Consider the following 57671-nt stretch of genomic DNA (forward strand, 5'->3'; position numbering starts at 1 on the left):
CCTGCCCAACTGAATTTACCTGCTAGGGGTGGCTCGATTTTCAAGTTATCCTCGACGCTTTTTGTTTCCATTGGGCGGCTGAAGGTGAGGGTGAAGGAATTATCTTCTGCCCCAATTTGTTGATTTTGCCAAGTAAATTCCCGGACACGAGCAGTTACCACATCACCTTGCAAGATGATTAACCCAATCAGCACACTTAGCAGTAACATTAGTGGGATCGCTATACGATCCAGTGGTTGGAATGCTTTAGATTTAGTCATTGGTTATGGGGCATTGGGAAAAACAGTTCCGAGTTCCGTTAGCGGGGCGTTTAGCCCGTGCTGAGTCAAGAAGTGAGATTCCTAACTCAGCACTCCTGAAGGGCATTGGGCATTGACCGTTAGTTATCTACAAATGACAAATGACAAAGGACAAATGACTAATAACTATAAGGATTCTGAGGTTGAGGAATCTTTTTCAGAGAGTTAGCGGCAATCGTAAGTTGGCGTTTACCTGCTAAATTTTCTGTCACCATTTGTCCTTCTACTTCCAGCCATGTATCAGCAGAGTAAAGCTCTTGATTATTTTGTAGTTTGACGGGCAATCCCACAGGGTAAGCATCTGCTGCACAGCAACTTAAGACAAATCGTGCTAAAAACAAATATTCTTTTCCTATATCGGGCGGGTGAATCACAAATCCCTGCACCTTGACTTTTTGCCCTGTATATGTATCTGGTTCAGGATAGACATTGACAGTGCGTACCCAGTCTACAAGCGATCGCTCCTCTGGACGAACAGTAGCGCGAAAAGCTTGGGGTTTGACACGTGTGCTTCCCAATAAATCAGTCGTCACCCCCCTTTGGAGTGCTTTGTCACTAGCAAAAACTTGCGGTGTAATGATAAAACCTAGAATTGCTGTAGTCAACAATAAACCACTGCCCCAACCAGGGGGAAATAAACTAATATGCTGGGTGTTTGGCGTAACATCACGGCGACGCCGTTGCCAAAGTTCCTGCATCTTGAACAAACCAATAATGATGAAGCTGATACCAGTCACAATCACTAACCAAAAGTAATTTGGATGAATCAACAGATTCAACTTATTAGTTAGCCAATATCTCAACATCAAAATGCCCCAAGCAGTAATTGCTAGAGCATCCAGCCAAGGGAGCAACAGATTTGGGATTTTAGATTTGGGATTTTTGTTAGTCATTGGTCATTGGTCATTAGTCATTGGTCATTGGTCATTTGTAAAGGACAACTGACAAATGATAAATATTTTCTTAAAAGACGTGCAAGTTCAGGAAAAGAGTGAAGACAAATGTCAATTGTGCTGCTAAAGCAAATAAGTAAAAGATGGTCTTGGGTTTAAAAATAGATAACATCAAACCAACACTTTTGATGTCAATCATTGGCCCAAACACCAGAAATGCTAGCAATGAACCGCTACTAAAGGTTGAGGCAAAAGATAGGGCGAAGAAAGAATCGACTGTAGAACAAATTGATACTATTACAGCTAATATCAGCATGACTACAATTGAGGTAATAGGCCCAGCACCCAAACTGAGAACTAATTCACGGGGAGCTAGGACTTGAATAGTAGCAGCGATCGCACTTCCTAAAATCATCACTCCGCCCAATTCCCGCAATTCTTGGATGCTATTATCCACAACTAGGCGCAGTTTAGCTGCTAGCGGTTTATCAGCAGTAGAGACTGAGGTAGGCAGTGCTAAATTAGGATCTATCCGTAGAGGGATACCTGCTTTTCCTCCTAAGATATAAGTCCCGGATTGCAACAGATTCGGTACTGTTTCTTCTTGTTGTGCTTCGTAAGGCTTACCACGGCGTTTGGTTTGGGGCTGCGCGGGTGGATTAAACTTCATATAACGAGCGATCGCAGGTTGGACTATGGGATTTAAGTCCTTTTGAAAACTGAAAACATACCCGATAATTGTGGCAATTGTTAGGGAAAATACGACTCGTAAGACTACTATTTCTGGCTGATCTCGAAATGCTGTCCAAGTGGCCCAAATTACAACTGGGTTAATTGTTGGTGCTGCTAGCAAAAAACCAATTGCGACTGGTGTGGGTACTCCTTGAATCAGGAATCGCCGCGCTACCGGTACATTCCCGCACTCACACACCGGAAATAAAAGGCCAATCATGCTGCCAACTAAAGCACCCAACAGCGGATTTTTGGGCATTTTTTCTACTAGTTTGCGCTCATCAACAAAAAACAGCAGCAAACTGGAGAATAAAACCCCAAGAAGCAAAAAAGGCATCGCCTCGACTAGCAGACTTAAAAATAGCGTAAAACCATTGTTCAGTTGATTCATGTGCGTCGCAGTCAAAAGCGGTTTTTAGTTTTAGGGTTCTGCCTAGTCATTCTATCGAAATGGGGATCAAAAGCAGTTCGGGAAAATTAAACATCATTTAAGTAGCAAGTTATCCTATCTTCAAAATAATAGCGGTTAAGCACTACAAACCTTGGCTTCACACGAGTTCGTGACTTTTAACTGAGTGCATTTACTGACGATGACCATTTCTAAGATTGTCTAAGCTCAGAAATTGTTCCGATCTAGAGGGCAAGTAACTGCACAGATAATTTGAAATTACCTATGTTTATACTTACAGTAATTTGCTGGATAAGATATTAGTTCGGCTGTATTTTCATCAAGTATTCACAGTTCTTCAAGATTTTGGAGCGCTATTGGTTGCTACCATCATTGATTTTGACTAGTTATAGCAAAATTTGATCTGAGCTTTGGTTGATTTTTTACTACAAAAACTCTAAAAAGGCAAGACCAAAGTTTAGCAGATACGGGAAATGATTGGGGGAATTTTTCGGCGTTAGCGATCGTCTGACTTTCTACATGACGTGAGAATTTGAGCTATGGCGATTCACCAAGCCTTGAAAGCAGCGTCAAAATGATATCCCCGACTTCTTAAAAGAAATGGGGGATATAGTCTACTCTTTGACGATTATTTTGTCCGATCGCTGTTACTTTCGTTTTGTTGGAATCCCCCAAATCTTGATTAGTCGATCGAATCCACCACTGGCAAGAATTTTACCATTGGGACTAAAAGCGATCGCACTTACCCAGTCTGTATGTCCACTCAGTGTATTTATTAACTCGCCTGTATTTAAATCCCACAATTTAATCCCATCTCTACCGGCACTAGCAAGGGTTTGTCCATCGGGATTAAGAGCGATCGCATTTACCCAGTTATTATGTCCTGTAAGGGTGCGGACTAATTCTCCAGTATTAATATTCCACAGTTTTATGGTGCGATCGTGGCTAGCACTGACTAATGTTTGTCCATCTGGTGTAAAGATCACAGCGCTAACAGCACTAGAATGAGCTGGCAATTGACTGATGAATTTACCAGTACTCAAATTCCACAGCTTGATTACACCCTTATTATCGCCACTAGCTAAGGTCTGTCCATCAGGACTAATGGCCAGAGTATAAATCAAATTATCAAAGCGTACTATAGTTCCTAGAGGGCGCTGCTGTAGCAAATCCCACATACGAATCCCATCCAAAGCTCCACTGACGAGAACTTTACTATCAGGAGACACTGCTAAAGATAAGACGTTACTGGTATGTCCGACAAAAGAGCGGCTAAATTTTAAATTTTTCAGACTCCAGAGATTAATCGTATTGTCATCGCTACAGCTAGCGAGGGTTTGCCCATCTGGCGAAATCACTAAAGATTCTACCGCTGCTTTGTGTGCTTTGTTAATAGTCGCTAACTTTTTACCCTTTGCTAAATTCCACAGGCGAATTACACCTTCGTTTTCTGCACCTCCACTCACAAGAATTCTGCTATCTGGAGTAAAAGCGAGGGATTTAATGGTTCCGTTATGTCCGATGAGTGTGTAAAGTAGTTGAGCATTAGCAAAGTTAGTTTTAGCTGGGGGGGAGTTTGGCGTTACTTCAATGGCAGCATGAGCTTGATGAATATAAAACCCTTCCCAGGTACTCACTGGAAGGGCAACAGCTGCCATAAATGCCAGGATAATATACGGCCGCAGAAAATTACCGCCACCTCTTCCCTCACTACTCACTCTTTTTCCTCACTTTTATAGATACAGTTAAACCCAATAAATTTTGCAGAGTTATTTTAAGTCATAACTCTGCACATCTTAAAGAGGTGGTTTTTTCTTAGAAACGCTTTTAGAAACGCTTAACATTGGTAAAGGCGCACTAGAAGAACGAGAGGGCAAATAATGTTGCACTACAGGCTCCTCTGGTAAAGGACGACGCTGCTGAAAACGCCACAACTTAAAGCCTAGCGCTATCCCTGCCGTTCCCAAACCAAAAGCAAACAACGACCAGCTATCATTCAATCCGCCAATCAGGGCATCCATAACACCCATTGTCATCAATACACTGATTAGTGGCTCTTTTCGGTAGGTCGACTTCAAAAAACGAGGTAATACAGCATTCATCACAGCTTGGTTGGTTCCAGTTCACCTTTTGTGTATATTTACCAAGAATACCTCACCCATTATTTGCCTTTCTCATTCAAGGCAGACACTAATTTATGATTTTTTTAGTAGGGGGAGGAAATTTACTCATTAATCGCCTTGCACATATTAGTTGCAAGTCTATGATATTTCAATCACTAATAGGTATTTCGATTCCTCTCTTGCTTACATTCTATGGCAGTTATTTATGAATAAGTCTAATTAATGTATCTAGGGCGAAGTACTCCGCTATAAATTATTGAAGTCAAAACCAACTGGTTGTTCCAGCTGGTTGTAACTCTTTTAATTACTAGCTTACAACTTCAAGATTGTGCTTTTTGATGGCACTACTTCAGACCCAGCCATGATAGCACCCCTTGATTGGTGACGTATTCAATCACCAGCATCAAACCAAAGCCAATCATTGCAGCTCGACCATTCAAGCGTTCGGCATATTCGTTAAAGCCAAACTTAGGCTCTTCTAATTTAGGTGTAATTGTTGGTTGTGTTTGTGTCATTTTTTAATAAACCTTATTTTTGGCAAACGGGACTTGATATCAGACTTCTCGTAGAAGTCACAGAAAGTGGGGATAATTGCTACTTGCTTTTCATAGTATCTGGAAAACCCCTCTCTAAATTTCAGTCAAGTTAACTTAAAAGCTGATTGCAATGCTGGAATGCCAAGATGACTTGAGAAATTCAACAAAAGCTTCCTAGTTAGGGAGCTATACAATCGCTCTTTTTAATAAATTGTTACTATTCTTTATATATTGTATAAATACTGGGGCAATAGTCAAGGGTAAGAGTTTGGGCTACTCAGATTGAATTAAGAAAGTTAGAACAGAGATTAGGTATCTCTAATCCAGCTATCTCTAATACGGAACTAGCAAGACGAAAGTAGCAAGCTTGAGATTGGAAAGCTACAGTTAAACAAAAAAATTATCAGAGGCGATATATGGAAATCGGTGTTCCCAAGGAAAATAAGGATCAAGAGTTTCGGGTAGGCTTAAGTCCTTCTAGCGTGCGGGTGCTGCGAGAAAATGGTCATAGCATTTTCGTCGAGACGCAAGCAGGTAATGGTGCTGGATTCTCCGATGATGACTACAAAAGTGCTGGAGCAGAAATTGTCCTCACATCAGAAAAAGCTTGGAATCGGGAATTGGTTGTTAAAGTCAAAGAGCCGCTAACATCTGAGTATAAATTTTTGCAAAAAGAGCAGATACTATTTACTTATTTACACTTAGCAGCCGATCGCAAATTAACAGAGAATTTAATTGATTGTGGCACAACTGCGATCGCTTACGAAACTGTAGAGCAACCTGGGGCAAACAGATTACCCTTGCTCACCCCCATGAGCATAATTGCCGGTCGGCTAGCAGTACAATTTGGAGGCAGATTCTTAGAACGTCAACAAGGTGGTAGAGGTGTACTTTTGGGCGGTGTCCCTGGAGTTAAACCGGGCAAAGTAGTAATTTTAGGTGGCGGCGTTGTCGGCACAGAAGCAGCTAAAATTGCTGTGGGCATGGGTGCTAGCGTCCAAATTTTAGATGTGAGTGTCGAGCGCTTATCTTACTTGGAAACCATCTTTGGCTCTAGAGTCGAATTGCTTTACAGCAACTCTGCTCATATTGAAGCCGCAGTCATTGAAGCCGATTTGCTCATCGGTGCAGTTTTAGTGTTAGGACGTAGAGCGCCAATATTAGTATCTCGTGAATTGGTCAAACAAATGCGTCCTGGTTCGGTAATAGTTGATGTAGCTGTTGACCAAGGCGGTTGTATAGAAACCTTACACCCAACATCCCACACAAATCCCGTATACATTGAAGAGGGTGTAGTGCATTATGGCGTTCCCAATATGCCAGGAGCAGTACCTTGGACAGCAACTCAGGCACTTAATAATAGTACATTACCTTATGTTGTCCAGTTGGCGAATTTGGGAATTTTGGCATTGGAGGTTAACCCAGCATTAGCTAAGGGTGTGAATGTGCAGAATCATCGCTTAGTGCATCCCGCTGTACAAGAGGTATTCCCTGATTTGGTAAATTAAGGTGTGCAAGGATTAGGCGATCGCTTATTTTAATAGAGGTAGCGATCGCCAATCAGACGAATTTTCTTGCTTTATGCGCGGATGGGTAGATATACAAAATGAGAAGGAGCAAAAAAGGCTCTACGCTCCATCTATACAAGACTTTGAGGGCAATGGTACTTTCCAACCATCCGCGCACCTTATGGGGACTGGCTTTCAGGGATTTGCATCTTGTGATATGACTATTCCCTGTGTTATGATTCCTTCATTCGCGCAACTGAACCTTGAAAACCAAATACACCAACGCTTTCAGGAGCCAGCGAATTGCAATTAACTAAAATCCCTATTAGGGATTGAAACCGCCACTACTATCATTCCCAATTGCCATGTGAGCAATTGCAATTAACTAAAATCCCTATTAGGGATTGAAACTTTTTCAAACCCTACCCCGGATGCGGCGGAACATTATTGCAATTAACTAAAATCCCTATTAGGGATTGAAACTGCAAGGCTTTTGTCTGGATCGCCGTGAATTGCAATTGCAATTAACTAAAATCCCTATTAGGGATTGAAACTTTCCAATTGGCGTCCCACCTGCAGCAATACAATATTGCAATTAACTAAAATCCCTATTAGGGATTGAAACAGTGACGAGTTGCACCCATCATTTAGCCAAGAGGATTGCAATTAACTAAAATCCCTATTAGGGATTGAAACTTCAAATGATTTGGTCTATATTCCACCTGTATCAAATTGCAATTAACTAAAATCCCTATTAGGGATTGAAACAAAAGATCCTGAAATTACAGAACCGCCTGGGTTGAATTGCAATTAACTAAAATCCCTATTAGGGATTGAAACTGTTGTACTTTTAGTGGTAACACTGTTACCTTGTTGGATTGCAATTAACTAAAATCCCTATTAGGGATTGAAACTTCTCCCTTGCCAATGACCTCAAGCCCCGCCCAATATTGCAATTAACTAAAATCCCTATTAGGGATTAAAACTACAATCGTGAATTTAAGATAAATCCTGACCCAATACGGTTCAGATAAGCTACAATTCTGCATTGTAATTTAAGAATTTTTCTTTACTTTTTACTTACTATTAGATTTGCCCAGATAAAATGAAGCAGCAGTATGCAAGCGATCGCGTCACTTTTAGCAATCAGCAATATTACCCCAAGCTAGCGATCAAATCAACTTCTTAAAGCATTACCAAGCTACCTTCTGCTTCTTCCTCTAGTTCATAACCATTAGCCAATTTTTCAATTGCTTGGTCAATCATTGCCAAACCCTGATCAACTTTTTCAACTAAACTTAGCTGTCCTCGGAGTTCGGCAGCACCAACGAAACCTTTAGCATACCAAGTCATGTGCTTACGGGCTTGACGTACACCGCGATCGCCTTTATATTCCCACAAGGCTTGTAAATGATCTCTTGCACATTCCAAACGCTGAATTGGGGTAGGTGTCGGTAATATCTCCCCAGTTTTCAGGAAGCGATCGATTTCTCCCACCAAAAACGGATAACCCAAAGTCCCACGGGAACACATTACACCATCAGCGCCAGTTTGTTCTAAACATTTCACCGCCGCTTCAACAGAAAAAATATCTCCGTTCGCAATCACTGGGATAGAAAGCACTTCTTTTACACGGGTAATCCATTCCCAACGGGCATTACCGTTGTACCCTTGGGCGCGGGTGCGTCCGTGTACCGTGATCATTTTTGCCCCAGCATCTTCCATCCGCTTGGCAAAGTCGAGAATAGTAATTTCGTTGTCATTCCAGCCAATACGAGTTTTGACAGTCACAGGTACATCAACGGCTTTTACCACTTCCCGCACAATTGCCTCTGCTACTTCTGGTTGCCGCAACAACGAAGAACCGCCACCATTTTTAGTGATTTTATTAACCGGACAACCCATATTAATATCAACAGTATCAGCACCTTCGGCAACTGCCTTTATTGCTGCTTCTGCCAGGAAATCTGGACGGCAATCAAATAGTTGAATGCTAATTGGGCGTTCATTTGGATCTACCTCCATGATTTTGGGTAACTGCTTGACATAATGCAACCCCGTAGCATTAACCATTTCGGTATACATCATCGAATCTGGCGCATAGCGACGCACAAGACGGCGAAACACCATATCTGTCACTCCAGATAGAGGCGACTGGAGAACCCGACTTTTTACCTCAAAGGAGCCAATCTTTAAGGGTTGGGAGAGTCTAGCTTGAAGAATAGGAGAGAGCGAAATCATAGAAAAAATTAAAAATTATGGGAATGGGAAATAGTAAAAATATGTAGATAAATCCGTGATAAAGAATACAGCAAATTTTAAATTAGTGAGGTACGCAAGCTAAGTCTCAAAGCCAGGTATAAAGCCTGTTTCTCTTCTGTTAGCGCAGCAGGGCGTAGCCCATTCTGACTCCTGACTTCTGAATTCTGAATTCTGCTGTAATTGTAGATTACGTATCCTGGCTTGGAGACTGTTTTTGAATTTCTTGCTGAATCTCTTCTAGAGTTAAACCTAACTCTTTCGCAGTTTCTTCAAAACTCAATCCCAATCTCAATAACAAAGGTATCATTCTAAACTTTTCTTCACGCGCTCCTTCTTGTTTACCTTCTTGCTTGCCTTCTTGTTTACCTTCTTGCTTGCCTTCTTGTTTACCTTCTTGATAAACTCGTGTTTGTTTCAAATCACTTAACCCAAACATACCTTCAATCTCCTCTCGACTCATCATCGGAAACTTATAGACTAATATTGTCTCTATCAATTCTAGTAACTGCCGCCGTTGTGGTTCGATGTTGATTTCTTGCTGGGTTCTCTCTATTAACTGCCTAGCAGCGATAATAGCTGTCTCCTCTTCATCGACGACTAATTTCATCGTAGCAATTCCAACTGGCAATGATGCAGTTTCACCTAATTCATTAAGATAAATGCAACTGATGCGCTGGCTAGCGAAAAATTCACTATAATTCTTGATATCTGCTGTATCCAAACTGCGATTGGGATAGATAACTACTCCTCGCCAAGAATTTTTCGGTTTGTTTTGGCGTAAGTATAAAGAAATTTCTGAAAATAGGCGTGAATAAATTTCGGTGTCGGTTTGAAACTGGACTTCAACAAAATAAATCGGATTTTCTTCTCCTTGTGTTGGGATAAAAACACCATCTATACGGAATGCCGTTTGCTTGATTTCAATTGAGGAGAATTTATAAGTCTCTGCTGTTTGGGGTGGATTGCCAATTAATTCAAAAAAGATCCCAGGAAGTTCTTGAAAAAGACGATAAAAAATGCTGTCAGTTTTCACACTTGATGTATTGCGGTGATTTAATCAGTTAGATTTTACCGTGAAATACTACTGATAAAAATTAGTAAGCCGATTGCGAGAAGCAATCGGCATAACAAATTGATGATAATTTAACTGCAATTTAGCCGTGAGTTGCACCTTGAGGAGGACGCGAGACAACTTTTTTAGCTAAACCCAAAGTCTGCAACACTAGGATGCTCCACCAAGTAACATCAATTTCCCACCAAGAAAACCCAGATTTCGCCATGTGAGGATAAGTATGATGGTTGTTGTGCCAGCCTTCTCCATAAGTGACGATGGATACCCACCAAAGATTACGAGCGCCATCATTGGCATCAAAGGTGCGATAACCCCACAGGTGTGATGCTGAGTTCACAAACCAGGTTGAGTGCCAAAGTAAGACACATCTGAGAAATACTCCGTAGAATACAAAAGGCCATCCTCCTAATGCATATAGGAGCAGTGCGAAGGGTATTTGCAATAGCAAGAAGTAGCGATCTAGCCAACAATAAAAGGGTTGTCTGGCTAAGTCAGGAGCATATTTTTTATAGGTTTCATAGTCAAAAAATTCTGGACGCGGGTAGAAAATCCACAATATATGGCTCCACCAAAATCCTCTTTGAGCAGAATAGGGGTCTAAATTGATATCTTCTGTGTGGGCGTGATGCTGGCGGTGTCCACCTACCCAAAAAATTGGCCCCCCTTGCAAAGCCAGCGCTCCAATAAGGGCGATCGCATACTCTAACCACTTAGGAACCTGAAAACTTTTATGGCTCAGTAGTCGGTGATATCCCAGGCAAATACCAATACTCCCGAATAACCAGTGGAGAAACACTAGCAAACCTAATGCTGGCCAGGAGAAAAACCAAGGAGCCAGAAGTGCTAAAGCATGAAATGTAGCAAAAAATACCACATTTGTCCAACTGAGTTGAGGTGAGTTGCCTCTCTCAGGAGCGATGGCTTCGCCAACGCTTTTAGCGAACGCCCCAAAATTTGCGGTCATAAAAATTCCTGTTGATGGATGATGTAGTGATTTACTTTTTATTGGGCATAATCCCACTAAGGATTTATCCACCCTCTCACTAGTTAGTTAAAGTAGAGTAAAGCAAGTATCACTTACATTTGTTATGCTAGCAGAACTCTGATACCCCTGCAAGTGCCACTTGCATTTTTCTATGTCATCTCACCTTATTTCCACTCGTCAACGCCTTATTCAAGCTGCACTTGAGTTGTTTTCTGCTCAGGGAGTTAGCGCTACTACAACCCGCCAAATTGCTGAAAAAGCCGAAGTCAACGAAGTGACTCTATTTCGAAATTTTGGCAATAAACATGGGCTGCTTTTGGCTGTGCTGGAAGAGTCCGCGGCCTTCAAGGATTTAGGTGAGTCGCTGGTGCGACGGGCAACACCTCCCGGCAATGTTTACCAAGCTCTTAAAGATTATGCAAGTGACACTTTACATACATTAGAACGAGTGCCAGAGTTCGTCCGGTCTGTGGTAGGTGAAGCCGACCAATTCCCGGCAGAAAATCGCCGCGCACTAGGCAGGGGAGTAACAGAGGCAAACCGTTATGTAGCTCAGTATTTAGCTACTGTAATCCAGCAAGGACACCTAAATACTTATTTACCCGCAGAAAAATTAGCCAGTTTGCTGAATGGGATGATTTTGGGATATGCAGTAATTGAGTTCACCAGCGAATTTCACGAACTTTGGGAGGATCGGGACGACTTTTTAGAAAATTTGGTGGAGTTGTTTTTACATGGAGCCATGTCATCTTCAACAGAATCAGCAATAAACTCCTTACAAGGAGGGTTCATTACCACAGAAGTAGCTGATTTACCAGCTAGTTTAGTTCACGAAATTCTGCAACAAGCCAGGAAATTCGGAGTACGAGATCATGCCTTGGCTTACGTATTATTTGGGGCTGGGTTATCCGCTACAGAAATAATTAGCTTAGAGCGATCGCACCAAATCTTCGATACTCAAGGACACTTCCTGCAAATCACAATTCCCGGATTTGTCCGTCAAGTACCTGTGAATCAATGGATTTTGGGCAAACGCTACGGTTCTTTTACTAATAATCCTTTAATCAAATGGCTGAAAAGTCGTAAAGATACTCAAACAGCCATGTTTCTCAATGAAACAGGCACACCCATGACAGAATCAGAGCTTGAGGTACGTTGGCAAATATGGAGTGAGGGATTGTTAACTCCCCAAGGACAAAAGCCAGCGATCGCTCAGGCACAACAAACCTGGCGCGTAGAAATGTTAATGCGGGGAATCACTTTAGAAAATCTGATTATTTTAACAGGTTGCGATCGCGCCCAATTACAACCCTATGTCCGCCGAGCCAAAGAAAAAGCCGCCCTAGAGCAAGCCACCCGTTTGGATCACAAACCGGGATAGGGAGATAAGGGGAATAACGGGACTTAAAAAAAACTGAAGAATAAAAGCTAACCCAGTCAGCGCTATTTGAATTCAGGCGCGATCGCCCCATTGGCAACCAGATAAAAGAGCGATCGTCAGCATAATGTGGTGGTAAATAGCAGTATAAAATAGAACAAAATCTTAATTCATACAACTTCTAATTTATACCCAGAATCAACAACACTCTAGCATGATGCATTTAGACTACTCCAAGTAAAAAAATACCCAATTGTCATTGCAAAGCGTTGCGAAGCAATCGCAATCACTGGGATTGCTTCGCTTCGTACCCTTCTCTACGAGAGGCTGCGCCAACGGAAACGCCAAGGGCGAACGCAATGACGGGTTTTGGATCATTTATTTTTTGGAACACTCTTAAATATTAGGGTAAAACAACAGAGGTTTCTTTACCATTGTTGTTTGCACCATTCAAGGTTGTAGCTGTACTCTCAGATGGGGATTGAGTGTTGCTCGAACGGCGTGATAATTTCTTGCGTGGCTTGCCTCCCGCCTGCATATATTGCAAACTGTCTTTGCCATAATGGGTTGCCACACTCATTAACATCTTTTCAGAGTAGCCGCGCAATTCTTCTTCAATTAGAGAGAGGCGACCTGCCATTTCATCTATGCTAGAGAGTAAAGTGTTGTAGGTAGATAGCTGGGTTTGCAAGTTTTGGATGCGGCTGTTGTAGTCTGTCAAATTTAATCCGTTGCCAAATTCTAGCGTCGGGCTAATCGATCGCATTCCTGCAATTCGACGGAGAGCGTTTTCGAGAGTGGGTGAACTGCGTTTTAGTCGTGCCATAAAATGCTTTCCTGAAGGAAGTTATAGGATTACTGCATGTACTCTAGCCAATGCAACAATAAACTTCTCTGAGAGATAATTCGGAAAAATTAAAGCAAATTAAGATCGACCTAATTATTTTTAGTTGATTGTACTGAGGTATATATTAAACTTGTAAAAAAAGTAACATTCAATAAGCAACAGGTACTTCAAATTCGTTTTGAGGTACTTCAAAGTCGTTTTGAGGTACTTCAAAGTCATTTTGAGGTACTCCAAAGTCATTTTGAGGTACTCCAAAGTCATTTTGAGGTACTCCAAAGTCATTTTGAGGTACTTCAAAGTCGTTTTGAGGTACTTCAAAGTCGTTTTGAGGTACTTCAAAGTCGTTTTGAGGTACTTCAAAGTCGTGTTGAAGTATTAGATGATGAGTTTTTTTGCCTTAACCCGATTTACGGCGAAGGCGATCGCGCCCAAAAGTATCATAAATATAATTCAACTATAGGAGTCCTATTTAATTGTGTGAAAAAAACTCAGCTTTACCCTAATCTTCTAGAATTCTTTTGCAAGAATGCCTTTTGCCTAACGAATTTTAGGGTAAAGCTTTACCATGTAAAGCTTATGAGAGTTAAATGACGCAAATGTCAGGCTGGCTGACTCAGCCCAACTACAAATTATGAATTACTCTTTTGTGCCTTGCAATCGCAAAAAATGCACCTCTCCTGATCCATCCCCAGCAACAACTCTCACTCCATCGGGTGCAACAGCACAGTAAGATATTGCCCCATCCCCTACGAAACTGGCAATTACTTCCCCAGTTTGCCAATTCCAGACTTTGAGGGTGTTGTCACGGGAACCAGAAATCACGTACAAGCCATCTGGGGTGAGAGCGAGTGCCTGTACCCAGTAACTATGACCGACTAGGGTACGCAGTTCTTCTCCAGTTTGCCAATCCCAGACTTTGAGGGTCTTGTCAAAAGAAGCAGAAATCACGTACAAGCCATCTGGGGTGAGGGCGAGTGTTCTTACTAAGTCCTTATGACCGACTAGGGTACGCAGTTGTTTTCCTGTTTGCCAATTCCAGACTTTGACGGTGTGGTCATTGGAAGCAGAAATCACGTACAAGCCATCTGGAGTGAGGGCGAGTGCATTTACTATGTTACTACGACCTACTAGGGTACTATGACCGACTAGGGTACGCAATTGTTCTCCGGTTTGCCAATTCCAGACTTTGAGGGTGTTGTCACGGGAAGCAGAAATCACGTACTTACCATCTGGGGTGAGGGCGAGTGCTTCTACCAATTCACTATGACCGACTAGGGTACGCAATTGTTCTCCGGTTTGCCAATTCCAGACTTTGAGGGTCTTGTCACTGGAAGCAGAAATCACGTACTTACCATCTGGGGTGAGGGCGAGTGCAATTACAAAGTCACTATGACCGACTAGGGTACACAATTGTTCTCCGGTTTGCCAATTCCAGACTTTGAGGGTCTTGTCACGGGAAGCAGAAATCACGTACTTACCATCTGGGATGAGGGCAAGTGCAAACACCCAGTCACTATGACCGACTAGGGTACGCAATTGTTCTCCGGTTTGCCAATTCCAGACTTTGAGGGTCTTGTCATCGGAACCAGAAATCACGTACAAGCCATCTGGGGTGAGGGCGAGTGCATTTACCCAAAAACTATGACCGACTAGGGTACGCAGTTGTTCTCCTGTTTGCCAATTCCAGACTTTGAGTGTCTGGTCACGAGAAGCAGAAATCACGTACAAGCCATCTGGGGTGAGGGTAAGTGCATTTACCCAGTCACTATGACCGACTAAGGTACGCAGTTGTTCTCCGGTTTGCCAATTCCAGATGAAGGTTGTTTCAAGGGAAGCAGAAATCACGTACAAGCCATCTGGGGTTGGGGTGAGGGCGAGTGCTTTTACCGAGTTACTATGACCGACTAGGGTACGCAGTTGTTCTCCGGTTTGCCAATTCCAGACTTTGAGGGTCTTGTCACTGGAAGCAGAAATCACGTACAAGCCATCTGGGGTGAGGGCAACTGCATTTACCAAGTCACTATGACCGACTAAGGTACGCAGTTGTTCTCCGGTTTGCCAATTCCAGACTTTGAGGGTCTTGTCATGGGAACCTGAAATTACGTACTTGCCATCTGAGGTGAGGGCGAGTGTACTTATCGGCTTACTATGACCGACTAGGGTACGCAGTTGTTCTCCGGTTTGCCAATTCCAGACTTTAAGGGTGTTGTCATGGGAACCTGAAATTACGTACTTGCCATCTGAGGTGAGGGCAAGTGTACTTATCGGCTTACTATGACCGACTAGGGTACGCAGTTGTTCTCCGGTTTGCCAATTCCAGACTTTGAGGGTCTTGTCTTGGGAACCAGAAATTACGTACAAACCTTCTGGGGTGAGGGCGAGTGCGTTTACCGAGTCACTATGACCGACTAGGGTACGCAGTTGTTCTCCCGTTTGCCAATTCCAGACTTTAAGGGTCTTGTCTTGGGAACCAGAAATTACGTACAAACCTTCTGGAGTGAGGGCAACTGCATTTACCCAGCCACTATGACCTGCTAGGGTACGTACTAAGGAACCGCCAGGGGGAGCCAAGCTGGCTGTCTGGGGAAGCAAGCTTGGGGTTTTGCATTGCTGCGCCTGCTTTAACAATGCCTGAATTTCATCTCTTTCAAAACCCAGCAACCGCCCTATTAGTTGCCCTGGCAATTGCTGTTTATCTTGATTTAAAATATGTGCTGACAGTCGCAATGCACCTTGAATTAACTGTAAATTTTCATCTTCCGGTAAAAACTCATAATCTGCTAGCAAAGCATTAATATTGATGTTCTCCAACTTCGCCTGCAACCAGCAAAAATCACACAGCAGTTGTTGTAATTCCGTTTCCCTTCTCCCAGCCAGCAAGTGATAGGCTAAATTTTGCCAGATATAGCCGTCATTTTGTAAACTATGCCAACCTTCGGGGTATTTTTCGCCGTAAGCATTCAATAGACGAGTGTGTAAACACCCTATCCCCTCACTTTCGGTTACTAAGGTGGCGTGCTGCTTTCTGACATAATCAAATTGCAAGTCATGCAATCGCAAATTTCCGACTTCATCCCGCAAAGCCAGAGATTTACTCACCAATTCATCAATAACATCTTGGCTATCAAACTCATCTAAACCCAAAGGTTCCCAAAAAGTCTGCAAAACTGCCTCTGGTATGGGTGTATCTTCAGGAAAGACCGCAAAATCTAAATATCGCTGTTGGTAATTCTTATCTAAATTGTCCACACTCACCTGAATTGCCTTGAGTAAATTCGGATAAGGATAATCGGGAAACTGTTGTTTGATTTTCTCTAAATCAGCACTACGTAGTTTTTCTAAAATATTGTGCCAGCGATTTGGCGGTTTAAAGCGCATCATCGCCCCTACCATCGCCAATGCTAAGGGTAAATATCCACATTCCCTTGCTACCTGCTTGGCGACATCATTTTGCTCTGTGGGGTGCAATATCTCCGGTTGATTTGCCCAATCTGCCAAAAGTGCTAACGCCTGTTGTGCATCTAAAACCGCAAGCTGATATTCTTCCCCTCCCAACCCCGTAACTATCGCTGTATTACGGGTGGTAACTAACATTTGACAGTGTTCTCCTAACACATCAAACGCTGTCGCATCATCCAAACGCCAAATATCATCCAAAATCAGTAAGCAAGCTTTATGTGCAAATAACTCCCGCAATCGTGCTTTCGCCAATCCAATTTCAGTAAAAGCCGCTTGCTTGTTGCCCAACACCTGGGCAAGATAGGATTGCCAAGTTAAAATCTGGGGTGTTTGTCCAAATGTTACCCAAAACACCCCATCAGGAAACGCCTTTCTGACTTCTTCATCCCGCGCCAGTGCTGTAGCTAAGACTGTTTTGCCAATTCCGCCCATTCCTTGCACACTAACACGGCGGCTTTTCCCTGTAATTCCTACAGGTTGTTTTGTTAGTGAAAATACTTTGTGTTTTAAGGGTACAAGTTCTTCAGGACGGGGTAAAAAGTGCGGCGGTAATTCTGGGACATTGGTAAGATTTCCTGAAGGTAAGTGATGGGGAGTTAAATTATTTTTTTTTTAATTTCAGGAATCGACTCGCCAGACACACCAGCTAACTCAATCGCATTCCGGGCAATATTAAAAGCAAACTCTACAGGCGAACCAGAATCATATTCGGAATTGTAAGCCAGAAGTGCATCGTAAAATCCCACAACAAATTCAATCGCCGCTTTATCTTCGATTTGATCGTTCATGCCAATCACATAATTAATGTGTTGGGCGATCGCTTTTGCTTGGACTTCGGAGTAGCAAGCATTCAACAGCACACATTCTACTTGATTAGAAAACTGTCCAAAAAGTCCAGCTAATGCTTTTCCCGTAACTAGCTGTTCGTTTCCAGTTTCATCTTCAAAAGCTAATCCTTGTACCCCTGCACCATGCCCAGAAAAGTGGATAATGTTTGGTCGATAATCTAAAATAGCGCGGCGAATATCCCTCGGACGTACTGCCAAATCATACCGTAGATCAAAATTCTCCCGATTTTGCGCCCTTTGCAAACCTTCCTTAATATCACGCAATTCTTCATCAAGACGCAAACGTGCTGTCTGCTTGGGATTTGCTGCCAAAATCAAAATTTTTTGGGTTTTGATGGTCATTACTGACGTTGGGAGTAACTGCTTTTAAGCATACAGCAAAGGGCTAGCAATTTAAATGTAGCGGAGGGACTCTAGCTGCTAGGGCAGAGTCCGAGGCGATCTACCGCCGCTGATTTGAGCCGTTAGCCTGACTGCGCTTTTACCCAACAAATAACCGAATGTTGGTAAAACGATAAAAATCTGGCATACTGACGATAACGCTACCCCTTGTTCCGTCGAGTTTCGTCATTTGTCTGCCCTAGATATCTTAGTCGATCCCCAATTACCGAAAGTTGGTAAAACGGAAAAAAGTCAGCCTGCTGTATCCAGACGCAAGTCGCCAAATCAGCGCAGATATAAGGGTGTGCGATCGCTCCTTTGATGAAACCGCGATTGCCTCTTCCACATTAGAAAAGCGATCGCTCTCTCAAGTCGATTGATTTCATTTTGACCCGCGATCGCCAATGACAATCAAAAAAAGGAATAAAAAGGATCTGACCTTCATATTTGCCAAACTTACTGCAACGAACGAATAAATATAAGTCGTCAATTCTCCTTGGGACTGATAGCGCGATCGCTAATTCAACTTATGCCTAAACGCGATCGCCTTTTGACCGACTTCCCAAAATACGATCGCCCCCTTGACTAAAAGAGCGATGCCTCTCCACAGTAGGAAAGCGATCGCTTTTCTAATGTGGATCAATATTCATTTTGAGGCGCTTTTCTCGCTAATTGCATATCTTTTGCCCAATGCCCAATTAATTCAACGGCTCCATAATGACTCTTAAACCTTTGCTAGAGAGTGTTTTGAGCATTTCTTTAGCGTTATATTCACTACTAAATACTCCTGCTTGCATAACTCTTTGACCTTGCCAAACTGTGGGAAACGCACCAGGAGCAAGGAATTTTACTAAATCTCGATCCTTATCAGTTGCAAGTGGCACTACTATCCGATAACGTACACCAAATTGTCTTGCAGAGTTACCACTATCGGGAATACTTGCAGAACTTGTTTGCAGATTGCGAGTATTAACAATGGGGATATTGCGATCGGGAAGTGGTAAAAGTGCTGAAGCACCAGTTTCTAACATTGGTAATGGCTGCCGTGTTTGATTCCTCATACTTGAAGCTGGTGGCTGTGCAACTGAATTGGATGGGGACTCAGGGGCAGTAAACTCAATGGTATTAGGATCGATCCGCACGTAATTTAACTGTGGTGTATCAGGTGGCTGTGCGTTAATTGGTATTTGTCTACCTGACAAGCTGCTAGGAGTAGGAAATCCGGCGACGCTAGAAGTGGGTGGTTGTTGATTGGATATAGGCGGGGAAGGCGGTACATTATTTGCTGGCATTAATGGCAGCAGTTGACTGTTTAATTGCCCAGAAACAGGATTATTTGCTGAAATGCTGTTGCTGGTTTGCCCATTAGTAGTTTCAGAGATTTCGGGAGCCGAGAAGGAGATTTCCCCAGTTGGTGGTATTTGTCGTAATACGTTGTTGGGAACTGGTTGAGAATTTTGGGTTGCTAGTGCTGTTGTACCATTAATATCTACCTTGCCAGTGATGCGATCGCTCACAAGGTTGTTACCAGCAGCAGAAATCACCTGTTTAGCAGCGCTGGCGTTAATGTCGTAGCGGGCATTATTTTGAAATGTATTACCTCCAGGTTCCGATGCACTACCCAAATCTGGCATTGCTTGAGCGATCGCAACTAAACCATCTTCTTTATTATCTTGAATAATATTATTCCGCAAAATCGGGCGGGCATTTGCTTGCACCACAATTCCCGATCTATTGTTCTGAATTTGATTACCTATAAGTATAGGAGCAGCATTTTGAGCAATATTAATGCCAAAACCCGTTTTGTGAAAAACATTCTCTTTGACTTGGGGACTGGAATTACCGGCAATTGTGATGCCATTGGCTCCATTGCGATCGAAGTAATTCTTACTAATGGTCGGTGCAGCATTACCACAGACAGAAATCCCATCTTGAGTACTGCCAGTAAATGTATTTTCTGCGACTACCGGATTACTAGATTCAATCCATAAACCGTAACCACGAGGATTAGAGTTCGTCACCGTCACCCCAGTAAGCAAGGCTTGGTTTGCTCCAACAATTGTGACATTTTGGCCGGCAAAGCTCCGACTTAGGTAATCACCGCCTCCTTGAATAATAATGTCTTTACCTTGATTGCTGGGGTTGCCTTGAATTGAAATACCCGGTTTCAGTATTAAGGGAAATTCCTCTCCTGTCTCGGCGCTATAAGTGCCGGGGGAAAGCATAATTACAGTATTAGCGTTAGCTAATCGCAAGGCTTGGGTAATCGTCTTTATGGGAGCGGATTCGCTGCCATTGCCTGCCTTGTCATCTCCAACACCAGGGTTGACAAATAGCACATTAGCCTGAGAAGGTGTTTTCTGATTCAGAGGCGCTGAATCTGGTGTCGATGGCATCTGAGCGATGCCTTCTCTACGAGAGGCTGCGCCAACGGCGAGTTCCGCTAACGCACTATCCAGGCTGATACCCAGAAACGCTATACTTGCCGCCCCCATACCTACAGTAAAAGATAATACTGAAAAACTAAAAAATAAAAGCCTTGCTGATTTCAGAAACTTCAGCTTTCGAAACAGAACATTTACTCTACGGTACTCAGTAAACACACGAGGAAGAATCATATTTAACACGACTCCTTATAAGTAATCATAAATTCTTATACTCTCTAGAGAGTATTATGTCGATAATATTACTCATATATTGACCGATTGGCGATATTTAATACATAGTAATAAATGATATTAGACATCTCCAGAAATTAATTGTGCGTTGCCCAAAATAATTTGTAGGCACAATTCATAAATTGTGCCTACGTCATTTTCATTCTTATATCTATTTAAATATAAGAATGAAATTAAATATGCGTTATCCAAAACCCTTGTAGAGACTAGCAGTATTACGTCTCTACAAAGGTTTTAGATAATATATCTATTGTGGATTTTCTGGTGTATTCCCTTTTGGCAGTCTTTTGTAAGCTTGTTGTCTATCGTAAAACACTTGACTAAGCTCAGTGCGAAACTGTAGCCTCAAACTACCCTTATCACTGTCTATAGGAACATGGGATAATTTACCGTAACCCTCACTACTACGTTGTTTTGCGTAGATTCCGCAAAAATTAGTAAAAAAAAGCAAATTAATTAACTTATGGTTACTAGGACTTATGATAATTCACACTTCGATGAAAGCACTAATGGGGTTGTTGTAATGGTCGAGCCATACAGCCAAAAAGAGCAAATACAGCAAGTTGTTTACCGCATTTTAGATGCCAATTTAGATCGCGCTCGTGAGGGCTTGCGAATTATCGAGGAATGGTGTCGGTTTGGGTTGAATAATGCCCAGTTGGCTCTTGAATGCAAGCGGCTGCGACAAGAAGTAGCCAAGTGGCATACCTCCGAATTGCGGGCGGCGCGAGATACACCGGGCGATCCTGGGACTGAATTAACCCATCCTCAAGAAGAACAACGAGCTAGTATAAAATCGGTCTTGCAAGCTAACTTTTGCCGGATAGAAGAAGCATTACGGGTATTGGAAGAATACAGCAAGCTATACCAGCCAAATATGGCTAAAGCTTGTAAGCAGATGCGCTATCAGGTTTATACCCTAGAAAGTAGTTTAATGGGTCATCAGCGCCATCAATTGTTGTGGCGATCGCATTTGTATCTTGTGACTTCCCCACATGAAACTTTGTTGAGCAATGTCGAGGCTGCACTCAAAGGTGGATTAACGCTTTTACAGTACCGCGATAAAACCGCCGATGATTCTTTGCGTCTAGAACAAGCGAGAAAATTACGCCAGTTATGCCACATCTACGGTGCTTTGTTTATTGTTAACGATCGCGTGGATGTAGCTTTAGCTGTCGATGCCGATGGGGTGCATCTGGGACAACAAGATATGCCTATTACTGTTGCTCGGCAATTACTGGGTTCGCAACGTCTGATAGGGCTTTCTACCACAAATAAAGAAGAAATGCAAGCAGCAATAGCTGAAGGTGTAGATTATATTGGCGTGGGGCCAGTTTATGAAACTCCCACGAAAGTAGGTAAGGCAGCAACAGGGCTAGAATACGTCAGCTATGCCGCCAAAAATTGCTCAATTCCTTGGTTTGCGATTGGCGGAATAGATGCCAATAATGTCAATGATGTGATCGATGCTGGAGCAAAACGTGTAGCGGTGGTGCGATCGCTCATGCAAGCCGAACAGCCTACCCTCGTGACACAATATTTGCTCTCCCAACTTAATCGCATTAAACCAGAACTCTAAAAGAGTCATTTGTCATTAGCCCAAAGTGAGTAACCAATACCCCATTCCCAATTCCCCACATTTATGTCTAACGAGATTACGATTCAGGTAAATGGGGAAACCCATAGCTGCTCATTTCAAACTTCTTTACCCGACTTACTCCAACAGTTGGGTTTTAACCCCCGCTTGGTGGCTGTAGAATATAATGGCGAAATTTTACACCGCCAGTTTTGGCCGCAAACAAAAGTACAGCTAGCCGATCGCTTAGAAGTGGTAACTATTGTCGGAGGTGGTTAGTTGATTTGAGCCAGCAAGCCCAAATCTTTAAGGCTGCGTCGTGTAATCTCGATGCGGGTGGGTGCATCCTCTGCTTTAAGCATATCAAGGGTTGTGGCGAAAAAATAGACGTTTTTGTTTTGCTCTAAATAACCCACAAACCAACCAACATTTGGTTTGCTACTCGTTAACCATCCCGTCTTTCCTCGCAATGTGTAATCTGGAGTTTGTTCGCGGATCATAATGTCTTTGACAAGATTTATTGTCCGTTGCGAGAAAGGCAAATCGCCTTGATACAACCTTTGCAAAAACTTAATTTGCTCTTTGGGTGTAATTTGTAATAGCTGCTGTTGTAGCCAAAAACGATCGATATCTGCGGCGATACCAATTTTACGGTTCCCGTAACCTACTTTGTTAATAAATTGCTGCATCCGTTCATATCCAGCCCTACGTGCTAGTACTTGGTAGAACCAAACAGTTGAATCTTTAAAGGCTTGACGCAAATTTGTATCATGATTCCAGGCATCAATTTCTCGGTGAATTCCATCCCAAGTGAGAACTGCCACATCATCGGGAAGTATACTTATTTCTAAAGCTACCAGCGCGTTAAAAATTTTGAATGTTGAAGCTGGAGCAATCGCTGTTGCATTACGTTGAGGATTGTGTTCATAGATGCGGTTATTTTTTGAGTCGTAAATCAAGATAGAGCCTTCACGCCCAAATTCTTGAAAATGTCGCCCGAAATTTGGTGCTTTAACAACAGGACGTTCAGATGAAGTTGAAGCAGGTTGAGCCACAACATACATTGTCCCAAAGGCGATCGCACTTACAACAGCAAGACATCCAATGACTGTAAATACAAAAGATTGAATTTGGCGCTTTGCGTAACGCCGAAGGTATTGCTCTATACGAAACCAGATATTTTTCATTGCACATTTAATCACATCACAAGCGAGATTTTACACTGCAATCTTGCTCATTTGTGAAGCAATTTGGTAGAGACTTTTTATAAATAAAACTTATAGCAAATTACCATTGTTAGTATTTTTTGAATTTTCTGATTTAGGACTGCTATAGCAAGAATTGCAAACCACAGATCCCGGACTTATTAAATAAGTTGGGAATCTTGTTGAGCGCGAATGATTTAGGATTGCTGTAGATTACTGGAATTAGATTTTGGTGATTTCTCAATGTGCATTCATTTCACAAAATTGCGTTTTTTACCTCTGATTTATAAAGCGATCGATGAAGGGTTCTACGCTTGGCTAATTCTTTACCTTTACGACCGAGTTGCTCGCGTAGTTGTTGGTCTTTGCACAACCGATTGAAAGCTTGAAAAACTTCATAACCAGAATTGGGATTAACCAGTATGCCATTTTCTTCATGGTGAACTATGTCTAAAACACCGCCTAAACGAGCCGCAATTACAGGCTTACCGAAGTAACTTGCTTCTAAATAAGCCATACCAAAACCTTCCATATTATTAGGTTTAGTATCCGATAAAGTCAGCATGGCAAATATATCACAAGCTGCATAATAACCTGCTAATTCTCGCTCTGGTACATATCCGGCAAAGTGAACGCGCTTATCAACTCGCAAACGATGCGCCAGAGATTTCAGTTCCGATTCACTTGACCCTTCACCGCAGAGTATATAGTGGACATCAACCCCAAAAGTTAGCAATATTGGGATGTTATCAATTACTCTGTCAAAACCTTTATGTTTTACTAATCTGCCGATGGAGAGAATAACTATTGCTGAATCGGGAATGTTGTATGCCTGACGCACGCGAACCCGTAAATCATCAAGACTACTGGGACTGGCTACATTATTACCAAATTTTTCTGGTCTGATTACGGGGTTAATGACGTGGGTAGGAGTATCTAATCGGAAAGAAGTTCTAAGGTAGTCTCTTGTATAAGAACTGTTACAAACAATACCTTCAGCGCGTTTGAGTGTTAATTTAAATAGCGATCGCAGCACGGGATTGTGTAAAGTACAAAGAAGATCGTTGCCGTGCAGATAGATAAAAAAGCGAATAGGTAACAAATAGCTCAATAGCAACAGTGAAGGAAAATCATAGCCGTGGCCCCACTCTATATAACGATAGTGATAGCGAAAATAGAGTTTCATTGCTAGGACAAATGAGCAGACGATATTGACCAAAGGCTTTAGGATATTTCCCACATAGCCGCTACGCCAGCATCTAGGATAATACCAGCGATACACAGGAAATTGTTGACCTTCATCAAATACTCGATCTCCTGAGCAACTAGCTGCCAGCACAATTACTCGTTCTGGATCTTGAAGACAGCGATTGTAGATATATTCCCCAATTACAGCTTCTTTCGGCATGAAAATCCGGGATATAACTAGGATATCTGGGTATGCAGCTTTGTCTCTGATTTCGGCTGTTAGTTGAGAAATATGTTCCATAATAAAGTTGATGACTATATTTCAAATAGTTTTTAATATTTACAATTAGGATTACTTTCAAAGCCATCATTATTATTTTATTTCTTTTAAAACGAATTTGGTATACAAATTTGAAGCCTATTTTAGAAGATTAGTCAGGAAGATTGTTTTTTTATTGTGTTGATTTTATTTTTGTTGCAAATCTCTCATTATTTGAGAGTTTCTGTGCATAATGAACAAAAAATCAAAGGTAACACTTGTAGCGAAATTGCTCAGTGAACAATTACTGCGAAAATTCCGAAATTTAGCTACGTTCAATAGAATATCCTAAATATTTGGACTGTTGTGCCAAAATGGCAAAATTTTTGTAACTATTTAGTAGTGATATGATGTCTATTTAGAATGACTGACAAGTATTACAGACACTTTACGATCTTCTGTGTATACGTAATTTTTTAGCGCATAGATGTATTAATGAATGCTATTGACGTTAGCAAGGCGTTTTGCCCATGCTAAATATTGAGTAATCAGTTCAGAAGTAGTACTACTTATTCAGTGAAGGATTAAAAAAATTAGTCAAAATAATCACTAAAAATTAAAATCATCTGTATAATTCAAAACTGTAGTCTGAAACTACTAGTCCAAGGCATAGTAAACCATTGCCCGTAGGCGTAGCCCATCGTAGACATCGCAATTTCTTGGAGGATAAACATGTCTTCAGGTACGGTTCCCCAGTCGAGAAATCCCCCCTGCGATCGCTACTTCCCCAAGATAAGACGCGGTAAATTGAATATGTAGCCTCTAAAAGTGAATGCTACAAAGTTGCTTGTTACGGGCTAGCCTTAGCGACATCCTGCAACACTACTCCCAAGAACGGGAGAGATCATAAATAATAATTCCGTTTTTCAAGCGATTGTCTTATGCGTAAAAAACTACAACAAACCATCAAACCGCTGTTAAAAACCTTCTTAGCCCTAAGCTTGGTGCTAGCTTTGGCTCTTGGTCACGCTGATGGCGCATTAGCAGCCCGCAGTGGGGGTCGTATCGGTGGTGGCTCCTTTAGAATGCCTTCCTCCAGCCGCACCTATACACCGCGGACTTATGCACCTCCTGGTGGGGGCGGATACTATCCTGGTGGTGGTTTTGGTGGTGGCTTTGGCTTTCCCTTCATAGTTCCCTTCTGGGGTATTGGGGGAGGATTTGGTGGTATATTTACCATCTTAATTTTCTTGGCGATCGCTAATTTCTTACTGCAAACTTTCCGCCGCGTCTCTAGCGGTGAAACTCCAGAAGCAGATTACAGCAGTAACTCTCCTGTTTCTGTAACTCGTTTGCAAGTAGGTTTGTTAGCTCAAGCTCGTGAATTGCAAAATGAACTCAACAACATTGCTGAAACTGCTGATACTAACACCCCAGAAGGCAGAGCAGAAATTCTCCAAGAAGCCAGCCTAGCTTTACTCCGCCATCCCGAATACTTTGTATATGCAGGTGGTGGCACTCAACAAGCCAGCTTGAATTCAGCTGAAGGTCAGTTTAATCGGCTGTCACTGGCAGAACGCAGCAAGTTTAGCGAAGAAACTCTTTCTAACGTCAACAACCAGCTCAAAGCAGCCCTTGCCAAAGAAGCTTTACCTCAGGCTGGTGAACTCGACAACCCCACCCGCCTATTTACCGAAGGCCCTGGTGAATACATTATCGTCACCTTGCTCGCGGCGACACTAGGTAAGTTTGAAATCCCTACAGCTATTAATAGTGCTGAGGATTTGCGTCAAGCTTTGCGGCAAATTGGTAGTATCCCTAGCGAGAAGCTTCTAGCAATTGAAGTTCTTTGGACTCCTCAAGCTGAAAATGATACGCTCACATCTGATGATGTGTTAGCAAATTATCCTGATTTGAGACTTGTTTAATCTCTGATAAATTTTGCGCTTGAGCGTTAAGAAAAACTTTGCATCTTGGTGCAACGAATAAGTTCCCTTTAAGAACAATAATTAGAAAACCGCTTGTCAATGACAAGCGGTTTTTTGTAGAGTTTATATCCCAAATAATTAGTTATGATTTCCACAGTCATTTCACGCCCAATACTTTTCGGATAAACCCAACAATCTCTGTTTTGATCTGGGGAAAGGTTAAAAAGAAGGGGTAAAGGTAAATTCAAACCCTTAACCTTTCCCCCAAAACCCGAAAAGTATTAATTTCACTCCACCTTGCCCTAAGAGGATGTTTTAAAAGTGGTCAGATGTAATTTTAGGCACTTCTAGATCCCCCCTAACCCCCCTTCAAAAGCGGGGAACCGGAATCAAAGTCCCCCTTTTTAAGGGGAGCCACTGCGGTCTTGGGGTCTCCCCAAGTGGAGCAAGTGGCGTGGATTTAGGTGGATCTAAAACGTTTTGTTACCGACCAAAGAACTTTTAAAACATCCTCTAAGAGTTTGCAAAGAGGGAATTAAAAAGTGGGGTTCTTAGAGGTGAATAAGTAATTAAGCGGACATAATAGATATATTTAAGTATGATTTTAGAAACATTTTGGTAGTATTATCAAAATGAATTATACGCAAAGTGTTATCTTATGCCTAGTGTTGAAGCCGACGAAAACCGAGAGCATCGCATTAAAACGGAGATCATTGTAGATGCTGAAGACAAAGAAGACCGGGCTATGGGTTGGTACTACTACCTCGAAGAGACTCTGAATTTCCCCTTTTTGGCTAAATGGACTAAGAAGGGACGCAAATCAGGTGCTATCGAGGAGAAACAAGTCGAAGTACTGGGAATGGCCCCAGATGATGAATGCCTAAAAGATATGTTTGTAGAGGTTGCTTATATTAATGGTAAGGATGATGATGTATATTCTGCAAAATTATCTGAAGTAGTAGCCATTGATGCTGACAGTGAAACTCAAGAAGCGATCGCAGACTGGCTCTATTGGATTGCTAGAGGTTATAAGTTTTGAAGAATAATGCAGAATTCAGAATTCAGAATCAAAGTGGCAAGCTTAAACCTATTTTCAGCCTTCGCCTGAGCGCTTGTCTAAGTCCGCCAGTCATAAAGAATTCAATTCTGTCAGCGGATAGCTAAGGTTTAGCCCATTCTGGCTACTGACTCCTGAATTCTGTTTTTCGGTTTTTTCCATGACAGAATTATAGGGCTTCTCGGTTGTATACCATAACCTTAGTAGCGCCTAGAGTATCATATTCCATCTTTAACTAAATATGGCATAAGTAGCTTTTCCCTGGCGTTTAGCTTGGTACATAGCAATATCAGCATCCCGCAGCAGAGTTGTCGGCTCCTCATAACTACTAAAATTCCAAGTAATACCAATGCTCGCTGTAGTAGATAATTGATATCCATTGAGATTCACTGGCAATCGTAAGGAGTCTTGAATACGTTTGGCAACATTGGTAGCGTCGGTAATGTCTTTAATATCCTCCAAAAGAACAGTAAACTCATCACCACCAAATCGTGCTACAGTATCGCCACTACGTAAGCATGACTCTAAACGTCTAGCGATCGCTACTAAAAAATCATCCCCTATTCCATGCCCAAAGCGATCGTTAATCTCTTTGAAGCCATCTAAATCCAAAAATAAAACTGCAAAATAATAATCACTTCTGCGTTTGCTACGTTCAATGGTTTGTCTGAGCCGATCTAAAAATAAAACACGATTCGGTAATTCTGTTAGCCCATCATAAAATGCATTGCGGATCAGTTGTGCCTCTGTCTGCTTACGTTTAGTAATGTCTTGAAAAACTAAAACCGCGCCAGTAATATTGCCATCTCGATCGCGGATAGGTGCAACATTATCCCCAATCGCTATTTCTTTGCCATCTTTGGTAATTAACGTACAGTTTTCTGGTAAATTGAAAATTTCACCTGCTTCGATTGCATAAGTTGCTAAATTTTCAATTTTTTCTCCTACATCTTTATTAACTAAGTTAACGACTTCTATTAAATCTTTCCCCAACGCTTCACTTTGCTTCCAACCAGTGATTAGTTCTGCTATGGGATTCATCATTTCAATACAACCATTTGCATACGTCACAATCACTGCACAACCCATACTATTAATAATTGTCATCAACCTCTGTTTTTCTTCGTATAATATTTTTTTGCTCTGATGTTTGTACAGGGTCATTTCAATCACAAAATGTAAATCACTTTCAATAAATGGTTTGGCTATGTAACTAAAAGGCTCACTTAGCTGATTTTTATCTAATGTTTTATATTCCGAATACTCCGTTAGATATACTACAGGCACATGAAAGTTATTCTGAATAATATCAGCTACGTGGAGACCGTCTATTTCAGCTAGACAGATATCAATTAATACTAAATGTGGATGAGTTTCTGCTACCTTTTTTATTACCTCTTCACCAGATTCAGTTATTTCTGATACCAAGTAACCTAACTTTTGTAAACTTTTTCTAATATTTGAGGCTATATTTTTTTCATCCTCAACAACTAGGATTTTGCGGGCGAACATGTTACGATAACCTGTTTGCTAAGGTTCAGATTCTTGTTGTCAGTGTCAACTCAAGTCAAAAATGCTTATCTTATCATAAACAATCTCTAACTACCCTGTATTCTTGCTTGATAGTAATACTGACTAATGGTAAATAGCATCATGTTATTAATTTCCGGCAATTTGTATGCTTATCAAAGCTAATTGTGATTAATTCATTTAGCTAATATGATGCTAATAACCTCAAATTCAAATTAGAATGTAATTATCAAGCACTTAAAAACTGATTTAAAAATGTATACAATAATTCTTTATTGGGAAAGTATAAATACTAAGTATAATATCTCTATACAAATTAATCAAGAATAAAATTTCATAAAATCACAGTATATTACTTTAATATAAGTTAAAAAAATCTAGTTCGTGTCGTACGTAATATACTAATATACATACACCGAATTATTATTAATTGTTACCTGTAATTAAAGAGTTTAATACTACTTTATCTATAAAAAATATATTTTATATTATATGAGGTCTAGATTACGGTCTAAAGCTGTCTGAAATCTTTAATGATGAGTAAAGTCGTATTAATTATAAATGTTTATATAAAAACCGTAACTTTAAAAAAAGTCTTAGTTTTCTTGTAATCGCATGGCAAGCGTAAATATGTGCAATAAAAAATTAATTATGTTTCTTAAATCTCGATAGTTGAGATATTTTTAACTGCACTATTTTAGCCTTGCCATGCCACTACGCGTATTTTAAAAATAAAATACTAGCCCTATCGCTTCTGGTTAATACTTAATCACAATTCCTGTCCTCTGAAAATATGCAAGTTAAATGTTCATCAGCAGCTCGCGGTGTTTTTTAGTAATCAACAGGTGCTGGTAGCAATGGCAGAAAAAATTCTCATTATGAGACAGTTCCAAGCTCGACGGAAACCCCCTGTTCTTTGCTAGCTGATAGATATTGCAAAAAAACACACTGTGTGGATTTAAAGATTGGACTTACTTTTAGTCAGTTCAATGCTAATTTTGCCACCAAAGTCTGGAATAGGTGCAGCAGGTTTGCTGAGAGTGACTTGGACTTTTGTTACACGATCGCACTCTTGGAGAATAGAATCTGCGATCGTTGTTACCAATTTCTCCACCAAAACAAATTTAGACGTTTTGATCAGATGTTGTATCAAGCTAATGACGCTGCGATAATCTAAAGTGTCTTCGATCGCGTCAGTCTTGGCTGCTGTGGAGATATCCAACCATAACCTCACATCCACCTCAAACCATTGTCCTAGCACCTGTTCTTCTGGTAGATACCCAGTGTAGCCATAGCCGCGAATTCCCGTTAAATGAATGCAGTCCATAAAAGTTTGAGAGCAAATTGTGCATTTTGTAGAAAGTTCAGCAAGTTTGGTTGGAGATTTTCTTTCCCAGAAACTCGCGTGGCGGTGATTGAAGCCAACTCCGCATTGATGGATTTTAAATTGAATTTCCCTAGACAAAATCTAAAATTTAAGATTGTTTTATAGCTATGTTTGATTTAATGCCGATCGCTTATAGGAATATTAATCAACTTTGGGCTTATATTTTAACAGAGACACTAAGGCGGTTGGGATTGACTTGTGCCATCATTTGCCCCGGATCGCGCTCTACACCGTTAGCGATCGCTTTTGCTCAACAAGCACCTGAGATTGAAGCGATTTCCATTCTTGATGAACGTTCCGCCGCCTTTTTCGCTTTAGGACAAGCTAAAGCAACCGGACGCCCTGTGGTACTAGTTTGCACCTCTGGTACAGCAGGAGCAAACTTTTATTCAGCAGTAATAGAAGCCTCGTATAGTCGCGTACCACTGTTGATATTAACCACCGATAGACCCCCAGAATTGCGAGATTGTCACTCTGGGCAAACTGTAGATCAATTGAGATTATATGGAAACTACCCAAATTGGCAAACAGAGTTAGCCTTACCCTCTGCTGATGTGGGAATGCTAGCTTACCTGCGACAAACGGTAATTCATAGCTGGGAAAGGGCGCAAACTCCTACAAAGGGGCCAGTACATTTGAATATTCCCTTTCGCGATCCTTTAGCGCCTCTGCCTGATGGAACTGATTTGAGTTATTTGCGATCGCAGTTTCACCCAGAAGACTTTTTCGCAGGAATAGCAAACCCATACCCTATGCCCCCTTCGCCATTCCCAATTCCCAAAGAGTGGAAAGAATGCGATCGCGGCATTATCATTGCAGGTGTTGCACAACCACAGCAACCAGAGAAATATTGTAGAGCGATCGCGCAACTTTCCCAAACTCTCAAATGGCCTGTGCTAGCTGAGGGACTCTCCCCAGTCAGAAATTACGCCGAACTCAACCCCTATTTAATTTCCACTTATGACCTGATTTTGCGAAATCAGCAACTAGCAAAGCAGTTAGCGCCCAAAATGGTGATTCAGGTGGGTGAAATGCCTACAAGTAAAGAACTGCGTACCTGGATAGATGCAACCCAGCCGCGACGCTGGATAATTGACAAGAGTGACCAAAACCTAGACCCTTTGCACGGGAAGACGACGCATTTACGGATATCTGTAGAAGACATAAAAGTGGAGGAGGGAAATTTATCTTTATCCTCAGACTATTTGCAGCAATGGTGTGATGCAGAAGCCAAGGTCAGGTTAGTTGTTGACCAGACGATGGGGAAAATAGATGAAATAATCGAGAGTAAAGCAGCTTGGTTAATTTCTCAGATTTTACCACTAGGAACGCCACTGTTTATTGCCAATAGTATGCCTGTGCGGGATGTGGAGTATTTCTGGAAACCGAATAATTTAGGAGTGCGATCGCACTTTAACCGGGGTGCAAATGGCATAGATGGCACATTATCCACAGCATTAGGAATTGCCCATCGCCAGCAAAGTAGTGTGATGTTAACAGGAGATTTAGCTCTGTTACATGACACCAATGGTTTTTTAATCCGCAATAAGTTTGTCGGGCATCTCACAATTTTGTTAATCAATAACAATGGTGGTGGTATTTTTGAAATGTTACCCATTGCTAAATTTGACCCGCCATTTGAAGAGTTTTTTGGCACTCCTCAGGATATTGATTTTGCTCAATTGTGCGCTACTTATAATGTGCAGCATGAATTGATTACTTCTTGGGAGCAGTTACAGCAAAAATTAAACCCACTTCCAACTAAGGGAATTCGGGTTTTAGAGTTCCAGACAAATCGTAAAAAAGATGCCAAGTGGCGACAGGATAATTTACGGAACTTTGCCGCAGATGTTGTAATTTAACTCTGCCATTAGATATTACTGAATAGCGAGATGCAAGGTATTAATTTTGTGAAATGTTTATGGTGTCAAAATTAAAAGTGATTTATATAAGCGTTTCAAGTACTGGTGGTGCTGCTGAAACTTGCAAAATATTATAATTAGTAGTACAATAGCGAATTTAGCGACAAATGCGACAAGATATAGAACATCATAATAATGAGAGTGAAGAAGATATTTCGTTTTTAACAACTATTGAAGTATCTGAACTTCTTCGTGTTCACCAAAGAACTGTACAAAGATGGATATCATCAAATAATCTTAAAGCTACAAAAGTGGGGCCAAGAATTTGGCGTATAAGACAAAAAGACTTAGATGAGTTCTTACAAAGAAATAACAGTAGAAAACAAGCAGAATAAAATATTAATTAACTCAAATGGCAACAGGAATACCTAGTCGAAATAATCGTAAAAGTCAAAAAAAATATATAATTCCTTTTCATCTAGAATATGAAGGAAAAATTCCTATAGAAGATATATTAAAAAGTCCTGTAGCCAAGTTACATCGCATAATAAGTATAGATGAACATCCAAGAAATAGACTTATCTATGGAGATAATTTAAGAGTTCTTAGTTCATTCTTGAACGATGATACTATCGCGGGTAAAGTTAGTTTAATTTATATTGACCCCCCCTATGCAACAGGGAGTAGTTTTGAGTCTCGTCAAAGAGACCATGCTTACCACGACCTAATGGAAGGTGCGGAATACTTAGAGTTTTTACGTCAACGACTAGTTTTATTAAGAGAACTTTTATCAGATGAAGGTTCTATTTATATACATTTAGATGACAAGATGGCTTGTGCTGTCAAAATTATAATGGATGAAATTTTTGGTTCTAAAAACTTTCGCAATTTGATTACCAGAAAAAAATGTAATCCAAAAAACTATACACGTAAACAGTACGGAAACACCTCTGACTACATTCTATTTTACACAAAAACAGATAATTATATATGGAATCAGCCTTTTAACCCTTGGACTGAAACTACTGCAAAGAAAGAATATCAATATGTTGAAAAAGAAACTGGAAGAGTTTATAAGAAAGTTCCTGTTCATGCACCAGGTGTAAGAAAAGGTGCAACAGGTCAACCCTGGAGAGGAATGCTACCTCCTTCTGGTAAACACTGGCAATATACTCCAGAAACTTTAGACGAAATGGATGCACGCGGAGAGATTTACTGGTCACCAACAGGGAACCCAAGAAGAAAAGTTTATTTAGATAATAGCCAGGGCATTTCAGTCCAAGATATTTGGCTTGACTTCAAAGATGCTCACAATCAAAATATAAAAATTACTGGCTATCCAACAGAAAAAAATCCAGATATGATCAAACGAATAATTCTAGCCTCATCTAATGAAGGAGATATTGTGTTAGATGCATTCGCTGGAAGTGGTACTACTGCTGTTATAGCTGAAGAGTTAGGTAGAAAATGGATAGCTATTGATAATTCCCAACTTGCTATAGCTACAATAGTTCAGCGTTTAGTTAAAGGCACAGAAGCAATGGGTGACTTCATTAACGGAAATAGTTCCGCTAAACATGAACAAAAGTGCTTAATAGGTATAAATAGAATCTTACGAAGTGGTCTAGATTTATATATTGAAGAAACACCAGAATTAGAGTTTATCTCTGATACTGTAATACATGATTGGGATAGCAAACTCAACTTTCAAGCCAATCTTGTGTAAATCTCTCATCAAGCATTTTCAGAGTGCATACCATTATTTTGCCACTACCATAACTTTCTAGACGAGCGTAATCATTCCACATAGATCCTAGTAGTAATCCTGGGCCATCATTCAAAAAAAATATTTTTAAAGCCACTTTATATGTATCAGCATATCTGAGAATATCAGTTGCTTTATCTCGATTTCCACCAGTCCGATCATCTTCTTGAGAACCTCCTCTATCAGAGTCATAACGAGCAAATCCAACTACTAAGGGGGTTCCATCTAATCTAGATATAAAAATATCTGCTGGAGTTTGAGCTTCCCAATTATCCAAAACCTTATCAAGCATTACATCTTTTCCAGCACGAACTGGCCCCCGAATTATATAGTTTTTACCAAATACTCTGTCAAACCATAAGAAAAACGCTTCTGTCAAGTCATAGCCTTTTTGCCCCCGTTTACTCTGTTCTAAAAGAAGAGCCATCAGAGTTTCATCGGGTACAGGACGACTTTGCAAATTTTTTCTAACTTCTTCTAAGCTACGAAATCTATCACCAAAATCGTTAATTATAGTGGGAATATCACGTTTTTTCTTGGTCATTTCTACAGTCGTATCTGGTGATACATACCTCCGAAATACTCTAAGAAGTTGAATACGTAAAGGATCTGGGTCTTTTGTAATAATTTCAAGTAAATTTGCAGAGTTGGTTGCTTCGTCTACCAATTCTATGAAACGCTCCAAAACTTTCTCGTAGAGCATTTTAGCTTCATCTAAAGAATCTGGGTAAAATGGTGAGTCAAATATGGTAATCCACTTAGATGCAGTTACTTTGTAGCTACTGAATGAATTCAAATTACAATTTCCCTCACCATAATCGATACAATCTTTTAAGTATAAAACACATAACTCTATAAAAAAACTCAAAAGATAATCCTTTCAACGTCCCTCAGCAATTTCACTAAATAGTCGTTTTAACAGTCGGAGGATGAGCGATCGCACTTTTTCTTCCACCGCTTCTGATATACTTGCGTGTCTGCAAATGCTTCTTCACTTCGAGAAACTTTATTTGTAGCCATCATTATTTTATGGAGTGCGTAGGCATAGCCCACCGCAGGTATCGCTCTCCTCGTCTGCGGGTGAAACTTACCCCCTTACTTCACCTTGTAACCACCCTTCCAAATCAGCAAGAGTAGAGAAATCCAACAAAGCATCACCTAAAGCTTCCAACTGTTCGACCGATAACCCTTGAATCTGGGACAGAAGCGCATCAGGAATTGTACCCACAAGTCGCTTTAACTGTCGTAAAACGACCTTTCTTTCTCCTTCTTCCTTCGCTTCCCGAATAGCTCGTGGTTCTTCCAAATTCAGTCCCAACATTGCTGCAATCTCCTCTCGACTAAGCTTAGAAAACTTGTAAACAATAATCGTCGTCACTAAATCAATTATCGCTTGCTCGGATTGTTGCCGTGCTTGTTGTAGCAAAAACCGTGCCCCTTCCATTGCTTCTGTTTCAGAAGTAACATTTGTCAGCAACATCAAACCTAATCCCAAAGGTTGTTCTCGCAAATCCCCCAACTCATCCAGATAAACCCGCCTGATTTGACCACTTTCCAGCAAAGCGCGGTGAATCGAAGAGGAAGAAGGTTCCAGGCTGCGAGAACCAAAAATTATGACTCCAAACCAGTCATCGTAACGAATCGAGTTGCGGTAGAGAAACAAAAACAATTCGCTGAAGAAGCGGTGATACAGGTCTTCGTCCTTCTGAAACTGCACTTCAGCAAAAAAGACGGTTTTGGAAACTGCATTCACGGGAGGTAAAAACACTCCATCAATCCGAAACGCGGTTTCTTTCACTTCAACCGATTCAAACTAGTAGTTTTCCGCTTCTGGAGGTGGTTCATCTACTAATTCAAACAGCAAACCGGGAAATTGCTTAAATAATTTGTAGAAGATGGTGTCACGTCGCATTTTTATTCCTCAACACCCAGACGATTACCAGATTGTAAAGGCTTGAGATACCAAATTTAGCGTAGGCATAGCCCACCGTAGGTATCGCATGTCCCTACGTCCGCGATAAAATTCTCAAGCACAACAGCGCACTCCATACCAATGCAAATTAACTGGCAAACGGCCAAAACCTACGAAGATATTCTGTATCAAAAAACTGATGGCATTGCGAAAATCACCATCAACCGTCCCCATAAACGCAATGCTTTCCGTCCTGAAACAGTCTTTGAACTGTACGACGCTTTCTGTAATGCTCGTGAAGATACTACTATTGGTGTTGTTCTATTTACTGGCTATGGCCCACACACTGATGGCAAATATGCCTTCTGTTCTGGTGGCGATCAAAGCGTGCGGGGACATGGGGGTTATGTGGATGATACTGGCATACCGCGCTTGAATGTGCTGGACTTACAACGGCTGATTCGTTCGATGCCGAAAGTGGTGATTGCTCTAGTAGCGGGATATGCGATCGGTGGTGGACACGTCCTACACTTGATTTGCGACCTTACCATCGCCGCAGATAATGCCATTTTTGGACAGACTGGCCCGAAAGTCGGCAGTTTCGACGGTGGTTTTGGAGCTAGCTATCTCGCCCGCGTTGTGGGACAAAAAAAAGCTAGAGAAATTTGGTTTCTCTGCCGCCAATATGATGCACAACAAGCTCTAGAAATGGGCTTAATTAATTGCGTTGTCCCAGTGGAACAACTAGAAGCGGAAGGTATTCAATGGGCGCAAGAGATTTTAGAAAAAAGTCCGATCGCAATTCGATGTCTTAAAGCCGCCTTCAACGCTGATTGTGACGGACAAGCTGGTTTACAAGAACTCGCTGGGAACGCTACCCTACTTTATTACATGACAGAAGAAGGATCTGAGGGCAAACAAGCCTTTCTCGAAAAGCGGCCACCAGATTTTCGCTCTTTTCCTTGGCTACCATAGAATTGCAAAAATCGCATCTCATTAAAGGGTGCGATTTTTGTAGATATCAACTTTTACAGCACTAAAAATCTTAAAAACAAATCTTATGTTAAATGGACTACAAACTCAGTCCAGTAATAATGGATGACTAAATGACCACTGCTTTAGTTTTTACCTGTTCAGATATGGAGGCAGCTATTTCCTCTAGAGGGGCAAGAGCAGCATTATCGAAATCTGAGGCTAAAGATTGACAAGATGTTAAAACTGGAGCTGCATCTGGTAAACCCCAAGCATCTTCCAAGGTTTCCCAAGAAGGTGCAAAAGGTGGGAGTGCCAAAGAGCAAGCCTTCCAAGTCGCTTGAACTGGTGCGCCCAACTGCTGGCACGTTCCACCACGACGGCCTTCTGGCTGGTAATGACGGCAATATCTACAGGCAGATGCTAAAACTTTAATAGGTTTCATTCGGATTCATCTTTAGTGTTGTTTCTGGCTGAATTTCATCTTTATATTCTGCTTCTATATATAAAGACGGAGAAAAGCCAAAAAGTCATTATTTTCTATAGGTTTCAGCGATCCCAAGTAAAAAATAAACTTCAGGATATTTTTATAATCTTGTTATATATTTAAATAATCAGTAGAGCAGTTACATATAGATATTGTCTAAAACTTATTAGGGATCAAGAATAAAAGTAAAGCTTTTGATTTGTCCAGCCTTTTAAGTTCTTCCTTAAGCCATCCTTAAGGCATAGAATTTTAGATAAATAGTCTGCTTTAGTTACCACATTCGGCAGATTTTAGCGATAAACTATATCTTTTCTCAAGAATTAGAAAGATTTGATGTAATGGCAGCAAATTATTTCAGGATAAACTCTGCTCAACGGATAATTGCTCAACTATTTTGCTTTGAAAACTGTTTAGCAGCACAGACAGAACAGACTTCCCATCGCTGGAGTTCACCGCGAGGGGTGGGAGATTGACACTGGGGACAAAGGGGTAAGCCATGCGATCGCGATCGCACAATTTTCGTCCAATGTCCAAAAGCCGCATTTACATCTTTAGTGGGTGCAGCATCAGGGCGGCTAATCTCATCACCAAGGTAACTGGGATGCTCATGAGGCGAAACCGTTTGTTGCTGTTTTCTCTCCACCGACGGATTCTGCCAGCTAGCAGTAGAGAAGCGAATATCAACCAAAGGCGTTGGCAGCCTTTTATTCAACTTTAAAAGTAGAGATGTGCGACCAAAAGTCAGGTTTTGCGCCCAAGCAGCACTAGAAGTTGCTACCGACAAAACATCACGCTGAATCGATAATGGTCGAGTATTTGCGGCAACTACTGGGCCAACAACTTCTGCCCAACACTTGAGCAGACCTTGAAATGGTTGCTCCTGCCATTTAGCCTGCTTTTCCAGAATCCTTAAAACATCATTAATTGATTTCAACGACATTATTCAAAGTGGGGAGTGAGGAGTGAACAAGGGAATAGGATAGGGTACAGGTTACAGGTTACAGGGTGCAGATTATTCCCTATCACCTGTCACCTCTTCCCCAATCCCCAATGTATTTAAATAATTTCCGCTACTATTGTCACAAAATATATCTAAAAGTTGATTCCAGTAATCTACGTTTGAGGCACAAAGGCAATGACTCAAAACCCCCTGAACGACTCCAATACTCATCAATCGTCTAAAACACCTGGGTTGAAACCAGTACTAGCAGCAGCACTAGCAAGTTTAGAGGTGCCGCTAGATCAAGAATTAGCTCGATACCGACGCACGCGAACTGGTTTGGTGTCATCTAAGCAGTCCCGTGTTGCAAGTTACATCAGCGGACAACCCCAACCGTTAACTACCATTTCGACAATATTGGGCGCAACTCAGTCATCAGCAACGGAAATAAAAATCAACGTATCGCCTGCATCTGTACCCGTGAATCCTGAGATGAATCCAGCGCCAGCTACGGCAAAAATTGATGTCTCACCCGCATCTGTAGCTGTGAATCCTGAGATGAACCCAGCACCAACTACGGCAAAAATTGAGGAACTGAATAATCTTAATGTGCCCTCAACCTCCAATGCAGCTAAAACACAAACTCAACTCCCACCACCCCCACCCAACTTTAATAGCAGCATCGTGCCAGCGATCGTTAAAAATACTAAAAGCGAAAATCACTTGCAGACAGATGATAGCCCCAAGCACCCAGATGACTATTTAGAATCTAGTGAAGCACTGTTGCGAAGTCTGACAGAAGAACAACCAGAAACCAAGAAACCAAGCACTTCTAGCGACAGTCTGCTATCACCTTTGGGTATTGGCTCCATGTTGCTGCTATTGGTGGCTAGTCTGATCTTGGGTTATGCAGTCTTCAATCCCAAAAGCTTGCCACAATGGAATTTAGGCAATTTATTTAACGGCAACTCCTCTCCCACACCAGAAAATACTGAGGAAGTTGGGAGTAATGTCCAACCTCAAATTCAGCCACCAAGCACATCTATACCCAAATATCCCAATCTAGCTACTGAAGAGTTTCCTGAAGTAAGAGATCCCAATGATGTAGTTGGCTTAAAACCCAAAGTCCAACCAACCCCCGCTGTAGTGCCTAATCCAATTGTTCCCCAAAACCCTGCAAATCCTCAAGGGGCATTTTCTAACCCCAATACAGCCCAACCGACTAACCCGATCGCTTTAGCACCAGTACCGACGCTAAAATCCTTGCCTCCCCTGAATTTACCTCCCACTTCACCGACAAAAACCTCGCCCAAGCCAATCGCAACGTCACCAAAGCCAGATGCAGAAATCAAGCTAGGAACAGATGGGTTTTATCATGTAGTGATAGACAATAAAGGCGCAGCTTTTGCCTCAGCACGGCAAGTAATTCCTGATGCTTATTTATCGCCTAACAAAGAATTGATTTATCTAGGTGCTTTTAAAACTAAAGAGCAAGTAAAACAACAGATGAAACTGTTAGAAGCGAAGGGAATCAAGGCACGAGTTCAACAGCCATGAATTGCAAAAATCTACGATACCATGAGATAACAGTCCTGAGTCAATAAGTGCTGAGTGCTGAGTTGTGTTAGCGGATAGCTAGGGTTTAGCCCGTGCTGAGTGGTAGAGACAGAATATTGTTTGTTTACGACCCCACAACAAAAAATATTATACTCAAAACTTTTATCAGGCACTCAGCACTCCATAACTACACCTATGACAAAAAATATTACTATACTCAGGACTTTAATTAGGCACTCAGCATATAACTAAATTCATTACTCAGCACGGGCTAAACGCCCTGCTAACAGCACTCAGAACTGGATTTCGTTGGAGAGCCGATATGGAATTAATCAAGCGTATCCTGCGGGTGATTCGCGCTAATCTCAATAGTTTAATCGGTGGTGCAGAAGATCCAGAAAAGATTTTGGAGCAAGCTGTTTTGGAAATGCAGGAAAATCTGGTGCAGTTGCGGCAGGGTGTAGCACAAGCGATCGCTACCCAGAAACGCACTGAACGACAAGCAGCGGCCGCTCAGTCTCAAACGGAAGAATGGTATCGCCGCGCCCAATTGGCACTGCAACAAGGTAATGAACCTCTAGCACGTGAAGCTTTGACTAAGCGCCAAGCCTATAAAGAAACCACTACAGCCCTCTTTTCGCAGATAGAGCAGCAAAACGAGATAGTTGCTAGGCTAAAAAAGGATATGCGATCGCTAGAGTTAAAAATTGCCGAGGCGAAAACTAAAAAAGATATGTATATTGCCCGCGCCCGTTCTGCTGAAGCGTCTTATCGCCTCCAAGAAATGCTCGGCGGAGTTTCTGCTACTAGCAGTCTGAGTGCCTTTGAGCGCATGGAAGAAAAAGTTTCACAGATAGAAGCTCAATCAGAAGCGATCGCTCAACTTAGTAGCGACGACTTGGAAACACAATTTACTTCTTTGGAATCTAATAATGTAGATACCGAATTGGCAGCGATGAAGGTACAGGTTTTCAAGCAGTCAGAAAACACACAGCACAAAATCCTAACCGAGGAGAGCCAAAAGACAGAGCAGCCTCCCCAACAGCAGTTACCCAAAACTCACGATTCTTAAAGTTCTACTAATTACCCCAGTTTGGCGATATCTTAACAATTAAGAGTTGTTAGGAGGTACTGATTCAAACTGGAAAGATTACATTGAAATAGGTAGCTATAAAAAAGTAAAAAAGCTAACTGTCCAACAAAAAGCGTAAATCACACAAGGAAAAACAAAGTTATGGGATTATTCGATCGCATTAAGCGAGTAGTTAGTTCTAACCTCAACGACCTGGTTAACAAAGCCGAAGACCCCGAAAAAATGCTAGAGCAAGCCATCCTGGAAATGCAGGAAGACTTGGTACAGCTGCGTCAGGGAGTAGCCCAGACGATCGCAGCCCAAAAACGCAGTGAGAAACAGTATAATGATGCTCAAAATGAAATCAATAAGTGGCAACGCAATGCCCAACTAGCGCTGCAAAAAGGTGATGAGAACTTGGCGCGACAAGCTCTAGAGCGCAAGAAGACTTATACAGACACCAGTGCTGCCCTCAAAGCTAGTTTAGATACTCAAAGCACCCAAGTTGAAACCCTCAAGCGCAACTTAATCCAGCTGGAAAGCAAAATTTCTGAGGCTAAGACCAAGAAAGAAATGCTCAGAGCTAGAATCACTACTGCCAAAGCCCAAGAGCAACTCCAAGGTATGGTGAGTGGGATGAATACCAGCAGTGCAATGGCTGCCTTCGAGCGGATGGAAGAAAAGGTCTTGATGCAAGAAGCTCGGGCCCAGTCAGCAGGAGAGTTAGCAGGTGCTGATTTAGAAAGCCAATTTGCTCGGTTGGAAGGTAGTAGCGATGTTGATGATGAATTAGCAGCTTTGAAAGCACAAATGTTACCACCCGCAGCTCCACAAAATCAAGCCCAACTGCCACCGCAACAACAAACCACTACTCCTAAATCTAATGAGGTGGTTGATGCCGAGTTGGATTCCCTACGCAAGCAATTGGATCAACTGTAAAATTGACAGAAAACTTATTTAAGCTAGTCCCACACCTGTTGGCTGTGGGATTTTACGTCATTAGTCCATAATTAACAATTCTAATCACTATAAATTATTAACTATGGACTATTGACGACTTTGGGATAAAGTATTGTGTGTGCCAACTTTGATCGCCACCTGATGGAGACTGCAATGAGTAAGGCTGTAATCACCATAACCGATGCTGAGTTTGAAACCGAAGTGTTAAAAGCCGAGCAGCCTGTATTAGTTTATTTTTGGGCTTCCTGGTGTGGGCCTTGTCAATTGATGTCGCCCGCGATTAACTCCGCTGCCAGCGAATATAGCGATCGCCTCAAAGTCGTTAAAATGGAAATTGACCCCAACCCACTGACTGTTAAGCAGTACCAAGTGGAAGGTGTACCCGCCCTCAGACTATTTCAAGGACAGGAAGTTTTGATATCCACCGAGGGAGTCATCGGCAAAGAGAAATTATTTGCTCTTCTAGATACCCACTTAAATAGTAATTAGTCAATAGTTCATAGTTCATAGCAAATGACCAATGACCAATGACCAATGACTAATGACTAATGACTAACATACAGTTTGCAAAACGTTTACAACCCCTAAAATCTAATGTATTTGCTGATATGGACAGAGCCAAGGCAGTCGCTTTGGCTGCTGGCCGAGAGGTAATTGATTTGTCGTTGGGGTCTTCTGATTTACCAGCCGAGGCACACGTCATTGAGGCGATCGCCCAATCTCTCCACGATCGCAGTACCCACGGCTATTTGTTATTTAACGGTACCCAAGGATTTCGCGAAGCCGCAGCCAACTGGTACGAACAAAAATTTGGTATCAAAGTCGATCCTCAAACTGAGGTACTACCTTTAATTGGTTCTCAAGAAGGCACAGCCCATTTACCCCTAGCAATACTTAATCCAGGAGATTTTGCCCTGTTGCTCGATCCAGGTTATCCCTCCCATGCGGGGGGAGTTTACCTAGCCAGTGGTCAAATCTATCCGATGCCACTACTGGCAGAAAACGGTTTTTTACCAGTGTTTGCTGATATTCCTGCCCCAGTCTTGGCCCAGTCGCGGATGATGGTATTAAGTTATCCTCATAATCCCACCGCTGCGATCGCACCTTTATCTTTCTTCCAAGAAGCTGTCGCCTTCTGTCAACAATACAATCTCGTCCTGGTTCACGATTTCCCCTACGTAGATTTGGTGTTTGGGGAAACTGAGGACTGGATCAATTCTTTTCCCAATTCAAAATCCAAAATCCAAAATCCAAAATCCTTAGTCCCTTCAATTCTGCAAGCCGATCCAGAGAAAAGCGTCTCGATTGAATTTTTCACCCTTTCCAAGTCCTACAATATGGGCGGCTTCCGTATTGGCTATGCCATCGGTAATGCCCAGTTAATTAACGCTTTACGCCAGGTAAAAGCCGCCGTTGATTTTAATCAGTATCGGGGAATTTTGAATGGTGCGATCGCTGCCCTAACAGGCCCTCAAGCTGGCGTAAAATCTGCTGTCACCACCTTCCAGGGGCGGCGTGATGCTTTTATCAGTGCTTTACACCGCATTGGCTGGAATGTTCCTACTCCCCAAGCCACAATGTACATCTGGGCAAAATTGCCCTCACCTTGGAGTGAAAACTCCGTAGAATTTTGTACTCAGCTAGTTAAACAAACTGGTGTCGCAGCTTCTCCAGGTGCTGGCTTTGGCAAATCTGGAGAAGGGTATGTCCGTTTTGCCTTGGTGCATGAGCCACCTTTGTTAGAAATTGCTGTAGAAAGAATGGCTGAGTTTCTTCATTAAATTTCTTCTCAAGCTGAACGCCAAGGATTTTTAGTGGCAAAGTTTACAAATGGAACATACGGTAGGGGCACACATTTGTGCATCCCTACTAATTACCGTATTGTACTGAACTTAAAAATATTGCGTTGTAATTTTTTGCGACTATAGAATTTGACTAAAATACGTAATTAAACGTATAGAACTATCAAAACATTCTTCATCTTTTTATTGATAATCAGGAGTAACTTTACCCAATCAGGTCTCTCCGTTTCTTAAACTGGGTTTGTACGCTCAGATACCAAAGACGGCTAAAAAATACAGGTCGTGCTTTTTAGCAGCCGTATTGCCAAAAAGCCTGTGGTCAAGACAGCCCAAGCCTAAAAACGGCACTAGTTTAAAACTTAACTTCCAAACTGACAGAGACTTGAAAACAATGAAAACGACTTTTCAGACACTTGTAATTGGTGCATCAATGGCTATTGGTGTGAGCGCTCTTGCCACTGCCCCAGCACACGCTACATCCTTTGACTTCAATAATACAGGAGAAATTAACACCTACACTGGTGGCTCAAATGGTACCTTCATTAACGGGAATGCACAAGGTGGTACTAAAGCTGCCATCAAAGCTTTGACAGATAACGACTCCAGCTCTAACGTCGAGCTTTGGTATAGTAGCGAAACCCCAAATTCTAATGTTGGCTTCACCGCCACAAAAGGAAACTATAAAGCCACCGTTAGCAGTGTCACTGCTGATGACTGGAATAGTTTTGGTTCGCAATGGCTAGGCGATTTATTGAGTAGCTACACACCATTTCAATCAGTTTGGAATGGATTTTCAGCCGACAGCAAATCACTAGTAACTAGTTATTTTCCTTCCTTGGGAATGGGAGATCCTAACATTGGTGGTTTCCAATTCGGTCAAAATGGCGGCGTGGAACTGAAGTTAGTTGGTCACTTGGATGTAAAGACTAAACTTGCAACAACTATTTCTACTAAGGTTGATGAAAAGTGGAATGCAATTAAATCACAGTTTCCTCAACAAACAACTCAACCAACCCTTTCACAACTAGAAAGTTCAATTCCACAACTAGAAACCCAGCTGAACGCAATTCCAGCACAGATCACCACACTGCAAACAAAACTGGATGCACTTCCAGCACAGATCACCACACTGCAAACAAAACTGGACGCAATTCCCGGACAAGTTGCACCACTGCAAACACAACTGAACGCAATTCCCGGACAAATTGCACCACTGCAAACACAACTGAACGCAATTCCCGGACAAATTGCACCACTGCAAACACAACTGGACGCAATTCCCGGACAAATTGCACCACTGCAAACACAACTGAACGCAACTCCTAACACTCCAGCCAATGCAGTAAAAAGGCAAACACTGACGAATCAAATCACTTCACTAAATACCACCAAAACTCAACTTACGGGTCAAATCACTTCACTAAATACCACCAAAACTCAACTTACTGGTCAAATCACTTCACTAAATACCACTAAAACTCAACTTTCGGGTCAAATCACTTCACTAAATACCACTAAAACTCAACTTACTGGTCAAATCACTTCACTAAATACCACTAAAACTCAACTTTCGGGTCAAATTACTGACTTGAATACTCTCAAAAATCAGCTGCCAGGTCAAATCTCTCAACTCACATCATTTAAAGATGTACTGACTCTGCAAACTGCATTAAATGCATATCAAGGTGAAATTGCGGCTAGTGAAATTGCTAAGGTAGTTACTGGTGGTCAAACTTACTATGCCTATAGCTTTAACCCCACTGCATCCGGTATTACTGCTTCTGATGATGGTGTATCTTACAGTGCGATTTATACTTGGAGAACACCTAAGTATGTCCCTCACTCAGTACCAGAACCCTCAGTAGTATTTGGTATTTTAGGTGTTGCTGGTATCTTTGTTACACAACGCAAGTTAAAAAAAGTCTCTGGTTGAAACTCCGGTTTCCATTCCAAAAAATAAGTAAAGGAGCAATTTTGCTCCTTTTTTTTAGAAACTCTGAATATTTTTGCTGTATTATTAAACGCCACAAATTATGTTACATTTGAAACACACTTGGATATACATCTCCTTTAAGTTCAGTTCCAGAAGCATCAGTAATGTTTGGTTTGCTGGGTATTGCTGGCATATTTGTAACGCTACACAAATTTAGAAAAGCATCTATTTAAAATCGCGGGTTCAAAACTAAAAATAAATAAGGGAGCTGTTAGCTCCTTTTTTTGATGAATAATTTCTTGCAGCTAAAAAATAATTTCATCTTCTAGGTTATATTGTTTCTAAAAATACTTGCAACAAATAAATCGGTTGCAAGATTTTACATCTGTATGCACCTACCAACTTGATTTTTTTGTAATATGGATTTCGTACAATGGTATTACTTACCCTAACAGCTTTAGTAAGGACAATTACCAGAGTATTAGTTCTAGTATTACTTAAGTAGTTTTACTCATAAAGTTTAGGCAATTAAATTTGTAAAAAAGATGTTAATTTAATACTCTAAATTATAAAAACTTTGCAAAAAAAAGATTAATTTTTTATTTAATTATATTATCATTTTATTATTGTAGTGCAGCTAAATTTGATTTATTCAGATATTTGATTAGACTACATAAGTACAATTTATATTTATTTCAGTTTTTAAATGCACTACTTTTTTCGTTTATGGTAATAATTGTTGGCTTTTAATTAAGATAATCATATAATAGGTAGCAATGACAGTAGAATTACTCAATAGAAATCAGCCATTGCAGTCACACAAAGTTAGACGAATTTTACTAGTTGAAGACCATTACCTCAATCGGATGTTACTTAGTGACTATCTAAGTTACTGGGGATATGAAGTCCAAAGTTTATCAGAAGGCTCTGCTTTTTTCTCAACCATAGAGAAATTCGAGCCAGATTTAATGTTATTGGACTTGAAATTGCCAGATGTTGACGGTTATTCACTCTTAAAACAAGCCCAGCAAAAACCTCATTTGTCAAAAATACCTATCATTGTGGTTTCAGCCTTTGCTTTTAAAGCAGATCAAGAACTAGCTCTGAGTTTGGGTGCATGTAGCTATTTTGTCAAACCTTTAAAACTCAAGGATCTCATCCTTGTAATTGAAGAACAGTTTACTAGTCGCCACAGATAAACTTTTTTGCTAGGCGTGTATTTATTCCGCTTTTTGATCGGCAATAAACTCTTCAACATACTCGCTAAGAGTTTGTACAGAACTGCCAATTGTTGAAATTTTCTGTTGTACTTGCGCTAATAACAAAACTGCTGTTTGCAGTTCATTGAGGGTTTCAGCCATAGCCTCACGATACTGGATTTCAAAATCTTGTAAATTCATAGTTTAGGTCTCGTATCAAATCATCATAATAAATATATTCTCAATCATAATCGTAAATTTAACTGACTAAATCCGTTAATTCGCTTAATATTATAAATTCAAGAAACAAACATAAATAATCTCAATAAATTAAGATTTTGTTTAATTTTAATGTTTATACAAGCAACATATAAGCCTACTTATTAATAAATAATATAAAACTATTATCATCTAATCTAAAATATAAAGTTTTAGATAATAAAGTATTACTAATTTAAAAATGTTAACTATAGATTCAAAAGGCAAAGTTTTTATTCTGACAGTAGCAGCTAATGACTAAGGTGACAGCGAAATAAACTCTCGTCTGCTCGAAAGTTGTGATATTTGGAGTAAGTTTTTGGCAAGCCTCTAGCTTAGAAGCTGAAGAATTATCCAGCAGACTTCTTTTTATGCAGACTAAAAAGCCTCTTAACTTGAGAGTGCTATTAGCCGTAGCAGGGCGTTGAGTCAGTGCTGAGTTAGAAGTTATTATTCTCCCTTAATCCTCTTTCATCTGTTGTGGTATGTACCACTCATGACGGCTACTTTATATTTACTTGATAAATAATTTGTTAAATCGGCACAAAAAAACAATTTTTCTTAAAATAGAGAAAGATTACCTAATTTTGGTTGTGACAATATCTACTCAAATATTACCACTGGTTAAAGAGCCAGAACGACTAGAAAACCGTCTAGCCGAAATTCCACCGGAACCGGGGGTTTATTTCATGCGGGACAAGAGCGATCGCATTATATATATAGGTAAGTCACGTAAGTTGCGATCGCGTGTCCGTTCCTATTTCCGCGATAGCTACAACAAGACTGAACGCATCGCCACGATGGTCAAGTTGGTGACAGAAATTGAATTTATCGTCACTGATACTGAAGCCGAAGCTTTAGCGCTAGAAGCCAATTTGATCAAGCAGCACCAACCATACTTCAACGTGCTGCTCAAAGATGATAAAAAATATCCCTATCTCTGCATCACTTGGTCAGAAGATTATCCGCGAATTTTTATTACCCGTAAGCGGCAATTCGGCAAAGAAAAGGATAAATTTTACGGGCCTTATACTGATGCTGGTTTATTGCGAGAAATTGTCCGCATCTGCAAGCGCATTTTTCCACAGCGACAACGACCTCAACCACTTTTTAAAGATCGTCCGTGCTTAAATTATGATTTAGGGCGTTGTCCGGGTGTGTGTCAAAAACTGACTTCACCAGAAGAATATCGCAAAATTGTCCAAAAAATAGCGATGGTCTTTCAAGGTCGAACCCAAGAACTGATTGATATTTTGACCCAACAGATGAACGCCGCCGCTGAGAACTTAAATTTTGAGTCAGCGGCACGGATTCGAGATCAAATTTCTGGGTTAAAGTCGCTGACAGCCGATCAAAAAGTTTCCCTACCAGATGATACTGTTTCACGGGATGCGATCGCACTGGCAGCCAACGAAGAACACGCTTGTATTCAACTATTCCAGATTCGGGCTGGGCAATTGGTTGGACGTTTAGCTTTTGTGGCGGATGCTCATGCAGAACCAGGAGCTATTTTACAACGAGCTTTGGAGGAACATTACCAAACTGCTGACTCAGTGGAAATACCCTTAGAAATTCTGGTAAAGCATGATTTACCAGATGCGGAGATATTGGCCGATGTCTTAACTCAACGTAAAGGTAAAAAAGTCACGATTCTGACTCCTTTGCGGCAAACTAAGGCAGAATTAATTGAGATGGTAGAGCGAAATGCTCAGTATGAATTGCAAAGAATGCAAAAATTTGGCGATCGCAATCACCAAGCAATGCAAGATTTAGCAGCTATTCTCGATTTACCAGATGTACCTCACCGCATCGAAGGTTATGACATTTCCCACATTCAAGGGTCAAATGCTGTAGCTTCGCAAGTTGTGTTTATCGACGGTTTACCCGCCAAACAGCATTATCGCCACTACAAAATTAAAAATCCCACGGTGACGGCGGGACATTCGGATGATTTTGCTAGTCTTGCTGAAGTCATTGGGCGACGCTTCCGCAAGTATGGGGAAGATCCGCAACTAACACGTTTGGGTAATCCAGATTGGCCTGATTTAATTATGATTGATGGCGGTAAAGGTCAGCTATCATCGGTTATCGCGGTTTTGCAAGAGATGAATTTATTAGAAGACTTGCGAGTTGTGAGTTTAGCGAAGCAGCGAGAAGAGATTTTTTTACCGGGAGAATCTAAACCCTTGACAACTGATGCAGAACAACCAGGGGTGCAATTGTTGCGGCGGCTACGGGATGAAGCGCATCGGTTTGCAGTGACTTTCCATCGTCAGCAACGTAGTGATAAATTAAAGCGATCGCGTTTAGATGAAATTCCTGGCTTAGGACATCATCGACAAAAGCAGCTACTAGGGCATTTTCGCTCAGTTGATTATATTCGCCAAGCAACAACCCCACAACTTGCTGAGGTTCCAGGAATTGGGCCGCGTTTGGCTCAAGAAATTTACGATTATTTTCATCCTGCTTGAGGAGATTAGTAGTCTGTAAAATTTCAATTTATGTATGAATAAACAAGTTTGTAGTAAGGGCTAAAGTCCTTACTACACATCCTTAAAACTAGCTTGAAAAAGTATTAGTTCCGCTCTCGCAGAGGATTTGGTTAAGTTTGTCTGCGAGAATTTAAGATGCGTAAATTCCGTAAATTTACCGTATCTCGTAAGTATGCTAATTTTGATTAAATTATCTCTCTAAAATTTAACGTCATAATCTTGCTAGCAAATATTAACTAAATCTTAAGATAAATATTTTGTTACTAAATATACAGTATTTTCTGTAGTTTAATTTTTGAATACAAGAACGGCTTTTTTTGTATCTGTCCAAGATGACTATAAATAAGCCTCTCTCAAGGCATTCGTGATAGGGATCAGTAAATCTCTAAGCGTCATTTAATTAAAAAATAATTTATGTACCTAAAGTAAGAGGGTAAAATCACTTAAATTATAGGATAGTATAAAGAGAAATTGAAATTTTTTCAAATCTGAAATTTTGTTTAAAATACTTAGCCAATATTAAAGTCGTTTGTTAAGTTTGGTCAAACCAAAATTTTTTCTACTTTAACTGGCAGTTTTCTCAAATAAAAAATAAATTACAACCAGGGGTTTTAAAATGCAGACAGTACAAAAGATTTACTGCCCAAATTGCGGCAGCCAAGCAGAACGTTATTATATTACTGATAGTCAATTAACTCGAACACAATGCTCTAGTTGTGACTACTTGATGATTAGTTGCACTCGCACTGGCAAAGTAATTGAGGCTTATGCACCAGGAATTTATGCACAGCGCTAGATAATAAAAATTAAAAATTAGAGAATGTTTTCTCTAATTTCTAATAATAAATTTACTTGTCATAAATTTTCAAGACTTTACAGATTATTCGGTTGTCTGAATTGTTGCTGTCGGATCTGGTCTTGCAACCTAAATTGTTGCTGTTGTCTAATTTGTTGATCTTGTCTAAGTTGTTGCTGTTGTATTCTCAGTTGTTGCTGTTGTGAAAAGTCTTGCTGTTGTAATCTTGTTTCTTCCTGTTGTAGTCTAAATTGTTGCTGACGGAACATTTCTTGCCGTTGTCGTGTAAATTCTTGCTGTTGTATTGTCTGTTGTGGTTGTAGTAGTTGGGGTTGTTGAAGGTTTTGCCGTAGCCATGTTTCATTCATTCGTTCTTGTGTTTGCTGATTTTGCTGCTCTTGCTGTTGTCTGATTCTTTCTTGAGGCGAATCTGGCGTCTGGGGATTCGTCCTAATTAATTGTTGGGGATTCGTCTGAATTATTTGTGCAGATGCAGGAAAATTAATCGATAAAGCTTTGGCAAGCACAATCAATGGTAGACATACTTTAACCAACGATAAGCGATTCAACATACAATTATTTCCTCAATTGTTATAAGTTGGGTTTAGCGATCGCTAAACCCATAAAATGTCAACAGAATTGCCCTATATATAAATACAGGGGCTTGGAATAGTTAACTAAAGCTAATGTTTTATTTCCCGTTATAGGTCTACGGCTGACTACGCCAACATTCTTCAGTCAGTGACGTGTTCTACATATTAGTGCATTGAGAATAGCTTTCTAAATCAAGGTTATATCCAATGCATTCTCTTGATTTTTCATAAAACTGTCGCTTCTTAGATATTCGTCTTAATTAAATTATACATTTAAATTTTTGACATGGTTTGCCGGATTACCGTAAATCTACCTGCGGTGGGTAAGCTAACAAAGGGATCTCAAGCGGTTTTACGCCATATATAAACACAGATGTATCTGAAGACATATCTGTGTTTATCTACGGTTTCATATTCATTTATAAAATTGACTACAACAAGTTTAATTTTTACTTGCTCTCAATTGTCCGCAAGCAGCATCGGCTTCTAAACCACGAGAATAACGCACACTCACAGCAGTATTTTGTTGCTTAAGGACGTTGACAAATGCTTCAATGCGATCGCGGTTGGGGCGTTTGTAGTCTACTTCTTGGATGGGGTTATAAGGAATCAAATTCACATGACTTTGAAATCCTCGCATACATTTTGAAAGTTCTAATGCGTGTTCTGGTAAATCGTTAACACCAGCCAGGAGAACATATTCAAAGGTAACGCGCCGTCCAGTGATTTCTACATATTCTCGACATTCAGCCAATAAATCTTCTAGAGGATAGGCGCGGGCGCTGGGGATGAGTTTTTCTCGCAGCGCTTGGTTGGGTGCGTGGAGACTCACAGCCAGAGTGATTTGCAAATTATTTTGTGCGAACTCACGGATACGATCGCGAATCCCAACTGTAGAAACTGTAAGCGATCGCTGCCCAATACCGACATCTTGATTGAGAGATTTCAGTGCTGCTAGAACATTCTCAGTATTCAACAACGGTTCACCTAATCCCATAAACACCACATTGCTAACCCGTTGCCGAAAATCTTCTTGCACAGTCAACACCTGATCGACAATTTCGTGCCGTGCTAGGTTACGCTTGTAGCCTCCCTTACCAGTAGCGCAGAAATCACACGCCATTGGGCAACCCACCTGAGTAGAGACGCAAACTGTCAGACGGGCTTTTGGGCCTTCTCCCCTTTCTGCAAAGGTGGGGATACCTACAGTTTCAATAATCTGCCCGTCTGTTAATCGTAAAAGATATTTGACAGTGCCATCGGGAGCCTCAGAGCGGTAATGTAAAATTGAACGCCCTATGGGAACTTCTGCTACTTCTTTGCGCCATTGCTTGGAGAAGACAGAAATATCAGCTAGCGATCGCACCCCCTTATCATAGATCCATTCATGCAGTTGCTTTCCTCTGTAAGCAGGTTGTCCTTGTTGCTGCACCCAAGTGGTTAACTCTGCCAGAGAAGCACCTAGAAGGGGAGGGATTAATTCTGATTTTTCTGAGTTGAAGTCAACCTGAGATACAAGAGGCGTAGCAGACATAAAAAAATCACGAGTTGATGTAGGATCTCTATCCTACACCTGCCAGATTAACTTAGTCTTGACCAAAGAAGATGGGTTATTATCCAAAGGTTGTGCCGTTCCAGCCCCACATTGCACCTTTTGCATCTGCAAACTCGATGTAAATACGATTTTTTGGCACACCTAGAGTTTGGTTAATCTGCTGACAAAAGTCTTGACTCATTGCTGCGGTTTGCTCTGGCTTCATCGTGCCAACGCTCTTAATTTCAATGTAGCAAACTGGGTCTGTATTCCCTGCAAAAGTCATAGGAGTTCCCGGTTCAAAAGCAGTCATTACATAGGATTCTGGTTTTCCCAAATGTTTTGCTAACTTGGCTGAAAGGTTTAAAAGCATTGACTCAATTTCAGCTTTTTGAGGAGCAGATGCAGAAGTTTGCACTTTAATTAATGGCATAGTACCGAATTAGAAATTATTTACACTGTTAAGTTTACCGAACGGCAAAGGAGATGAGGGGAATGAGGGCAGTTTCCCAATGTCCCATGCCCAATCTTCAGTTATGAGATGAACGAAACAGGTGATTATGTTCGGGATGATATAAACGCGATCGCCCTTTTGCCGTCGAGGCTGTCGAGAGTGCTGGACTGATTATATAAAGTGTAGTGCGAATTAGTTTTTCTTGATGAGTGCAATCTGCCATTTGATTCAGAGGGACAACCCTGATTTTTTCATCGGGCCAGCCGATGCGAAAGCAAATGGCAATGGGAGTTTCGGCTGGGTAATGTTCAAGTAGTTTAGCTTGAGCATTTTCGATGTGACGCGCACTCAAATATAGGCAGAGGCTAGCCTGATGTGCTGCAAGAGTGGCTAATTCTTCGGTGGCGGGGACTTCTGTCCGTCCACTGATGCGGGTCAAAATGATCGTTTGAACTAAACCAGGGACAGTCAGTTCTACTTTGAGTTTGGCAGCTGCGGCTTGAAAGGCGCTGATACCTGGTATGACTTCAAAAGGAATATTTGCCTCTCTTAGGAGGTGCATTTGCTCGTGGATGGCGCTGTAGAGACTAGGATCGCCAGAATGGAGACGGACTAGAGATTTGTGCTGCGATCGCACTCTATCGATCATAATCGCCAAAATTTCTTCTAAAGTCTGATTCGCAGTTCTAATGATCTCGGCATCTTTTCGGCAAAGTTCTAAAATTTGTTCGGGTACTAAAGAATCAGCAAATAAAATTACATCAGCAGCAGCCAGTAATTTTTGCGCCTTCACTGTCAATAAATCAGGATCTCCAGGGCCTGCTCCGACAATATACACAGATGGTTCTACAGCATATAGTGTTTTTTTATAGCTTAGGCTTTCTGTATATTCACTCTTAGAAGAACACACGGCAATCCCTCAAAAAAATTTTTTGGCAAATTCTTCAGTATCTTTCCGGATTCACCCTCTTTCCCTAGTAGAGAGTAATGGTAGATGCACCCTGGTTAAGCCCTAGAGAATACTCTGGGGCATTTTTTATTTTTTAGTAATTGGGAATTGAGCACTTGTACTGAGCGTAGTCGTTGGCGCAGCCTCTCGTAGAGAAGTATTGGGCATAGTTATTCTCCTTGTCCCCCTCATCCCCCATTTCCTTTAGCAGTAGGAACTACATCGGGTAAAGGGCGTTTGAGTAAGTAAAGCCAAGCTAATCCAACTAATCCCAATAGAATTCCTAGACTACTTACTACTTGTGCCATTTTTAGCGGCCCCAACATTAAGCTATCAGTGCGAAAGCCTTCGATCCATAAGCGTCCTAAGCTGTAGGCTGGCCAGTAAACTAGAAACAGTGTGCCTACCTTCAGGCGTGGTTTACCAGATAAAGACCGGAAAAACAACGTTATTAGTAGCGTAAACACCATCAAATCCCACAGAGATTCGTAGAGGAAGGTGGGATGAAAATAATCGAAACTAACATAGTCTAAAGGACGATGGTCTTGTGGAATATAGAGTTTCCAGGGTAAATTAGTGGGATCGCCAAAAGCTTCAGAATTAAAGAAATTACCCCAACGTCCGATCGCTTGCCCTAAAATCAGCGAAGGTGCTACTAAATCTGCCAGTTGCCAGAAAGAAACCTGCTTGATTTTGGCAAAGATTAACGCAGCCACAACGCCACCAAGAATCGCTCCATGAATGGCAATACCTCCTTCCCAGATCGCAAATATTTTTCCTGGAGTTGGGGCATATTTTGACCACTCAAAAAAAACGTAATATAGCCGTGCGCCAGGAATCGCCCCAATCAACAACCAAAAGAACAAATCGCCTAGCAACTCAGGATTAACATTACGGCGCTTTGCCAAATTCTGAGAAAGGATAACGCCAATTAACACTGCTGTGGCAATTAATAAGCCGTACCAACGAATACTGAGTGGCCCTATTTTCACCAGAATCGGTCCTGGAGAAGTAAACTGAAACGCCAAGGGCAAAGTGGGAAAATCCAGTGCCATGAAAAATTACCTAGAAAAGTTCGTTAACTACCCGCGCACTTTGCTAAGTACGGAGTTTCTTGTGTCTTGAATACTGTAACTACACTTGAATCTTCCACAACATTGTGGAGACGTAGGTAAAAATTCAGTATTCATATTTAGGAGTCTAGTTCCTAATGCCTAGTTGAGCATAACTTGTGCCACTAAAACAATTGAGTTTACCATCCTTACCGAGAGCGCAAGATGGTAGATTTGAGTAAGTTACACAAAATGGTTTCGATATAATCACCTAAACAACTTTGATATATTTAAAATTGTGATTGCTATTTATCCTGGTAGCTTCGACCCCATCACCTTGGGACACCTCGATCTCATCGGGCGCGGTAGTCGGCTGTTTGAGCAGGTGATTGTCGCTGTACTACGGAACCCTAACAAGATGCCACTTTTTAGTGTGGAGCAACGGCTAGATCAGATCCGTCTTTCTACAGAACATCTACCTAATGTAAAAGTAGACAGCTTTGATGGTCTTACTGTCAATTATGCTCAAATGCAACAAGCACAAGTTTTGATCCGGGGTTTACGGGCTGTGTCAGATTTTGAAGTGGAACTGCAAATGGCTCACACCAATAAAACTCTTTCTACCCAAATAGAAACAGTTTTTCTCGCAACCTCAAATGAGTATAGTTTTTTAAGTAGTAGTGTGGTAAAAGAGATTGCAAGGTTTGGTGGCTCTATCGATCATCTCGTTCCCCCACACATTGCCCTAGATATATACCAATGCTACAATCAGAAATCTCCAATGTTGAACCCAATCTCAACGGAAGCAATCCCCCCCCTCAAGAATATCTCGGTGGAGAGGGAAGCATAGATATTCAGCAGGAACTCAACCGCCTAGAGGAAATGGTTCTCTCTAGTCTCAGGATTCCGCTGACGGGACGCACACTCATAGATGAAGAAAAGCTGCTAGATCAGCTTGATTACATCCGCCTAGCTTTACCATCACTTTTTCAAGAAGCAGCAGCAGTTCTCGAACAAAAGGACGAAATTCTGCTGGAGGCGGAAGAGTATGGACAGCAGGTGGTTGAAGCTGCACAAGCAAAAAGAGCGCAAATTTTAGCTGAAAGCGATATTATTCACCAGGCTGAACAGGAAGCTGAACGACTGCGGCGACAAGTGCAACAAGAGTGTGAGGGAATAATGCAAGAAACCCTCGCCGAGATTGACCGCAAGCGGTATGCTTGTCAGCAAGAGTTAGAGCTGATGCGACAAAATGCGATCGCTCATGCTCAAGAAATTGAAGATGGTGCTGATGCTTATGCCGATGGCATTTTGGGAAATATTGAGCAGGATCTCAAAGAGATGTTGCGAGTTATCACCAACGGAAGGCAACAATTGCAAATTGATAACCTCACCCAGCGCAATTCACCTCCTGGCAAGAAAAGATAGAGGTTCTAACGAGAAATGAGGAAAAATTCTCGGTTGGGTTTCGCTATTGCTTAACCCAACAATTTTGATGAAGGAATAATTTTAGGGAATCTACCTAGTAATAAATTTTAAATTTTAGCTTGTAATTAAGCAGGATTTTTAATAAATGCTTACTTTTGCTCAAGTGAATTTTGGATTAAATATAGCTGGTTTAATTGGAATTATTTATTTGCTTTGGGCAATTATTTACTTAATTTTAACAATAGCTTGGCTATCCCAACGTGGAACCAGACTTAGAGGTTGGGCTTTAGCCCTTTACCTTATCCAACTTATATTTACGCCAATTATAATGTTGTTAAGTGGAGCAATCTTGTATTATCAAGGTTGGCGTTTAGATCCAGTTCTTCAATTTGAACAGTTTTTATTGTTGCTATTAATTCTTTATCTGAGTATCAAAGATATTGTAATTAATGCAGTTTACAGAGATAGATGATTTTGTAATTTTTTGTAGAGACGTGAACTTCGCGTCTCTAGCAAAAATAGGGTATTTTTGCACAAGAAAACTACAAAGTGTAAGTAAAGTTTTCCACCAGCATACCGGGAACTAAACTACCTCCAAGTTGACGACTTTCATAAGTACCTACTTCGGGAATAAATTCTTGAAAAGTAGTCAAATCTATTAAATTTTCTCCCCAGAAGCGATAGAGACTTTCATCAAAACGTAAGTTTTCAATGGGGGCAATAATTTCTCCATTTTCTACCCAAAAACAAGCATAACGGGTCATACCTGTAATTCTACCAGTGTGGCGATCGCTCCAATTCAAGTAATGCAAATTTGATAGATATAATCCTGTATCCAATCTCGGAAGAATCTGCTCAAATACTAAATTTCCTGGACTGACTTCTGGCGCACGCAGAGTCTCTGAACCATTAGCACCATTGGCAGTTTTTTGATATTCTTTAGCAGTACGAGAATTCACTAGAGTGTTTACCAAACGTCCTTTTTCTATTACAGGTAACTCCGGTGCTGCCATTTCTCCCAATTCATTAAATCGCGGCACTAATCCCCGTTGAAAGTTTTCTTTCAAACTAAATATAGTGGAAAGTTGTTTTTCTTGACGCCATAGAGCAGCTA

General features: G+C 41.2%; 51 protein-coding genes, 1 pseudogene and 1 CRISPR repeat array (2 of these 53 cut by a window edge). Of the genes and pseudogenes, 23 read left to right on the forward strand and 29 right to left on the reverse strand.

Going from position 1 to position 57671, the window contains the following annotated elements; translation table 11 throughout:
* From V7K44_RS26325 to V7K44_RS26350, 6 genes are all read right to left on the reverse strand, one after another.
* Nucleotides 1-260 carry the 5' portion of an Ig-like domain-containing protein gene (locus V7K44_RS26325; RefSeq protein WP_334935911.1) on the reverse strand. Its footprint begins 1237 nt before the window's first position, so the window shows 260 of its 1497 coding nt (coding positions 1-260); its start codon is at nucleotides 258-260; its stop codon lies beyond the left edge, outside the window.
* A 158-nt stretch (nucleotides 261-418) separates the two neighbouring features.
* Nucleotides 419-1192: a TIGR03943 family putative permease subunit gene (locus V7K44_RS26330; RefSeq protein WP_334935913.1), complete on the reverse strand. Its 774-nt coding sequence runs from the start codon at nucleotides 1190-1192 to the stop codon at nucleotides 419-421.
* A gap of 70 nt (nucleotides 1193-1262) precedes the next feature.
* A complete protein-coding gene (locus V7K44_RS26335; RefSeq protein WP_334936079.1) occupies nucleotides 1263-2315 on the reverse strand; it encodes a permease in 1053 nt (350 codons plus the stop codon).
* Between the two features lie 665 nt (nucleotides 2316-2980).
* The gene (locus tag V7K44_RS26340; protein ID WP_334935915.1) at nucleotides 2981-4051 is read right to left on the reverse strand and encodes a WD40 repeat domain-containing protein; all 1071 of its coding nucleotides are present in this window, start codon (nucleotides 4049-4051) and stop codon (nucleotides 2981-2983) included.
* Between the two features lie 78 nt (nucleotides 4052-4129).
* Complete coding sequence (locus V7K44_RS26345; protein WP_334935917.1) at nucleotides 4130-4435, reverse strand: hypothetical protein; 306 nt, start codon at nucleotides 4433-4435, stop codon at nucleotides 4130-4132.
* 365 nt (nucleotides 4436-4800) lie between these two features.
* On the reverse strand, nucleotides 4801-4971 hold the full coding sequence (locus V7K44_RS26350; RefSeq protein ID WP_099099534.1) for a hypothetical protein: 171 nt from the start codon (nucleotides 4969-4971) through the stop codon (nucleotides 4801-4803).
* 437 nt (nucleotides 4972-5408) lie between these two features.
* On the opposite strand from V7K44_RS26350, the gene ald reads away from it, so the two are divergent.
* Nucleotides 5409-6500, forward strand: coding sequence for an alanine dehydrogenase (ald, locus tag V7K44_RS26355; protein WP_334935919.1), 1092 nt, complete (start codon nucleotides 5409-5411; stop codon nucleotides 6498-6500).
* A 302-nt stretch (nucleotides 6501-6802) separates the two neighbouring features.
* Nucleotides 6803-7486: a CRISPR direct-repeat array (repeat unit 37 nt; unit sequence ATTGCAATTAACTAAAATCCCTATTAGGGATTGAAAC).
* A 199-nt stretch (nucleotides 7487-7685) separates the two neighbouring features.
* On the opposite strand, the gene dusB is transcribed toward ald, so the two are convergent.
* From dusB to V7K44_RS26370, 3 genes are all read right to left on the reverse strand, one after another.
* The gene (dusB, locus tag V7K44_RS26360) at nucleotides 7686-8741 is read right to left on the reverse strand and encodes a tRNA dihydrouridine synthase DusB (RefSeq protein WP_094349589.1); all 1056 of its coding nucleotides are present in this window, start codon (nucleotides 8739-8741) and stop codon (nucleotides 7686-7688) included.
* Between the two features lie 208 nt (nucleotides 8742-8949).
* Nucleotides 8950-9795: an Rpn family recombination-promoting nuclease/putative transposase gene (locus V7K44_RS26365; RefSeq protein WP_334935921.1), complete on the reverse strand. Its 846-nt coding sequence runs from the start codon at nucleotides 9793-9795 to the stop codon at nucleotides 8950-8952.
* A gap of 121 nt (nucleotides 9796-9916) precedes the next feature.
* Nucleotides 9917-10798 (reverse strand): acyl-CoA desaturase, encoded by an 882-nt coding sequence (locus V7K44_RS26370; RefSeq protein ID WP_334935923.1) that lies wholly within the window; start codon nucleotides 10796-10798, stop codon nucleotides 9917-9919.
* A gap of 172 nt (nucleotides 10799-10970) precedes the next feature.
* On the opposite strand from V7K44_RS26370, the gene V7K44_RS26375 reads away from it, so the two are divergent.
* Complete coding sequence (locus tag V7K44_RS26375) at nucleotides 10971-12200, forward strand: TetR family transcriptional regulator (protein ID WP_334935925.1); 1230 nt, start codon at nucleotides 10971-10973, stop codon at nucleotides 12198-12200.
* A gap of 400 nt (nucleotides 12201-12600) precedes the next feature.
* Here V7K44_RS26375 and V7K44_RS26380 read toward each other — a convergent pair whose 3' ends face one another.
* The 3 genes from V7K44_RS26380 to V7K44_RS26390 all read right to left on the reverse strand — a co-directional run bounded on the left by V7K44_RS26380 (nucleotide 12601) and on the right by V7K44_RS26390 (nucleotide 17693).
* Complete coding sequence (locus tag V7K44_RS26380) at nucleotides 12601-13023, reverse strand: hypothetical protein (RefSeq protein WP_334935927.1); 423 nt, start codon at nucleotides 13021-13023, stop codon at nucleotides 12601-12603.
* Between the two features lie 657 nt (nucleotides 13024-13680).
* The gene (locus V7K44_RS26385; protein WP_334935929.1) at nucleotides 13681-16944 is read right to left on the reverse strand and encodes an NB-ARC domain-containing protein; all 3264 of its coding nucleotides are present in this window, start codon (nucleotides 16942-16944) and stop codon (nucleotides 13681-13683) included.
* A 155-nt stretch (nucleotides 16945-17099) separates the two neighbouring features.
* Complete coding sequence (locus V7K44_RS26390) at nucleotides 17100-17693, reverse strand: CHAT domain-containing protein (protein WP_334935931.1); 594 nt, start codon at nucleotides 17691-17693, stop codon at nucleotides 17100-17102.
* 272 nt (nucleotides 17694-17965) lie between these two features.
* Here V7K44_RS26390 and V7K44_RS26395 point away from each other — a divergent pair, with 272 nt between their 5' ends.
* A complete protein-coding gene (locus tag V7K44_RS26395; RefSeq protein ID WP_334935933.1) occupies nucleotides 17966-18112 on the forward strand; it encodes a hypothetical protein in 147 nt (48 codons plus the stop codon).
* A gap of 137 nt (nucleotides 18113-18249) precedes the next feature.
* Here the strand turns inward: V7K44_RS26395 and V7K44_RS26400 are convergent, their stop codons facing one another.
* Nucleotides 18250-18375: a hypothetical protein gene (locus tag V7K44_RS26400; protein ID WP_334935935.1), complete on the reverse strand. Its 126-nt coding sequence runs from the start codon at nucleotides 18373-18375 to the stop codon at nucleotides 18250-18252.
* Between the two features lie 55 nt (nucleotides 18376-18430).
* A complete protein-coding gene (locus V7K44_RS26405) occupies nucleotides 18431-20350 on the reverse strand; it encodes a DUF1565 domain-containing protein (protein ID WP_334935937.1) in 1920 nt (639 codons plus the stop codon).
* A 523-nt stretch (nucleotides 20351-20873) separates the two neighbouring features.
* Between V7K44_RS26405 and V7K44_RS26410 the strand changes: the two genes are divergently transcribed.
* Both V7K44_RS26410 and thiS read left to right on the forward strand, forming a co-directional pair.
* Nucleotides 20874-21989: a thiamine phosphate synthase gene (locus tag V7K44_RS26410; RefSeq protein ID WP_334935939.1), complete on the forward strand. Its 1116-nt coding sequence runs from the start codon at nucleotides 20874-20876 to the stop codon at nucleotides 21987-21989.
* Nucleotides 21990-22052: 63 nt separating this feature from the next.
* Nucleotides 22053-22265 carry a sulfur carrier protein ThiS gene (gene thiS, locus V7K44_RS26415; protein WP_334935941.1) on the forward strand — a complete coding sequence of 71 codons (213 nt, stop codon included), beginning with the start codon at nucleotides 22053-22055 and terminating at the stop codon, nucleotides 22263-22265.
* Here the strand turns inward: thiS and blaOXA are convergent.
* Nucleotides 22262-23173 (reverse strand): class D beta-lactamase, encoded by a 912-nt coding sequence (gene blaOXA / locus V7K44_RS26420; protein WP_334935943.1) that lies wholly within the window; start codon nucleotides 23171-23173, stop codon nucleotides 22262-22264. The genes thiS and blaOXA overlap by 4 nt on opposite strands.
* 274 nt (nucleotides 23174-23447) lie before the next feature.
* A complete protein-coding gene (locus V7K44_RS26425) occupies nucleotides 23448-24680 on the reverse strand; it encodes a glycosyltransferase family 4 protein (protein ID WP_334935945.1) in 1233 nt (410 codons plus the stop codon).
* 899 nt (nucleotides 24681-25579) lie between these two features.
* Here V7K44_RS26425 and V7K44_RS26430 point away from each other — a divergent pair.
* Together V7K44_RS26430 and V7K44_RS26435 are read left to right on the forward strand one after the other, a co-directional pair.
* Nucleotides 25580-26566: a DUF1517 domain-containing protein gene (locus V7K44_RS26430; RefSeq protein ID WP_334935947.1), complete on the forward strand. Its 987-nt coding sequence runs from the start codon at nucleotides 25580-25582 to the stop codon at nucleotides 26564-26566.
* Nucleotides 26567-27224: 658 nt separating this feature from the next.
* Nucleotides 27225-27605 carry a calcium-binding protein gene (locus tag V7K44_RS26435; RefSeq protein ID WP_334935949.1) on the forward strand — a complete coding sequence of 127 codons (381 nt, stop codon included), beginning with the start codon at nucleotides 27225-27227 and terminating at the stop codon, nucleotides 27603-27605.
* A 249-nt stretch (nucleotides 27606-27854) separates the two neighbouring features.
* Here V7K44_RS26435 and V7K44_RS26440 read toward each other — a convergent pair whose 3' ends face one another.
* Nucleotides 27855-29135, reverse strand: coding sequence for a GGDEF domain-containing response regulator (locus V7K44_RS26440; RefSeq protein WP_334935951.1), 1281 nt, complete (start codon nucleotides 29133-29135; stop codon nucleotides 27855-27857).
* Nucleotides 29136-30111: 976 nt separating this feature from the next.
* Complete coding sequence (gene folB / locus V7K44_RS26445; RefSeq protein WP_069073964.1) at nucleotides 30112-30480, reverse strand: dihydroneopterin aldolase; 369 nt, start codon at nucleotides 30478-30480, stop codon at nucleotides 30112-30114.
* A 167-nt stretch (nucleotides 30481-30647) separates the two neighbouring features.
* On the opposite strand from folB, the gene menD reads away from it, so the two are divergent.
* The 3 genes from menD to V7K44_RS26460 all read left to right on the forward strand — a co-directional run bounded on the left by menD (nucleotide 30648) and on the right by V7K44_RS26460 (nucleotide 34128).
* Nucleotides 30648-32402 (forward strand): 2-succinyl-5-enolpyruvyl-6-hydroxy-3-cyclohexene-1-carboxylic-acid synthase, encoded by a 1755-nt coding sequence (gene menD / locus V7K44_RS26450; protein ID WP_334935953.1) that lies wholly within the window; start codon nucleotides 30648-30650, stop codon nucleotides 32400-32402.
* A gap of 167 nt (nucleotides 32403-32569) precedes the next feature.
* Entirely contained in the window at nucleotides 32570-32797 is a 228-nt protein-coding gene (locus tag V7K44_RS26455) for a helix-turn-helix domain-containing protein (RefSeq protein ID WP_334935955.1), read from the forward strand.
* A 17-nt stretch (nucleotides 32798-32814) separates the two neighbouring features.
* Nucleotides 32815-34128: a site-specific DNA-methyltransferase gene (locus V7K44_RS26460; protein ID WP_334935957.1), complete on the forward strand. Its 1314-nt coding sequence runs from the start codon at nucleotides 32815-32817 to the stop codon at nucleotides 34126-34128.
* Here the strand turns inward: V7K44_RS26460 and V7K44_RS26465 are convergent.
* Together V7K44_RS26465 and V7K44_RS26470 are read right to left on the reverse strand one after the other, a co-directional pair.
* Nucleotides 34103-34963, reverse strand: a complete 861-nt coding sequence (locus tag V7K44_RS26465) for a hypothetical protein (RefSeq protein ID WP_334935959.1) — start codon at nucleotides 34961-34963, stop codon at nucleotides 34103-34105. The two genes, V7K44_RS26460 and V7K44_RS26465, sit on opposite strands and share 26 nt — an antisense overlap.
* A 291-nt stretch (nucleotides 34964-35254) precedes the next feature.
* A pseudogene (locus V7K44_RS26470) lies at nucleotides 35255-36079 on the reverse strand (DUF2887 domain-containing protein).
* 141 nt (nucleotides 36080-36220) lie between these two features.
* On the opposite strand from V7K44_RS26470, the gene menB reads away from it, so the two are divergent.
* Entirely contained in the window at nucleotides 36221-37054 is an 834-nt protein-coding gene (gene menB, locus V7K44_RS26475) for a 1,4-dihydroxy-2-naphthoyl-CoA synthase (protein ID WP_334935961.1), read from the forward strand.
* Between the two features lie 127 nt (nucleotides 37055-37181).
* Here menB and V7K44_RS26480 read toward each other — a convergent pair whose 3' ends face one another.
* Nucleotides 37182-37496, reverse strand: coding sequence for a hypothetical protein (locus tag V7K44_RS26480; RefSeq protein WP_094349568.1), 315 nt, complete (start codon nucleotides 37494-37496; stop codon nucleotides 37182-37184).
* A gap of 427 nt (nucleotides 37497-37923) precedes the next feature.
* Complete coding sequence (locus V7K44_RS26485) at nucleotides 37924-38478, reverse strand: DUF721 domain-containing protein (RefSeq protein ID WP_334935963.1); 555 nt, start codon at nucleotides 38476-38478, stop codon at nucleotides 37924-37926.
* A gap of 195 nt (nucleotides 38479-38673) precedes the next feature.
* Here V7K44_RS26485 and V7K44_RS26490 point away from each other — a divergent pair, with 195 nt between their 5' ends.
* The 7 genes from V7K44_RS26490 to V7K44_RS26520 all read left to right on the forward strand — a co-directional run bounded on the left by V7K44_RS26490 (nucleotide 38674) and on the right by V7K44_RS26520 (nucleotide 47001).
* A complete protein-coding gene (locus V7K44_RS26490) occupies nucleotides 38674-40035 on the forward strand; it encodes a hypothetical protein (protein ID WP_334935965.1) in 1362 nt (453 codons plus the stop codon).
* Nucleotides 40036-40357: 322 nt separating this feature from the next.
* The gene (locus V7K44_RS26495; protein WP_334935967.1) at nucleotides 40358-41107 is read left to right on the forward strand and encodes a PspA/IM30 family protein; all 750 of its coding nucleotides are present in this window, start codon (nucleotides 40358-40360) and stop codon (nucleotides 41105-41107) included.
* Between the two features lie 162 nt (nucleotides 41108-41269).
* Complete coding sequence (locus tag V7K44_RS26500) at nucleotides 41270-42046, forward strand: PspA/IM30 family protein (RefSeq protein ID WP_334935969.1); 777 nt, start codon at nucleotides 41270-41272, stop codon at nucleotides 42044-42046.
* Between the two features lie 174 nt (nucleotides 42047-42220).
* Nucleotides 42221-42556, forward strand: a complete 336-nt coding sequence (locus V7K44_RS26505) for a thioredoxin family protein (protein WP_094349563.1) — start codon at nucleotides 42221-42223, stop codon at nucleotides 42554-42556.
* Between the two features lie 59 nt (nucleotides 42557-42615).
* Nucleotides 42616-43848, forward strand: a complete 1233-nt coding sequence (locus V7K44_RS26510; RefSeq protein WP_334935971.1) for an LL-diaminopimelate aminotransferase — start codon at nucleotides 42616-42618, stop codon at nucleotides 43846-43848.
* Between the two features lie 412 nt (nucleotides 43849-44260).
* On the forward strand, nucleotides 44261-45802 hold the full coding sequence (locus V7K44_RS26515; protein ID WP_334935973.1) for an NF038130 family PEP-CTERM protein: 1542 nt from the start codon (nucleotides 44261-44263) through the stop codon (nucleotides 45800-45802).
* Nucleotides 45803-46578: 776 nt separating this feature from the next.
* Nucleotides 46579-47001 carry a response regulator gene (locus tag V7K44_RS26520; RefSeq protein WP_334935975.1) on the forward strand — a complete coding sequence of 141 codons (423 nt, stop codon included), beginning with the start codon at nucleotides 46579-46581 and terminating at the stop codon, nucleotides 46999-47001.
* A gap of 21 nt (nucleotides 47002-47022) precedes the next feature.
* Here V7K44_RS26520 and V7K44_RS26525 read toward each other — a convergent pair whose 3' ends face one another.
* Nucleotides 47023-47202 carry a hypothetical protein gene (locus V7K44_RS26525; protein ID WP_334935977.1) on the reverse strand — a complete coding sequence of 60 codons (180 nt, stop codon included), beginning with the start codon at nucleotides 47200-47202 and terminating at the stop codon, nucleotides 47023-47025.
* A 650-nt stretch (nucleotides 47203-47852) separates the two neighbouring features.
* On the opposite strand from V7K44_RS26525, the gene uvrC reads away from it, so the two are divergent.
* Entirely contained in the window at nucleotides 47853-49730 is a 1878-nt protein-coding gene (gene uvrC / locus V7K44_RS26530; RefSeq protein WP_334935979.1) for an excinuclease ABC subunit UvrC, read from the forward strand.
* 637 nt (nucleotides 49731-50367) lie between these two features.
* Nucleotides 50368-50547 carry a replication restart DNA helicase PriA gene (locus V7K44_RS26535; RefSeq protein ID WP_322644904.1) on the forward strand — a complete coding sequence of 60 codons (180 nt, stop codon included), beginning with the start codon at nucleotides 50368-50370 and terminating at the stop codon, nucleotides 50545-50547.
* 77 nt (nucleotides 50548-50624) lie between these two features.
* Here V7K44_RS26535 and V7K44_RS26540 read toward each other — a convergent pair whose 3' ends face one another.
* The 5 genes from V7K44_RS26540 to lgt all read right to left on the reverse strand — a co-directional run bounded on the left by V7K44_RS26540 (nucleotide 50625) and on the right by lgt (nucleotide 55132).
* On the reverse strand, nucleotides 50625-51119 hold the full coding sequence (locus tag V7K44_RS26540) for a hypothetical protein (RefSeq protein WP_334935982.1): 495 nt from the start codon (nucleotides 51117-51119) through the stop codon (nucleotides 50625-50627).
* A gap of 463 nt (nucleotides 51120-51582) precedes the next feature.
* Nucleotides 51583-52674 carry a 23S rRNA (adenine(2503)-C(2))-methyltransferase RlmN gene (rlmN, locus tag V7K44_RS26545; RefSeq protein WP_334935984.1) on the reverse strand — a complete coding sequence of 364 codons (1092 nt, stop codon included), beginning with the start codon at nucleotides 52672-52674 and terminating at the stop codon, nucleotides 51583-51585.
* Nucleotides 52675-52753: 79 nt separating this feature from the next.
* Nucleotides 52754-53107, reverse strand: a complete 354-nt coding sequence (locus V7K44_RS26550; protein ID WP_334935986.1) for a phenylpyruvate tautomerase MIF-related protein — start codon at nucleotides 53105-53107, stop codon at nucleotides 52754-52756.
* Between the two features lie 97 nt (nucleotides 53108-53204).
* Nucleotides 53205-54038 (reverse strand): precorrin-4 C(11)-methyltransferase, encoded by an 834-nt coding sequence (gene cobM, locus V7K44_RS26555; protein ID WP_334935988.1) that lies wholly within the window; start codon nucleotides 54036-54038, stop codon nucleotides 53205-53207.
* 227 nt (nucleotides 54039-54265) lie between these two features.
* Nucleotides 54266-55132, reverse strand: a complete 867-nt coding sequence (lgt, locus tag V7K44_RS26560) for a prolipoprotein diacylglyceryl transferase (protein WP_334935990.1) — start codon at nucleotides 55130-55132, stop codon at nucleotides 54266-54268.
* 295 nt (nucleotides 55133-55427) lie between these two features.
* On the opposite strand from lgt, the gene coaD reads away from it, so the two are divergent.
* The 3 genes from coaD (at nucleotide 55428) to V7K44_RS26575 (ending at nucleotide 57029) form a co-directional block, all read left to right on the forward strand.
* Nucleotides 55428-55979: a pantetheine-phosphate adenylyltransferase gene (gene coaD, locus V7K44_RS26565; RefSeq protein ID WP_334935992.1), complete on the forward strand. Its 552-nt coding sequence runs from the start codon at nucleotides 55428-55430 to the stop codon at nucleotides 55977-55979.
* Nucleotides 55889-56557, forward strand: coding sequence for a DivIVA domain-containing protein (locus tag V7K44_RS26570; RefSeq protein WP_334935994.1), 669 nt, complete (start codon nucleotides 55889-55891; stop codon nucleotides 56555-56557). Before coaD ends, V7K44_RS26570 begins: the two co-directional genes overlap by 91 nt.
* A 145-nt stretch (nucleotides 56558-56702) precedes the next feature.
* Nucleotides 56703-57029: a Ycf66 family protein gene (locus V7K44_RS26575; RefSeq protein ID WP_334935996.1), complete on the forward strand. Its 327-nt coding sequence runs from the start codon at nucleotides 56703-56705 to the stop codon at nucleotides 57027-57029.
* Between the two features lie 70 nt (nucleotides 57030-57099).
* Here V7K44_RS26575 and V7K44_RS26580 read toward each other — a convergent pair whose 3' ends face one another.
* Nucleotides 57100-57671, reverse strand: the 3' end of a protein-coding gene (locus tag V7K44_RS26580) for a TldD/PmbA family protein (RefSeq protein WP_334935998.1). 775 nt of this gene lie beyond the right edge of the window; the window shows 572 of its 1347 coding nt (coding positions 776-1347); its start codon lies off the right edge, out of view; the stop codon is at nucleotides 57100-57102.

It is taken from the genome of Nostoc sp. (assembly GCF_036917235.1).
In the GTDB taxonomy this organism is placed as follows: domain Bacteria; phylum Cyanobacteriota; class Cyanobacteriia; order Cyanobacteriales; family Nostocaceae; genus Nostoc.

Excerpts from the sequence above, each read along its gene's own strand:
- dusB (WP_094349589.1), bottom strand. The coding sequence starts at position 8,741 with ATGATTTCGCTCTCTCCTATTCTTCAAGCTAGACTCTCCCAACCCTTA.
- V7K44_RS26390 (WP_334935931.1), bottom strand. The coding sequence starts at position 17,693 with ATGACCATCAAAACCCAAAAAATTTTGATTTTGGCAGCAAATCCCAAG.
- V7K44_RS26425 (WP_334935945.1), bottom strand. The coding sequence starts at position 24,680 with ATGGAACATATTTCTCAACTAACAGCCGAAATCAGAGACAAAGCTGCA.
- V7K44_RS26570 (WP_334935994.1), top strand. The coding sequence starts at position 55,889 with ATGCTACAATCAGAAATCTCCAATGTTGAACCCAATCTCAACGGAAGC.
- V7K44_RS26370 (WP_334935923.1), bottom strand. The coding sequence starts at position 10,798 with ATGACCGCAAATTTTGGGGCGTTCGCTAAAAGCGTTGGCGAAGCCATC.
- V7K44_RS26550 (WP_334935986.1), bottom strand. The coding sequence starts at position 53,107 with ATGCCATTAATTAAAGTGCAAACTTCTGCATCTGCTCCTCAAAAAGCT.
- V7K44_RS26500 (WP_334935969.1), top strand. The coding sequence starts at position 41,270 with ATGGGATTATTCGATCGCATTAAGCGAGTAGTTAGTTCTAACCTCAAC.
- folB (WP_069073964.1), bottom strand. The coding sequence starts at position 30,480 with ATGGACTGCATTCATTTAACGGGAATTCGCGGCTATGGCTACACTGGG.
- V7K44_RS26455 (WP_334935955.1), top strand. The coding sequence starts at position 32,570 with ATGCGACAAGATATAGAACATCATAATAATGAGAGTGAAGAAGATATT.
- V7K44_RS26520 (WP_334935975.1), top strand. The coding sequence starts at position 46,579 with ATGACAGTAGAATTACTCAATAGAAATCAGCCATTGCAGTCACACAAA.
- ald (WP_334935919.1), top strand. The coding sequence starts at position 5,409 with ATGGAAATCGGTGTTCCCAAGGAAAATAAGGATCAAGAGTTTCGGGTA.
- V7K44_RS26495 (WP_334935967.1), top strand. The coding sequence starts at position 40,358 with ATGGAATTAATCAAGCGTATCCTGCGGGTGATTCGCGCTAATCTCAAT.
- V7K44_RS26430 (WP_334935947.1), top strand. The coding sequence starts at position 25,580 with ATGCGTAAAAAACTACAACAAACCATCAAACCGCTGTTAAAAACCTTC.
- V7K44_RS26515 (WP_334935973.1), top strand. The coding sequence starts at position 44,261 with ATGAAAACGACTTTTCAGACACTTGTAATTGGTGCATCAATGGCTATT.
- thiS (WP_334935941.1), top strand. The coding sequence starts at position 22,053 with ATGTCTAACGAGATTACGATTCAGGTAAATGGGGAAACCCATAGCTGC.
- V7K44_RS26380 (WP_334935927.1), bottom strand. The coding sequence starts at position 13,023 with ATGGCACGACTAAAACGCAGTTCACCCACTCTCGAAAACGCTCTCCGT.
- V7K44_RS26335 (WP_334936079.1), bottom strand. The coding sequence starts at position 2,315 with ATGAATCAACTGAACAATGGTTTTACGCTATTTTTAAGTCTGCTAGTC.
- V7K44_RS26460 (WP_334935957.1), top strand. The coding sequence starts at position 32,815 with ATGGCAACAGGAATACCTAGTCGAAATAATCGTAAAAGTCAAAAAAAA.
- menB (WP_334935961.1), top strand. The coding sequence starts at position 36,221 with ATGCAAATTAACTGGCAAACGGCCAAAACCTACGAAGATATTCTGTAT.
- V7K44_RS26330 (WP_334935913.1), bottom strand. The coding sequence starts at position 1,192 with ATGACTAACAAAAATCCCAAATCTAAAATCCCAAATCTGTTGCTCCCT.
- V7K44_RS26345 (WP_334935917.1), bottom strand. The coding sequence starts at position 4,435 with ATGAATGCTGTATTACCTCGTTTTTTGAAGTCGACCTACCGAAAAGAG.
- V7K44_RS26505 (WP_094349563.1), top strand. The coding sequence starts at position 42,221 with ATGAGTAAGGCTGTAATCACCATAACCGATGCTGAGTTTGAAACCGAA.
- V7K44_RS26480 (WP_094349568.1), bottom strand. The coding sequence starts at position 37,496 with ATGAAACCTATTAAAGTTTTAGCATCTGCCTGTAGATATTGCCGTCAT.
- V7K44_RS26485 (WP_334935963.1), bottom strand. The coding sequence starts at position 38,478 with ATGTCGTTGAAATCAATTAATGATGTTTTAAGGATTCTGGAAAAGCAG.
- rlmN (WP_334935984.1), bottom strand. The coding sequence starts at position 52,674 with ATGTCTGCTACGCCTCTTGTATCTCAGGTTGACTTCAACTCAGAAAAA.
- V7K44_RS26435 (WP_334935949.1), top strand. The coding sequence starts at position 27,225 with ATGCCTAGTGTTGAAGCCGACGAAAACCGAGAGCATCGCATTAAAACG.
- V7K44_RS26525 (WP_334935977.1), bottom strand. The coding sequence starts at position 47,202 with ATGAATTTACAAGATTTTGAAATCCAGTATCGTGAGGCTATGGCTGAA.
- V7K44_RS26440 (WP_334935951.1), bottom strand. The coding sequence starts at position 29,135 with ATGTTCGCCCGCAAAATCCTAGTTGTTGAGGATGAAAAAAATATAGCC.
- V7K44_RS26575 (WP_334935996.1), top strand. The coding sequence starts at position 56,703 with ATGCTTACTTTTGCTCAAGTGAATTTTGGATTAAATATAGCTGGTTTA.
- menD (WP_334935953.1), top strand. The coding sequence starts at position 30,648 with ATGTTTGATTTAATGCCGATCGCTTATAGGAATATTAATCAACTTTGG.
- V7K44_RS26405 (WP_334935937.1), bottom strand. The coding sequence starts at position 20,350 with ATGATTCTTCCTCGTGTGTTTACTGAGTACCGTAGAGTAAATGTTCTG.
- V7K44_RS26510 (WP_334935971.1), top strand. The coding sequence starts at position 42,616 with ATGACTAACATACAGTTTGCAAAACGTTTACAACCCCTAAAATCTAAT.
- V7K44_RS26375 (WP_334935925.1), top strand. The coding sequence starts at position 10,971 with ATGTCATCTCACCTTATTTCCACTCGTCAACGCCTTATTCAAGCTGCA.
- V7K44_RS26490 (WP_334935965.1), top strand. The coding sequence starts at position 38,674 with ATGACTCAAAACCCCCTGAACGACTCCAATACTCATCAATCGTCTAAA.
- V7K44_RS26350 (WP_099099534.1), bottom strand. The coding sequence starts at position 4,971 with ATGACACAAACACAACCAACAATTACACCTAAATTAGAAGAGCCTAAG.
- V7K44_RS26540 (WP_334935982.1), bottom strand. The coding sequence starts at position 51,119 with ATGTTGAATCGCTTATCGTTGGTTAAAGTATGTCTACCATTGATTGTG.
- lgt (WP_334935990.1), bottom strand. The coding sequence starts at position 55,132 with ATGGCACTGGATTTTCCCACTTTGCCCTTGGCGTTTCAGTTTACTTCT.
- blaOXA (WP_334935943.1), bottom strand. The coding sequence starts at position 23,173 with ATGAAAAATATCTGGTTTCGTATAGAGCAATACCTTCGGCGTTACGCA.
- V7K44_RS26535 (WP_322644904.1), top strand. The coding sequence starts at position 50,368 with ATGCAGACAGTACAAAAGATTTACTGCCCAAATTGCGGCAGCCAAGCA.
- V7K44_RS26410 (WP_334935939.1), top strand. The coding sequence starts at position 20,874 with ATGGTTACTAGGACTTATGATAATTCACACTTCGATGAAAGCACTAAT.